Origin of the sequence: Leclercia barmai (assembly GCF_049312895.1) — a bacterium.
Lineage (GTDB): Bacteria > Pseudomonadota > Gammaproteobacteria > Enterobacterales > Enterobacteriaceae > Enterobacter > Enterobacter barmai.
In genome coordinates this window covers 288,358-344,179 of sequence record NZ_JBMNWZ010000003.1, presented here as the reverse complement: position 1 = coordinate 344,179, position 55,822 = coordinate 288,358, and the positions used below count along the sequence as shown (strand labels likewise).

The 55,822-nt window shown below is 57.7% G+C and carries 55 protein-coding genes (1 of these 55 cut by a window edge); 28 read left to right on the top strand and 27 right to left on the bottom strand.

Annotated elements, in window-relative coordinates; translation table 11 throughout:
• On the top strand, positions 1–2,307 hold the 3' end of the coding sequence (locus tag ACOYA6_RS14305) for a trifunctional serine/threonine-protein kinase/ATP-binding protein/sensor histidine kinase (RefSeq protein WP_039030555.1). The gene continues 3,297 nt to the left of window position 1, outside the view; only the last 2,307 of its 5,604 coding nucleotides appear in the window; the start codon falls outside the window, past its left edge; the stop codon is at positions 2,305–2,307.
• Here the strand turns inward: ACOYA6_RS14305 and ACOYA6_RS14300 are convergent.
• The 3 genes from ACOYA6_RS14300 to ACOYA6_RS14290 all read right to left on the bottom strand — a co-directional run bounded on the left by ACOYA6_RS14300 (position 2,299) and on the right by ACOYA6_RS14290 (position 5,186).
• Positions 2,299–2,916, bottom strand: coding sequence for a response regulator transcription factor (locus ACOYA6_RS14300; protein ID WP_039030554.1), 618 nt, complete (start codon positions 2,914–2,916; stop codon positions 2,299–2,301). The genes ACOYA6_RS14305 and ACOYA6_RS14300 overlap by 9 nt on opposite strands.
• A gap of 724 nt (positions 2,917–3,640) precedes the next feature.
• A complete protein-coding gene (locus ACOYA6_RS14295) occupies positions 3,641–4,027 on the bottom strand; it encodes a VOC family protein (protein WP_039030553.1) in 387 nt (128 codons plus the stop codon).
• Position 4,028: 1 nt separating this feature from the next.
• Positions 4,029–5,186 (bottom strand): MFS transporter, encoded by a 1,158-nt coding sequence (locus ACOYA6_RS14290; protein WP_039030552.1) that lies wholly within the window; start codon positions 5,184–5,186, stop codon positions 4,029–4,031.
• Between the two features lie 121 nt (positions 5,187–5,307).
• Between ACOYA6_RS14290 and ACOYA6_RS14285 the strand changes: the two genes are divergently transcribed.
• A complete protein-coding gene (locus ACOYA6_RS14285; protein ID WP_422654891.1) occupies positions 5,308–6,078 on the top strand; it encodes a DeoR/GlpR family DNA-binding transcription regulator in 771 nt (256 codons plus the stop codon).
• Here ACOYA6_RS14285 and ACOYA6_RS14280 read toward each other — a convergent pair.
• Positions 6,075–6,371 carry an SH3 domain-containing protein gene (locus ACOYA6_RS14280; RefSeq protein ID WP_422654890.1) on the bottom strand — a complete coding sequence of 99 codons (297 nt, stop codon included), beginning with the start codon at positions 6,369–6,371 and terminating at the stop codon, positions 6,075–6,077. The genes ACOYA6_RS14285 and ACOYA6_RS14280 overlap by 4 nt on opposite strands.
• A gap of 208 nt (positions 6,372–6,579) precedes the next feature.
• Here ACOYA6_RS14280 and ACOYA6_RS14275 point away from each other — a divergent pair, with 208 nt between their 5' ends.
• The 7 genes from ACOYA6_RS14275 to ACOYA6_RS14245 all read left to right on the top strand — a co-directional run bounded on the left by ACOYA6_RS14275 (position 6,580) and on the right by ACOYA6_RS14245 (position 14,293).
• Positions 6,580–7,701 (top strand): ribosomal protein uL16 3-hydroxylase, encoded by a 1,122-nt coding sequence (locus ACOYA6_RS14275; RefSeq protein ID WP_422654889.1) that lies wholly within the window; start codon positions 6,580–6,582, stop codon positions 7,699–7,701.
• A 227-nt stretch (positions 7,702–7,928) separates the two neighbouring features.
• Positions 7,929–8,666 (top strand): YaaW family protein, encoded by a 738-nt coding sequence (locus ACOYA6_RS14270; RefSeq protein WP_138370169.1) that lies wholly within the window; start codon positions 7,929–7,931, stop codon positions 8,664–8,666.
• Positions 8,663–9,547 (top strand): hypothetical protein, encoded by an 885-nt coding sequence (locus tag ACOYA6_RS14265; RefSeq protein ID WP_422654888.1) that lies wholly within the window; start codon positions 8,663–8,665, stop codon positions 9,545–9,547. Before ACOYA6_RS14270 ends, ACOYA6_RS14265 begins: the two co-directional genes overlap by 4 nt.
• 229 nt (positions 9,548–9,776) lie before the next feature.
• Entirely contained in the window at positions 9,777–10,709 is a 933-nt protein-coding gene (locus tag ACOYA6_RS14260; protein ID WP_422654887.1) for an ATP-binding protein, read from the top strand.
• Between the two features lie 127 nt (positions 10,710–10,836).
• Positions 10,837–11,985, top strand: a complete 1,149-nt coding sequence (locus ACOYA6_RS14255; protein ID WP_286172738.1) for a hypothetical protein — start codon at positions 10,837–10,839, stop codon at positions 11,983–11,985.
• Positions 11,982–13,616, top strand: a complete 1,635-nt coding sequence (locus tag ACOYA6_RS14250) for a hypothetical protein (protein ID WP_422654886.1) — start codon at positions 11,982–11,984, stop codon at positions 13,614–13,616. The genes ACOYA6_RS14255 and ACOYA6_RS14250 overlap by 4 nt, the downstream gene beginning before the upstream one ends.
• A gap of 8 nt (positions 13,617–13,624) precedes the next feature.
• Positions 13,625–14,293 carry an OmpA/MotB family protein gene (locus ACOYA6_RS14245; protein ID WP_422654885.1) on the top strand — a complete coding sequence of 223 codons (669 nt, stop codon included), beginning with the start codon at positions 13,625–13,627 and terminating at the stop codon, positions 14,291–14,293.
• A gap of 71 nt (positions 14,294–14,364) precedes the next feature.
• Here the strand turns inward: ACOYA6_RS14245 and ACOYA6_RS14240 are convergent, their stop codons facing one another.
• Positions 14,365–14,550, bottom strand: coding sequence for a DUF2767 family protein (locus ACOYA6_RS14240; protein ID WP_039030548.1), 186 nt, complete (start codon positions 14,548–14,550; stop codon positions 14,365–14,367).
• 210 nt (positions 14,551–14,760) lie between these two features.
• On the opposite strand from ACOYA6_RS14240, the gene ACOYA6_RS14235 reads away from it, so the two are divergent.
• The 3 genes from ACOYA6_RS14235 to foxA all read left to right on the top strand — a co-directional run bounded on the left by ACOYA6_RS14235 (position 14,761) and on the right by foxA (position 18,341).
• Positions 14,761–14,994, top strand: coding sequence for a DUF2171 domain-containing protein (locus ACOYA6_RS14235; RefSeq protein ID WP_039030547.1), 234 nt, complete (start codon positions 14,761–14,763; stop codon positions 14,992–14,994).
• A gap of 137 nt (positions 14,995–15,131) precedes the next feature.
• Entirely contained in the window at positions 15,132–16,112 is a 981-nt protein-coding gene (locus tag ACOYA6_RS14230; protein WP_422654884.1) for a helix-turn-helix domain-containing protein, read from the top strand.
• A 120-nt stretch (positions 16,113–16,232) separates the two neighbouring features.
• Positions 16,233–18,341: a ferrioxamine B receptor FoxA gene (gene foxA, locus ACOYA6_RS14225; protein WP_422654975.1), complete on the top strand. Its 2,109-nt coding sequence runs from the start codon at positions 16,233–16,235 to the stop codon at positions 18,339–18,341.
• A 94-nt stretch (positions 18,342–18,435) separates the two neighbouring features.
• Here foxA and ACOYA6_RS14220 read toward each other — a convergent pair whose 3' ends face one another.
• On the bottom strand, positions 18,436–19,851 hold the full coding sequence (locus tag ACOYA6_RS14220) for an aminotransferase-like domain-containing protein (protein ID WP_422654883.1): 1,416 nt from the start codon (positions 19,849–19,851) through the stop codon (positions 18,436–18,438).
• Between the two features lie 176 nt (positions 19,852–20,027).
• Here ACOYA6_RS14220 and ACOYA6_RS14215 point away from each other — a divergent pair, with 176 nt between their 5' ends.
• Positions 20,028–20,189 (top strand): DUF1127 domain-containing protein, encoded by a 162-nt coding sequence (locus ACOYA6_RS14215; RefSeq protein ID WP_138370176.1) that lies wholly within the window; start codon positions 20,028–20,030, stop codon positions 20,187–20,189.
• Positions 20,190–20,292: 103 nt separating this feature from the next.
• On the opposite strand, the gene pdxR is transcribed toward ACOYA6_RS14215, so the two are convergent.
• A complete protein-coding gene (gene pdxR, locus ACOYA6_RS14210) occupies positions 20,293–21,684 on the bottom strand; it encodes a MocR-like pyridoxine biosynthesis transcription factor PdxR (RefSeq protein WP_422654882.1) in 1,392 nt (463 codons plus the stop codon).
• A 101-nt stretch (positions 21,685–21,785) separates the two neighbouring features.
• On the opposite strand from pdxR, the gene ACOYA6_RS14205 reads away from it, so the two are divergent.
• Complete coding sequence (locus ACOYA6_RS14205) at positions 21,786–22,265, top strand: carboxymuconolactone decarboxylase family protein (RefSeq protein WP_039030543.1); 480 nt, start codon at positions 21,786–21,788, stop codon at positions 22,263–22,265.
• Here the strand turns inward: ACOYA6_RS14205 and ACOYA6_RS14200 are convergent.
• Positions 22,252–23,154 (bottom strand): LysR family transcriptional regulator, encoded by a 903-nt coding sequence (locus ACOYA6_RS14200; RefSeq protein ID WP_422654881.1) that lies wholly within the window; start codon positions 23,152–23,154, stop codon positions 22,252–22,254. The genes ACOYA6_RS14205 and ACOYA6_RS14200 overlap by 14 nt on opposite strands.
• 100 nt (positions 23,155–23,254) lie before the next feature.
• Between ACOYA6_RS14200 and ACOYA6_RS14195 the strand changes: the two genes are divergently transcribed.
• The 4 genes from ACOYA6_RS14195 (at position 23,255) to ACOYA6_RS14180 (ending at position 26,221) form a co-directional block, all read left to right on the top strand.
• Complete coding sequence (locus tag ACOYA6_RS14195) at positions 23,255–24,670, top strand: aldehyde dehydrogenase family protein (protein WP_422654880.1); 1,416 nt, start codon at positions 23,255–23,257, stop codon at positions 24,668–24,670.
• Positions 24,671–24,839: 169 nt separating this feature from the next.
• Positions 24,840–25,163 carry an antibiotic biosynthesis monooxygenase family protein gene (locus tag ACOYA6_RS14190; protein ID WP_138370180.1) on the top strand — a complete coding sequence of 108 codons (324 nt, stop codon included), beginning with the start codon at positions 24,840–24,842 and terminating at the stop codon, positions 25,161–25,163.
• Positions 25,156–25,551, top strand: a complete 396-nt coding sequence (locus ACOYA6_RS14185) for an amino acid-binding protein (protein WP_138370181.1) — start codon at positions 25,156–25,158, stop codon at positions 25,549–25,551. The genes ACOYA6_RS14190 and ACOYA6_RS14185 overlap by 8 nt, the downstream gene beginning before the upstream one ends.
• Positions 25,526–26,221 (top strand): ArsR/SmtB family transcription factor, encoded by a 696-nt coding sequence (locus tag ACOYA6_RS14180; RefSeq protein WP_139564183.1) that lies wholly within the window; start codon positions 25,526–25,528, stop codon positions 26,219–26,221. Before ACOYA6_RS14185 ends, ACOYA6_RS14180 begins: the two co-directional genes overlap by 26 nt.
• An 83-nt stretch (positions 26,222–26,304) precedes the next feature.
• On the opposite strand, the gene ACOYA6_RS14175 is transcribed toward ACOYA6_RS14180, so the two are convergent.
• Positions 26,305–26,826 (bottom strand): GNAT family N-acetyltransferase, encoded by a 522-nt coding sequence (locus ACOYA6_RS14175; protein ID WP_039030537.1) that lies wholly within the window; start codon positions 26,824–26,826, stop codon positions 26,305–26,307.
• A gap of 3 nt (positions 26,827–26,829) precedes the next feature.
• Positions 26,830–27,099, bottom strand: a complete 270-nt coding sequence (locus tag ACOYA6_RS14170) for a type II toxin-antitoxin system TacA family antitoxin (protein ID WP_039030536.1) — start codon at positions 27,097–27,099, stop codon at positions 26,830–26,832.
• Positions 27,100–27,412: 313 nt separating this feature from the next.
• Here ACOYA6_RS14170 and ACOYA6_RS14165 point away from each other — a divergent pair, with 313 nt between their 5' ends.
• The 4 genes from ACOYA6_RS14165 (at position 27,413) to ACOYA6_RS14150 (ending at position 30,520) form a co-directional block, all read left to right on the top strand.
• On the top strand, positions 27,413–27,802 hold the full coding sequence (locus ACOYA6_RS14165; RefSeq protein WP_139564185.1) for a hypothetical protein: 390 nt from the start codon (positions 27,413–27,415) through the stop codon (positions 27,800–27,802).
• A 96-nt stretch (positions 27,803–27,898) separates the two neighbouring features.
• Entirely contained in the window at positions 27,899–28,366 is a 468-nt protein-coding gene (locus ACOYA6_RS14160; RefSeq protein WP_039030534.1) for a MarR family winged helix-turn-helix transcriptional regulator, read from the top strand.
• Positions 28,366–29,433 carry an HlyD family secretion protein gene (locus ACOYA6_RS14155; protein ID WP_139564186.1) on the top strand — a complete coding sequence of 356 codons (1,068 nt, stop codon included), beginning with the start codon at positions 28,366–28,368 and terminating at the stop codon, positions 29,431–29,433. Before ACOYA6_RS14160 ends, ACOYA6_RS14155 begins: the two co-directional genes overlap by 1 nt.
• A complete protein-coding gene (locus ACOYA6_RS14150) occupies positions 29,423–30,520 on the top strand; it encodes a DUF2955 domain-containing protein (protein WP_039030532.1) in 1,098 nt (365 codons plus the stop codon). The genes ACOYA6_RS14155 and ACOYA6_RS14150 overlap by 11 nt, the downstream gene beginning before the upstream one ends.
• Here ACOYA6_RS14150 and ACOYA6_RS14145 read toward each other — a convergent pair.
• Genes ACOYA6_RS14145 through ACOYA6_RS14135 form a run of 3 tightly spaced genes read right to left on the bottom strand, consistent with a single transcriptional unit; the run spans position 30,494 to position 33,220 of the window.
• Positions 30,494–31,762: a DUF445 domain-containing protein gene (locus ACOYA6_RS14145; RefSeq protein WP_422654879.1), complete on the bottom strand. Its 1,269-nt coding sequence runs from the start codon at positions 31,760–31,762 to the stop codon at positions 30,494–30,496. The two genes, ACOYA6_RS14150 and ACOYA6_RS14145, sit on opposite strands and share 27 nt — an antisense overlap.
• Positions 31,763–31,766: 4 nt before the next feature.
• The gene (locus ACOYA6_RS14140) at positions 31,767–32,429 is read right to left on the bottom strand and encodes a LysE family translocator (protein WP_422654878.1); all 663 of its coding nucleotides are present in this window, start codon (positions 32,427–32,429) and stop codon (positions 31,767–31,769) included.
• A gap of 47 nt (positions 32,430–32,476) precedes the next feature.
• Positions 32,477–33,220, bottom strand: coding sequence for an AraC family transcriptional regulator (locus ACOYA6_RS14135; protein ID WP_422654877.1), 744 nt, complete (start codon positions 33,218–33,220; stop codon positions 32,477–32,479).
• Positions 33,221–33,523: 303 nt separating this feature from the next.
• Between ACOYA6_RS14135 and ACOYA6_RS14130 the strand changes: the two genes are divergently transcribed.
• The 6 genes from ACOYA6_RS14130 to ACOYA6_RS14105 all read left to right on the top strand — a co-directional run bounded on the left by ACOYA6_RS14130 (position 33,524) and on the right by ACOYA6_RS14105 (position 39,301).
• Complete coding sequence (locus ACOYA6_RS14130; RefSeq protein WP_422654876.1) at positions 33,524–33,916, top strand: polymorphic toxin type 44 domain-containing protein; 393 nt, start codon at positions 33,524–33,526, stop codon at positions 33,914–33,916.
• Positions 33,894–34,319 (top strand): hypothetical protein, encoded by a 426-nt coding sequence (locus ACOYA6_RS14125; protein WP_039030527.1) that lies wholly within the window; start codon positions 33,894–33,896, stop codon positions 34,317–34,319. The genes ACOYA6_RS14130 and ACOYA6_RS14125 overlap by 23 nt, the downstream gene beginning before the upstream one ends.
• A 138-nt stretch (positions 34,320–34,457) precedes the next feature.
• Positions 34,458–35,828 carry an NAD-dependent succinate-semialdehyde dehydrogenase gene (locus tag ACOYA6_RS14120; protein ID WP_422654875.1) on the top strand — a complete coding sequence of 457 codons (1,371 nt, stop codon included), beginning with the start codon at positions 34,458–34,460 and terminating at the stop codon, positions 35,826–35,828.
• Between the two features lie 205 nt (positions 35,829–36,033).
• On the top strand, positions 36,034–38,571 hold the full coding sequence (locus ACOYA6_RS14115) for a penicillin G acylase (protein WP_422654874.1): 2,538 nt from the start codon (positions 36,034–36,036) through the stop codon (positions 38,569–38,571).
• Between the two features lie 165 nt (positions 38,572–38,736).
• Positions 38,737–39,009, top strand: a complete 273-nt coding sequence (locus ACOYA6_RS14110) for a type II toxin-antitoxin system RelB/DinJ family antitoxin (RefSeq protein WP_138370197.1) — start codon at positions 38,737–38,739, stop codon at positions 39,007–39,009.
• Positions 38,996–39,301, top strand: a complete 306-nt coding sequence (locus ACOYA6_RS14105; protein ID WP_422654873.1) for a type II toxin-antitoxin system RelE/ParE family toxin — start codon at positions 38,996–38,998, stop codon at positions 39,299–39,301. Before ACOYA6_RS14110 ends, ACOYA6_RS14105 begins: the two co-directional genes overlap by 14 nt.
• Before the next feature lie 130 nt (positions 39,302–39,431).
• On the opposite strand, the gene yjiA is transcribed toward ACOYA6_RS14105, so the two are convergent.
• The 14 genes from yjiA to ACOYA6_RS14035 all read right to left on the bottom strand — a co-directional run bounded on the left by yjiA (position 39,432) and on the right by ACOYA6_RS14035 (position 55,738).
• Entirely contained in the window at positions 39,432–40,385 is a 954-nt protein-coding gene (gene yjiA, locus ACOYA6_RS14100; RefSeq protein ID WP_422654872.1) for a GTPase, read from the bottom strand.
• Between the two features lie 10 nt (positions 40,386–40,395).
• A complete protein-coding gene (locus ACOYA6_RS14095; RefSeq protein ID WP_032616354.1) occupies positions 40,396–40,599 on the bottom strand; it encodes a YbdD/YjiX family protein in 204 nt (67 codons plus the stop codon).
• 153 nt (positions 40,600–40,752) lie between these two features.
• Positions 40,753–42,906 carry a carbon starvation CstA family protein gene (locus ACOYA6_RS14090; protein WP_138370339.1) on the bottom strand — a complete coding sequence of 718 codons (2,154 nt, stop codon included), beginning with the start codon at positions 42,904–42,906 and terminating at the stop codon, positions 40,753–40,755.
• A gap of 208 nt (positions 42,907–43,114) precedes the next feature.
• Positions 43,115–44,011, bottom strand: a complete 897-nt coding sequence (locus ACOYA6_RS14085; protein ID WP_138370340.1) for a helix-turn-helix transcriptional regulator — start codon at positions 44,009–44,011, stop codon at positions 43,115–43,117.
• Between the two features lie 204 nt (positions 44,012–44,215).
• Positions 44,216–45,460, bottom strand: a complete 1,245-nt coding sequence (locus ACOYA6_RS14080; protein WP_422654871.1) for a capsule biosynthesis protein — start codon at positions 45,458–45,460, stop codon at positions 44,216–44,218.
• 85 nt (positions 45,461–45,545) lie between these two features.
• The gene (locus ACOYA6_RS14075) at positions 45,546–47,549 is read right to left on the bottom strand and encodes a capsular polysaccharide biosynthesis protein (protein ID WP_422654870.1); all 2,004 of its coding nucleotides are present in this window, start codon (positions 47,547–47,549) and stop codon (positions 45,546–45,548) included.
• Between the two features lie 46 nt (positions 47,550–47,595).
• Positions 47,596–48,144, bottom strand: coding sequence for a dTDP-4-dehydrorhamnose 3,5-epimerase (gene rfbC, locus ACOYA6_RS14070; RefSeq protein ID WP_039030518.1), 549 nt, complete (start codon positions 48,142–48,144; stop codon positions 47,596–47,598).
• Positions 48,145–48,196: 52 nt separating this feature from the next.
• On the bottom strand, positions 48,197–49,069 hold the full coding sequence (gene rfbA, locus ACOYA6_RS14065) for a glucose-1-phosphate thymidylyltransferase RfbA (RefSeq protein WP_138370342.1): 873 nt from the start codon (positions 49,067–49,069) through the stop codon (positions 48,197–48,199).
• A gap of 149 nt (positions 49,070–49,218) precedes the next feature.
• A complete protein-coding gene (gene rfbD / locus ACOYA6_RS14060) occupies positions 49,219–50,106 on the bottom strand; it encodes a dTDP-4-dehydrorhamnose reductase (RefSeq protein ID WP_138370343.1) in 888 nt (295 codons plus the stop codon).
• Positions 50,106–51,191: a dTDP-glucose 4,6-dehydratase gene (gene rfbB / locus ACOYA6_RS14055; protein WP_138370344.1), complete on the bottom strand. Its 1,086-nt coding sequence runs from the start codon at positions 51,189–51,191 to the stop codon at positions 50,106–50,108. The genes rfbD and rfbB overlap by 1 nt, the downstream gene beginning before the upstream one ends.
• Positions 51,192–51,280: 89 nt before the next feature.
• Positions 51,281–52,306 (bottom strand): glycosyltransferase family protein, encoded by a 1,026-nt coding sequence (locus ACOYA6_RS14050; RefSeq protein ID WP_422654869.1) that lies wholly within the window; start codon positions 52,304–52,306, stop codon positions 51,281–51,283.
• A complete protein-coding gene (locus ACOYA6_RS14045; protein WP_422654868.1) occupies positions 52,294–54,303 on the bottom strand; it encodes a glycosyltransferase family 2 protein in 2,010 nt (669 codons plus the stop codon). Before ACOYA6_RS14045 ends, ACOYA6_RS14050 begins: the two co-directional genes overlap by 13 nt.
• A gap of 70 nt (positions 54,304–54,373) precedes the next feature.
• Positions 54,374–55,282 carry a glycosyltransferase family 92 protein gene (locus ACOYA6_RS14040; protein ID WP_422654974.1) on the bottom strand — a complete coding sequence of 303 codons (909 nt, stop codon included), beginning with the start codon at positions 55,280–55,282 and terminating at the stop codon, positions 54,374–54,376.
• Between the two features lie 78 nt (positions 55,283–55,360).
• Positions 55,361–55,738: a hypothetical protein gene (locus ACOYA6_RS14035; protein ID WP_422654867.1), complete on the bottom strand. Its 378-nt coding sequence runs from the start codon at positions 55,736–55,738 to the stop codon at positions 55,361–55,363.
• Between the last annotated feature and the right edge of the window lie 84 nt (positions 55,739–55,822).

Here is a 55,822-nt window from a genome sequence, read left to right as displayed (position 1 = left end):
CTGCTGCCCGGCGCTACAGGGCAGGCCACGGAGCAGACCTCCACCATGCTGTTCTGGTTCTGGCTCTATCGCGGCATGGCCCACTTCGCCTGCGGCGAATTCCCGCAGGCGGCGGAGAACCTGGCCCAGGCCGGGCGGTTCGCCTGGTCCGCGCCGGGCCATATTCATCTGCTGGACTACCATCTCTACAGCGCGCTGACCCTCTCGCAGCAGCTGACCCCGGAGACCTTTACCGCCGATCTGCGCCGCCAGATCCACCTTCATTACGACAAAATCGCCCTCTGGGCGCGGATCAACCCCGGCACCTTCGCCGATAAAGAGGCGCTGATTTACGCCGAGATCGTGCGCCTCGACGGCATGAACAGCATCGCCCTCGAACAGTACGAGAAGGCGGTGCGCCTCTCCCGCGAAGGGGGCTTCAACCCGTTCAACGCCCTGGCCCACGAGCTGGCGGGCCGCTTCGCCCACGCCTGCGGCTACACCACCGCCGCCGATGCCCACTTCCGCGGGGCGATAACCGCCTGGGTGCGGGCGGGGGCGCAATCGAAGGTGCGCCAGCTGGAGCGGGATTTCCCCTGGCTGATGGCGCCCGGGCAGGCCAACGCCTGGGACACCGTGGCCTTTGCCCGCAACGAGGAGATCCGCGATCTGCAGAGCGTGATCAAGGCGTCGCGCGCCCTGTCGGAGGAGATCAACCTCGAACGGCTGATCGAAACCCTGATGACTATCCTGCTGGAGCGGGCCGGGGCGCAGCGCGGCTTTTTGATCCGGGTAAACGACAACAACATTCCGGAGATCGAGGCCAGCGCCAGCACCACCACCGACGGGGTGCGGGTGCAGATCCGCAAAGACGTACCGATGGCGACCGAGATGCCGCTGACGGTGCTGGCGGCGGTGATCCGCACCGGGCAGGAGATCCACACCGGCAAACCGGAGGAGTTCCACCCCTTCAGCCAGGATCCGTATCTGGTCACCTCCGGCGCGGCGGTGATGTGCGTTCCGATGTTCAAACAGGCGCGGCTGGTGGGGGTGCTGTATCTGGAAAACCGCCTGATGCCGGAGGTCTTTACCGTTGAGCACTCCCGGGTGGTGAGCCTGCTGGGGGCCCATGCCGCCATCTCGCTGGAGACTGCCCGGCTCTATGCCGAGCTGCTGGAGGAGAACCAGCAGCGCCGCCGGGTGGAGAAAGAGCTGCGGGCAAGCCAGACCTCGCTGATGCTGGGGGAGCAGATCAGCCACACCGGCAGCTGGCGCTGGGAGCTGCAGCAGGATCTGATGTTTATGTCGGAGGAGTACGCCCGCATTCTGGGCCTGCCGGAGAAGCAGAAGATGATCTCGATGGCGGAGTTTCTGACGTTTGTGCATCAGGATGACTATCCGCGCATCAGCACCCTGGTCACCGAGAGCGTGCGCGACGGGCTGACCATGCGCGCCGAGTTCCGCATCATCCGCGCCGACGGCGCCGTGCGCACTATCCTGGGGATTGGCGATCCGGTGGGGGTGGGCAGCGAAGTGAACGAGTATTACGGCATCATCACCGACATCACCACCCAGCGCACGGCGGAAGACGCCATGCGAGTGGCCCAGGCGGAGCTGGCCCGCGTCTCGCGCGCCACTACCGTCGGGCAGTTAACCTCGTCCATCGCCCACGAGATCAACCAGCCGCTGATGTCGATTGTTGCCAACGCCGGAGCGAGCCTGCGCTGGCTGAACCGCGAACCGGCCCGGCTGGATAAGGCGCGAATTGGCCTGGAGGAGATTGTCTCCGAGGGCGAGCGGGCGGGGGAGATCATCCGCAGCCTGCAGTCGCTCACCCGCAAGCAGGATCCGGCCTTCACCCGCATCGATCTGCACCACCTGGTGCGGCACATCATCACCTTGTCGCGCAGCGAGCTGGATCGCCGGAGTATCAGCGTCAGCTTTGCCCTGGCGGCAGAAAACAGTTTTATCGTGGCTGACAGCGTGCAGATCCAGCAGGTGCTGCTGAACCTGGTGATGAACGCGGTGGAGGCGATGGCGGAGATCAAGGATCGTCCCGGCACGCTGCTGCTGTCGACGTCGAATCCGGAAAAGGGCGGGATCAAATTTGAGATTGCCGACAGCGGGACCGGCATCGCGCCGGGGCAGGGCGAGCGCATTTTTGACTCGTTCTACTCCACCAAAGCCCAGGGGATGGGGGTGGGGCTGACCATCAGCTACAGCATTATCGAGCGCCATCGCGGCAAGCTGACGGCCCGCAACCGCGAGCCGCACGGCTGCGTTTTTGCCTTTACCCTGCCGCTGGCGGAGGGCGAGACGTCACTCTGAGGGCTGGCTTCTGGTCAGGCGCTCTGCGGCCCTGACCAGATCCGCCAGCGAGCGGGCCTGCATCTTCTCCATCACCCGTCGGCGGTGGACTTTAACGGTAATTTCACTCACCCCCAGCTCGGCGGCGATCTGCTTGTTCAGCATTCCGCTGATCGCCAGCTGCAACACCTCCTGCTCGCGCGGCGTCAGCGAGAGATGGCGCTGTTTCAGGGAGTACTGCTCCCGCAGCTGCAGGGCGTTCTCTTCCGCCAGCTTCAGCGCGTCGCCAATGGAGTTCAGCAGGTCATTCGACGCCACCGGTTTGGTGAGAAACTCGTACGCGCCGCCCTTCATCGCCTTCACCGTCATCGGAATGGTGCCGTGACCGGTAAGATAGATAATCGGGATTTCGCGTCCGCTGGCCTTCAGGGAGTCCGCCACCTCAAACCCGCTGATGGTCGGCATTTGCATATCGAGGATCACGCAGGAGGGCACGTCTTCAAAGGTGTGTTGTAAAAAGGATTCTGCCGAGGAAAAGTCGAGGGCGTTCAGCCCGGCAGACTCCAGCAGCCCGACAACGGACCGCCTGACAGCGTGATCATCATCAACGACGTAGACAATATGTTCCATTAATAGCCCCAATGATTCAGCCTGACAGAGATGAGAGGATTTCGCTCAGCGTGAAAACTACCTCCCTCATGTTCAAGCGGTTATGGCGGCAGTTTTATGAACGCAGTCACTTTAACACATTAATTATCATTATCATTTAACTATATGATAACTGTATGAATGCGGTAGATGAGTTTTCAAAACCGCTTTTCACATTGGGTAAGCGTAGGCTAAAAATGGTTGATTTGTAGTCAATCAGATGAGGGGCACGGTAGATCCCCTCTCCTCTTTGGGGAGAGGGCTGGGGTGAGGGGAAGCATGCGGCTATCGGTGGTAGTTCCGTTCACTTTACGTTCTGTACTTCTCTGTCAGGCGCGTCACCCGTGAACGTGCCAGGGGGGCTCGCCGCCTCCCCCCTGGCTACCCCGGCTCCCGGCAAAGAAAATCGCCGCTACGCGGTACCCTCAGCTTATTCCTTTCGGCTATCGGGTCGGGCGCGATCCTACATCCCTGTAGGTCACGCCCTCTCGGCGCATCCATGCGCCTCGCCCCGGCCGACAGGAAACGCTTCGGCGATTTTCAGCCGGACCAGGGAGTTGCTGTGTGTGTTTTATTCTGCTGAACGTTCTTTATCGCTGGTGGATAGTTGCCGCCCGGCGGCGCGTTGCTTGCCGGGCCTACGGGTTTGGTAGGCCGGGTAAGGCGTAGCCGCCACCCGGCGATGCTCCCTTATTGGCACGGTGGATCACTCCCCCACCAGCTCAATCCGGTTCCCGTCCGGGTCCGCAATTACCGCTTCATAATAACTATCACCCGTCATTCGTGGGGCGCTCAGGAGCGTGTTACTCAACCGCGCCTGCTCCGCCATCCGATCCACATCCGCCTTGCTGCCGACGTTCAGGGCGATATGCGCCCAGCCGACAAACTCCGGGTGCGACGGGCTGTCCGGCAGATCCGGCACCGTCATCAGCTCGATGGTCGGCCCGTCGGAAAGCGTTATAAAGTGCGATTCAAACCCCGGCCGGTTTTTGCTGAGGTAGCGTTCGTTACTCTGGCCGCCAAAAACGGTCTGCCAGAAGTGAACCTGGGCGTCCAGATTACGGGTCCAAAGTGCGACATGTGCAATATTCATCTTATCCCTCGCTGCGGGCAGGTTGAGAGGCGGTGACAGTCACGGAGAGCGCTGCGACGACCAGCATCAGCACCATAATGACCATAAACGCCTGGGTTAATGAGGTGGCGTGGGCCACGTAACCGATAATCGCGGGCCCGGCGAGCACGCCGAGATAGCCAAGCGTAGTGATAGCCGGGACGGCAACCGCCTGCGGCATGCGGGTCTGGCGGCCAACGGCGGAGAACATCACCGGCACGATGTTGGCGCAACCGGCGCCCACCAGCACATAGCCCAGCAATGACAGCTCCCACTGCGGGACAAACGTCACCAGCGCAAAGCCTGCGGCGGCAACGATCGCGCCACCCACCACGGCGCGCAGGGGGCCGGTGCGGGCGATCAGTTTGTCGCCGGTTAAGCGGAACAGAGTCATCGCTATCGAGAAGCAGGTGAAGCCGAGGCCGCCCAGCGATTCAGGCACGCCGCGCACCTCGGTGAGGAATACCGCGCTCCAGTCCAGCACCGTGCCTTCGGCGAGAAACACCGCAAAGCAGATCAGGCCAATCAGCAGCACCACGCCGCGCGGCACCGCGAAGGCCGGGCCAGAAGCGGGATTGGCCCAGGGCAGCAGCCCTTTCAGGCTGAAGGCCAGCAGGATCACCACGCTGAGAAGGATAACCAGGCAGGCGACAAAGGCGCTGGCCCCGAGGGTCAGCAGCAGGGTCATCGCCCCGGCACCGGCAATCCCGCCGACGCTGTACATGCCGTGGAAACCGGACATCACCGGCTTTGGCGAGTCGCGCTCGACGATAATCGCCTGAATGTTCATGGCGCAGTCCGTCACCCCGACCCCCACGCCAAACAGCAGCAGGGCGGCGGCGAGCAGGCGCGGATCGGGAATGATCGCAAGCCAAGGCGTAGTCAGTACGACGATCGCCATTGCGGTGATAATCACCCGGCGGCAGCCGTAGCGGCTGGTGAGCATCCCGGTGAGCGGCATCGCAATCAGCGCCCCCATCCCAAGACAGAGCAGCAGCGAGCCGAGGGTGGCCTCGTTAACGCCGGTATTCGCTTTGGCGTAAGGCACCAGCACCGCCCAGGTGGCAGTAACGTAACCGGCAATAAAAAAGACGATCCGGGTGGCAAGCCGCTGGACGGCTCCGGTGGTCTGAGAGGTCATTTCACATCCTTACAGGGTTGAACCTTTGTCCCGGCGCGAGCACGGGACAGAATTGACAGAGCAGGTCGTCATGCAACATTATGCACGTTGTTGCTCGATTCAAATCCAGAGAAGATAATTTATGCTCGATTATGCAGCTTTCCCGGAACAACGACAAGATCTGATCCGCCAGATCCTGCAGGAAAATGGCCGGGTGGTATGCGCCGAACTGGCCACCCGGATGCAGGTGTCGGAACACACCATTCGCCGGGATTTACATGAGCTTAGTAAAGAAGGGATCTGTAAGAAGGTCTACGGTGGGGCGGTGCTGCAGCTGGCGGATGCCGGAAATTTCATCAGCCGCGAGCAGAAAAACCACGCAAAAAAAATCACGATCGCGCAGAAAGCGGCAACGTTGATTAAAGCGGGTAGCTGCATTTTTATCGATACCGGCACCACGAACCTCGCCCTGGCAAAGGCGCTGCCGTCAGATCTGGCCGTCACCGTGGTGACCAACTCTCCGGCCATCGCCGCCGAGCTGCTGCGCCATCCGCTGTGCGAGGTGATCATCACCGGCGGGCAGATCCAGCGTTCATCTGGCGGTGCGGTGGGGGCCACGGCGGCCAGCCAGATCCAGGGGATTATCTTCGATCAGGCGTTTATCGGTGGATGCGCGATGGATCCCGGCATGGGGCTGACCGGGTTCGACTTTGCCGACTGCGAGTTCAAAAAAGCGGTGATTAGCCAGAGCAGCCAGACCATCGTGGCGCTCACCACCGACAAAATCCCCGGCGTGGCGCGCTTTGTGGTCGCGAAAAGCAGCGAAATCGACGTGCTGGTGGTGGAAGCCGATATGGATGCTGAGGTAATAGAGGCGCTTGCGGCGCAGGATGTGCGGGTGATCAGCGCCTAACGCACCTCAAATACCACCGCTTTCCAGTTAACGCGGGTTACCGGCGGAAACGCGGGGTAGGGCTCGACGCGGCTGCAGGCACCCGCCCAGATAAACGTCCCGTCATCAATCCGGTACCAGTGCGGGTTGCCCTGCACCGCATCACCCAGCACCGCCGCCTGGATGCGCACCAGGCTCCCCTCGGGCAGTTCACCGGCCACCGGGGAGTAAACGGACGGGCTCTCCTTACGGGTATAGACCGCCATCAGGGTCTTCACGCTGGCGGAAACCGGAAGTTCAATGAATGGGCTCATGGCACGCCTCATAACAATACGCTCTTAGTGATTAACGATATAAGTCGCTCTGTAACTCGCGCTCACGATAAAGCGTGAAACTGACAGGCTGTGTCATACGAATGGCTGAATGCGGCAGGTTTTCATCCCTGCTTGACCCACGACAAGGCAGCGCGCTGCCGCCTCTTCCTATAATCACACCCGTTTGTCTTTTTAACTGGTGCTAACCATGGCGTATCAACTCAACCTGAACTGGCCGGAATTTTTAGAAAAATACTGGCAAAAGAAACCCGTTGTCTTAAAGAATGCACTGCCGAATTTTATCGATCCAATCAGCCCGGATGAGCTGGCAGGGCTGGCGATGGAGCCGGAAGTGGACAGTCGCCTGGTCAGCCATAAAGAGGGCAAATGGCAGGCCAGCAACGGTCCGTTCGAGCACTTCGAGGGGCTGGGTGAAACCGGCTGGTCGCTGCTGGCGCAGGCGGTAAACCACTGGCACGCGCCTGCCGCCGAGCTGGTGCGTCCGTTCCGCGTGCTGCCGGACTGGCGTCTGGACGATCTGATGATCTCCTTCTCGGTGCCGGGCGGCGGCGTGGGCCCGCATATCGATCAGTACGATGTGTTTATCATCCAGGGGATGGGCAGCCGTCGCTGGCGCGTGGGCGACAAGCTGCCGATGCGTCAGTTCTGTCCGCATCCGGCGCTGCTGCATGTCGATCCCTTTGAGCCGATCATCGATGAAGATCTGGCCCCGGGGGATATCCTCTACATTCCGCCTGGATTCCCGCACGACGGTTTTACCCATGAGACGGCGCTCAACTACTCCGTCGGCTTCCGTGGGCCAAACGGCCGGGATCTGATCAGCAGCTTTGCCGACTACGCGCTGGAAAACGATCTGGGCGGCGAGCACTACAGCGATCCGGATCTCACCTGCCGCGAGCATCCGGGCCGGGTGGAGGCTTACGAGCTGGAGCGTCTGCGCAAGATGATGATCGACATGATCAGCAAGCCGGAAGACTTCAAGCAGTGGTTTGGCAGCTTCATCTCCACGCCGCGTCACGAGCTGGATATCGCCCCGGCGGAACCAGAGTACTCACCAGAAGAAGTGCTCGACGCGCTGATGGGCGGCGAAACCTTGACCCGCCTGAGCGGGCTGCGGGTGCTGAACGTCGGCGGCAGCGTCTTTATCAACAGCGAACTGCTGGAGACGGTGGATGCCAGCGCGGCAGATGCGCTGTGCCGCTACACCGAGCTGGGTCAGGCGGAGCTGGGCGCTGCCCTGCAAAACCCGGCATTTGTGGAAGAGCTGACCGGACTGATTAACCAGGGGTACTGGTTCTTCGACGAGTGATTTTGTACCTAAAACATACGGCTTTTGCTAACTGCAAAGGCCGTTTTTTTTTGCCCGTTAGCAACTGACACTTTCTGTCATCCTGTGCGGTTATTCTCATCCCTCGCAAAATCTAAGGAATTTCATTGTAGTTTTTGGTGCAGATGCCGTTAACCCTTATCAGGGCACCAGATTTAAAACAAATTACGCAATAAAAAATGAAAACAGCATTCGGATGGTAAAGAATAATGGGAAAATTCAGAACAGATAAAGATCTGGAACTGCTCCGCTACTCGGATAATGAGATGCTGGAAGTATTAGTGAATTATCTTACTAAGGATAAAGACGGCTCGACGCGTTACACCGAATCATTAACGGGAGATAAGGCTTTTCAGGAAGCAGGCAAAGATTATAAACAGGTCTGGCAGCTTATTGCGGCTGAGTTGCAGCATTTTGGCGGGGATACTTTTGTTAATCTCTTCCGCGGGAATGGCGTTGTTTATAAAGAAATCCTTATCGATGTGTGCAAAAAATTATCTGTTAAAACCGATTTCTCTGTAGACGTCGTGGATATTGAGCAGGCATTGCTGGCTAAATTGTTCACAGATTCCTGGGAAAAAATGAATGAGGATGAGCGCAGGAATATCCGTAATCAATTCAAAATAGATGGCAACCTTGCCAGTAGCGCTGCGCTCACTGCGATCATTACGTCTATTCGTATGGGCGGTTTTATGTCTTATCAGGTGGCGATGATTGTGGCCAATGCCGTAGCTAAAGCGATCCTCGGCAAAGGGTTAACGTTCGCCGCGAACGCTGGCCTTGCGCGAATGATTGGCATCTTTACCGGCCCGGTAGGCATGGCAATCACAGCCTTACTCACTATCCCTGCAATCAGTGGTCCTGCGTTTCGTGTGACGTTGCCCGCAGTCGTACAAATTGCTGCAATGCGTCAGCAAATGCTCAGTAAAAAGGAGGATTTCTTTTGAAAGAGACCTTACTGACCATTGACTGGGTCAACGTATATAAGGAAGTGAAAAGTGCTCTGGAAACAGGGCATGCCGTTATTCGGGATGGTGTCGCATATTGGCATTCCCTGTCCGGAAAAAGCGGTATCGCTCAGCACCTTCCTCTAAAAGAGGTGGTGCTTGATACCGCTTCTATCGGAGAAATCAAGCAGTTGATGCAAATGGCGCAAAGCATGCAGCTGGCGGCGGTGGGCTTATCAACAGGCGTCATTGTGGGCGCGATGGTTATGCAGACCATGTATCTGGCGCAAAAAATTGATAAGTTGCAGCAAAGCATGGACCTTATCTCAGAAGATGTTCATGCCCAGAACGTCATTTTCTATATGGGAAAATTGTCGCGCTATTTTGGCGTTGTTGAGTCTGCACGGGTGATGTTACTGGATAGAAGAGTGGCAGAAGAAACCCATGACGTTGCGGCAACGCTTATCGCTCAGATGGGGAATGAGAGAAATGAGGTTCTCTCTTTTATTGATAACTTACTCTCCTATGCTGATAAGCTCAGCGACAGACACTTAGATCAGGTTCTGGATTTTATTAACATCATGCTCGATCTGGTGCCAAAGGCTATTTATATCGAAAGCCAGCTTTGCGACCGGTACGGGAAATTCAGGCTGGCTGAGCATCTGATGCGTGAAAATTCGCGACGTTATGCCGCCACGCTGGAACATTACCGTCAATGGTGTAATGGCAAAGTGAAGGATAGTATCAGCGGGCGCGCCGACCCGCAGGCGCTGGCATTTACCCGTAAACAGGAGGATCTACGCCTGTTATTCAAATCGGAAGATAACGCTCTGTTGTTGCAGGAACTGGTTTCTTTCGCACCGCTCACCCTGAAAGCCTGATCCCAATAATGCCTGGAAACAGTCCGGGCATTGATCAAATTTTTATTCTGCCGGTATGTTCTGACACGATATGTCAGTCCTCTCTTCTACTTTTTACTCCATAGACCAATATTGGTAGTTCTGCTGAATACATTATAAAAATTAACTGTAGTTTTTTTAGAGGCTGCCGTTAACCCTATGACGCCCGTAACTTAATTTAAATTTGTTATAGCCCATGATGAGGTAATAAATGTCCCTGGGACGTATCCGGCCGCAATTTACGCAGGGGCTAGATAAACCACCTGCCAACGAAGAAAAAAAAGCGTTTACTTCCGCCGTTACCCCGCGATTTACGCTGGAAGGTGATGTGGCACTGACGGCACAGGTCATTGCCCAGCTTGATGAAGCCAGGGCTAAAATCGACTATTTCCATAAAATCTATGTTGAATGGGGATTTGCGGCCGTCGACCCGGTTGGCAATGGCATTGTGCTTAACTTCTTTGGTCCACCGGGTACCGGGAAGACCCTGACGGCTGAAGCGCTGGCGGGGAGTCTTCAACGTAATATCATGACTGTCAGTATCGCCGATCTCGAAAGCAAATTTATGGGGGAGACCTCCAAAAATATTGCTGCGCTTTTCCGTCAGGCTACTGATGAAAATGCAGTGCTATTCTTCGATGAAGCTGACACCTTGTTGGGAAAACGTCTCTCCTCTGTCACCCAGGGGATCGATAACGAAGTGAATGCGATGCGATCGACTTTGCTAATCGAACTGGAAAAACATACCGGTATCGTCATCTTCGCCACAAACTTTGTCAAAAACTACGACAGCGCCTTCCTGAGTCGCATCACTCATCATATTGGTTTCACGTTACCTGGTGACGACGAACGTTTTCGCATTTGGGCGAAACTGTTCGTCTCTGCTATCCCGCTTGCTGAAGCGCGGGAAACCATGCTGGAACAGGCCGCGTCGCTCTCGGAAGGCTTGTCTGGCCGTGATATCCGTAATGCTATGCGTCTGGCATTGCCTAAGGCCGTACTGGAATCAGAACAACAACTTACGCTGGAGCATATCGAAAGCGCGTTAACGCAAATTCGTGATGCCTACGGCGCGATTTCAGACGCGTCCTCATCCATTCCTCCCCACATTAACACAGCAAAAAAAATGCTCGGTTTGAGCTAAGGATTTAGTCATGAGTATCTGGAGTCGTGTTAGCTCTTTCGCTTCTTCTGTCGTGTCTTCATTTAGCAGTGCTGTTTCTTCAGTAGTCAGTAAAGCCAAAGAAGTCGCCGGTAGAGCGATCAATTTTATGGCAGAGAAAGCGGAAGGCTTCATCGGAAAAGTCAGCCAGATGTGGCAGCGCATTAAGCCTCATATCGCCACCGGGCGAAAGATCCTCCAGGTGTTAGGCGGATTTATCGGCCATCCATGGGTGAAAGCAGCGCTGGTCGGGCTGGATCGTGCCCTGGCGTGGCTGGAAAAACTCGATAAACAACCGCTGGTGAAAAAGCTGCAAAAAGCGCTTGAGTGGGTCATTAACTGGTGCAAAGACGCTCGTCAGAAGCAGATGGAGGAGGAAGAACTGGCAGAGGCGCGTCGTCACGCGCAGGCGATGGCAGAAGCCGAACGCGAACTAAACGGAGAGGAGAAAGAGGCGGTATCGGCATTCTCCATCGTGAATAACTACCTGATTGCCAAGGCGGAAGTGGACATCGCCGTGAAACGCGACACCCTGCAGGATTTCGAATATTTCCTGCGTTTGCGTGCGGTGCAAAAGCTGCTGGCCTTCTATGAAACCCGTATGCAGGCCGTTAATTCAATCAGCGATATTGATGCCGATATGCATTTTATGGTTTACGCGGCAAACGCGCTGATCCAGCAGGATGCGGAGTTCAGCGACGCAGACACGATGCGCCTGGATGAACTGACTCAGCGCCAGTTTGGCAAGCCGATTATCCCGTTTGTGTTTGAAGAGATGATCATTGCCTGGGAGAAAAGTCGCCAGCTGTTGGAAGAGGAGTGGGAGAAGAAAAATAGCGCCCTTGCAAAAGATCAACTGCTGCATAAGCGTCTGGTTCGCGCACAGAAATACGAGGAGCTGGAACCAGCAGAAGTGAGCGCCCTGAACGATCTGAAAATTACACTGCCGCGTGACACGGCAGATCTGGAGCAATTAGGTGACGATCTGCAGGCGCGTCGCAGCTATGTGAACGCGGCGGAAGGATTCCTGCAGATGCTGGAAAAAGATGAACAACAGCTGATTGCTGAAGGGAAAGAATATCTGCTCGATCAGGGCGCTACCGTCGGCGCATTACTGATCGACTGCTCCCAGAACGATCGTGCCTGGTCCTCACTTTCGCTAAGTGAACAAAGCCTGATCACCGATTTTGCCAATATCTTTGGCGCTGATTGCCAGAAACGTACCGAAACGGGTCTGCTGGTTGAGGTGATGGCATGAATCTGTTGATTGAGATTGGTCACTTTTTAATTCCTGGCTTCGATGCGCTGCAGTTGGGCTTTTTTGCCGTTATGCTGCTGGCCGTACTGTATACCTGGCTGAATGTCAGACGTTATGCCAAGGAGTCATACTGGCAGCAGGCCTGGGAGCGAAGTGGGTTACAGGCGGCGCAGCCGGGGATGAGCGCTGAAATGGGTTCGGCCGCTGAGCTGAGCCAGTCGCTGGCGACCAAAGCCGAGAAAATGGCCGCTATCATGCCAGGTATGCTGTTGATCCTCGGCCTGCTGGGGACGTTCCTCGGGCTGGGGCTGGCGCTCGATAAAGCCTCAAGCATTTTGCATAACTCCGGCAACAGTATCGGGGCGATGGACTCCTCAATGCGCGATCTGATGGAGATGATGCAAGGACTCGGGACGAAATTCAAAACCTCCACCTGGGGGATCATCGCCTTTATCGTGCTCAAAATCTGGGAGTCGAAAAATGGCTATGAAGAGCGCCGTCTGAACTGGTGTATGACCAAACTTCAACAGACGCTGACTGAAGAACATGCATTGCAGACCGCGGAAAATGTCTCCCGTCAGCAGCTGCGAGAAGCCGGACGTAACGCGGCAACTGAGCGTCTGGTTGAGGCGATGGCACTGCAAACGACCGCTCTGCGCGAAGAGTTCCGCCAGCAGGCGGCACGCAGTGAAGAGCAGGAAGCACAGCGCCATCAGTACCATCTCGCAGCATTGAACGAGATTGCGGAGATCAACAACCAGTCGCGTAATCTGCTCGAAACCTACACCCGTAACAGTGAAGAGAACCTGGCGGCACTGCAACAAGCGGCCGCAACCATGAGCGCGGCTTCGCAGCAGGTTTCCGGTTCGGCGGTGAGTCTTGAAAAGGTGGTCTCGACGCTGGGCAGCGATCTTGGTGATGTGATGACCGAGATTAAGCGTGAGCTGTCGCAGGTGGTGAATGACATGAATGCCGACTTCACCCGCAACGTGCAGCAAATGAGTGACAAGCTGGCGGATTCTACCAGCCAGCTCAGCACTACCATGAATCAGATTGAAATTTCTCTGAACAACGCCATCACCAGTATGGATGAGTCATTCAGCGGCAACATGGTCCAGATGGCCGACAAGCTGGAGTCAGCGACATCGCAGATCAGCGAATCGGTCAACAACATGTCGTCACAGATCCACTCCACCATGACTACGGTGCAAGAGACGACCGAAAAAGCGGCCGATATTCAGCGTAAGGTGATGTATGGATTCACCGAAACCAGTGATACGTTGAATGAGAAGGTCACCTCAATGACCACCTACATCGAGCGCGTCACGAAGGAGATCACCGGAGGCCTGGCGGCGGTATCAGAAGGTAACCGCAAGATGGAGTACTACATCAAACGCTTCAGCGAGGCCTTTGATCTACTGGGGACGCTGCCTGCAACCATTGAGCACATCACTACAAACGTTACTGAGCTGTGCGCACGCATCGATAAGCAGATTTCAGCACAGCAGTCGGCCGACGAACGCAGCACGATCGTCCGCTCTCTTATGGATATCAACCGCAATATGAGCACGCTGGCCACTGATGCTCAGTATTACAGAGGGCTCCTTGAGTCCGAACGCGCTGAGGCCTGATATATTTTATGAAAGAAAAACCGAATGAGTGGATATCCATTTCCGATCTGATGGCAGGCGTGATGGCTGTGGTGATGCTGATGCTGGTGTTATCGGTGCTGCAAAACAAAGTGGCTGAAGTGAAACGCGAGCAGGAAAAAAATAGCGGCCAGGCGGCTGCTCAGCAAAAGCTGAACGCCATGATGCACAGTATGCAAAAGGAGATGGAAGATAAGGGCGATGCGGCGCTGGTGGGGTTTGATATGGGCACCGGTAAAATCACCCTGCGTGATAAAATTTTTGCCCGCGGCAGCGCCTGCATTACCGATCAGGCCAGAGATGCTCTGGCAAGACTGGCACCACGGATTCAGGAGTTCGTTAGCGGTTCAACCAATACGCAGGTCTTTGTGGAAGGCCATACTGATAATCTCGGTGTGAATAACCCGGTAGTGGATTACGCCCGTTTTTGCACGGTGTATGACGACAACTACACGCTGTCAGCTGCCCGGGCACGTGAGGCACGTAAGCTATTAATAGCTAATCTCAATGACCAACAGTCGCATCGGGTAATTGTGGCCGGTTTTGGCGATTCGCAGCCTCTGAAAGGGATCTCGCCGGAAGATGAGCGCAACCGTCGGGTTGAAGTACAGTTCCTGACGCATGCGTCTGCGCGTCAGGAGCAGGATACCAGTCTGTAAACCATCGCCAGCCTTATGGATTGCGAGGGATCGTAAAGACGGCGCGGGGCACAGACCCCGCGCCGCCTGATTTACGCTGCGAGGATGTGACAGGCTTTCCAGTAATCAAGAAGACGCTCGTCATCTTTCTCTCGCTCCGCTTTCGTTTTCATGGCCCGTGCCAGATTCTCTCTCGACACCTCCTGGCCTTTTTGTACGACATCTAAAACCGCTTCACCAAGAGCCAGGGATATTTCGGTGCGATTCGCTTCTACCATATATGCCTCCGTGTTGAGTGCGTGACTTTAATTATGAGGCATAATCGCCACCCTATAATATTCTCAGCTTATTCTTATATATTTCGCCAGACCCTTAAACGCTTCGGGAAATAATGTTTCGAAATGCTAATGAAGCGGTAGAAACGTTATTTATGGACTACAGTTAGTTTCGTGCAACAACCCGTGGAAACCTAATGAGGAGAATTAATTATGGTAAACAAGAGTGAAATCAAGGACCATGCTCAGGTAATGGCTAGCTGCGGTACCCACGTCGGCACGGTTGACCATCTCGACGGTGAACGTATTAAGCTGGCAAAAAATGATTCTGAATCCGGCGGCAAACACCATTATATTCCGCTGGAGTGGGTCGATAAAATTGACGGCAATAATGTGGTGCTGACTAAAAACCATAAAGAGGTCTTTGCCGGCTGGCAAGAAGCCTGATAATCGAAGCCGCAACGTAAATATATTTAAGCTCCGACAATATGTTGGAGCTTTATATTTATTAAATTAGCCTGCATTGCCGCCGCGTTAAAGGAGTGATACTGTTTTATTTTTAATATGCTTCTCCAGGCGCAGGTATGTCCAACACAATGCTCCCTCAAACGACCCCCACAACGAAAAAGACCTTTTCCGTTGCTGACTTTAAGGTCTTCGGCGAGCGCTACGGCATCGACTACCGTTTTCCGCTGCTGACGGATACCTGTGCCAGCACCAGCCCGGTTCTGCACGGCGATGTCGAAGAGATGACCCTGCCGTCCGGCATCTCCTTAACCCACTCCGATGTGCGCGTTCTGCAACCCTATGAAACTACCTCCCGCCACAGCAGCCCGCTGTATGTGCTGGTAGTGCTCGAAGGCTGCGTGACCCTGACCCTCAGCGGCGAAGTTTATGCGGTTCGTCCGGGCATGGCCTTCAGCGCCAGGCTGAGCGAACAGCAGGCGATGTCGGCCCGTCATGATGCGGATATCGCCCTGAAAACCCTCTCTTTTGGTGTTTACCCCGACGATGCCCGCCGGGAAACGCTCCTCGCCTCGCTGCTTGAGCAGTGGGAGAGGCTGAACGCGCCGACCTTTGTCTGGCAGGTGCCGGACTTTGTGCTGGCCGGGATCCAGCATGCCCGCCAGCGGGAGCGGAGCAGCCTGTCGCGCCAGCTGCTGCTGGAAGGGGTGATGTATCAGCTGCTGGGCCACGGCCTGCACCTGCGCGAGCAAGAGGGTGCGGCGCGGGTAAGCGCGTCCGGCGGGGAGCATGCCCGGCTGGAGCAGATCCGCCACCTGCTGGAGAATGCCCCGGAGCAGGAGTACAGCCTCGCCCAGCTGGCGGCCCGGGCGGCGATGAGCCCCAGCAGCCTGCGCAGCAAGTTCCGCCAGGCCTACGGCTGTACGGTGTTCGACTACCTGCGCGACTGCCGCCTTGGGCTGGCGCGCCGCTATCTGCTGGAGGGCCACAGCGTGCAGCAGGCGGCCTGGATGTCCGGCTATCAGCATGCCACCAACTTTGCCACCGCGTTTCGCCGTCGCTACGGCATCTGCCCGGGCGCGGTCCGCAACGGCTGCTAATCCGCTTTTCTCTAATCGCCAACGCCATTCGTGCGGTTTGGCATTGCGCATACGTTCTCTGGCAGCGCGCATAGCTATCTTCTAAATGAAAAAGGTAATAATTCTCATTAATAATTAGAAATAGCTCTGGAGATTTTCATGTTCGCTAAATCGCGGCTGGCACTGCTGGTGGGATGGGTAACCGGGAGCGTCGCGCTTCCCCTGATGGCGCAGGATACGCCGAAAACGGAAACCGTTGTGGTGACCTCGCAGATGCAGAGCGGCGCGACCAAGCTGGAGACGCCGGATATCGAGACCCCGCAGGCGGTGTCGATTGTGACCCGCGAGCAGTTTGAAGAGCAGGGCGCGACCAGCGTTCGCCAGGCGGTGAGCTACACGCCGGGCGTCTACAGCAACCAGATTGGTGCCTCGAACCGCTTTGACTACATCGTGCTGCGCGGCTTCTCCGACGGCAGCCTGGACAACGTCTACCTCGACGGCCTGAAGATGATGGGCGACACCAACTCCCACAGCTCGCTGGTGGTTGATCCCTGGTTCCTGGAAAATATCGAAGTGGTGCGCGGCCCGGCCTCGGTGCTGTATGGCCGCTCGTCGCCGGGCGGGATCGTGGCGCTCACCTCGCGCAAACCCTCGTTCGATCCGGGCGGTGAGATCAAGCTGTTCGCCGGGAATAACGATCAGCGCGGGGCGATGTTTGACGTCACCGGCGCGCTGGATGACAACGACCGCGTGGCGGCCCGTCTGAGCGGCATGACCCGCTACGCCGACTCTCAGTTTGATCCGCTGAAAGAGGAGCGTTACGCTCTGATGCCAAGCCTGACCTGGCGCATCACCGATAACACCCGTCTGGATCTGATGGCCTATCTGCACCGCGATCCCGAGGGCGGCAGCCACTCCGGCCTGCCGTACGACGGCACCGTGGTGCCGCATAACGGGAAGATGATCTCCAACACCTTCTTTGAGGGCGAGGACGACTACGACAAGTACGATCGTCGCGAGGAGATGGTCGGCTACAACATAGAGCACATGTTTGACAGCGGCTGGTCAGTGCGCCAGAAGCTGCGCTATCTGCACACCAAAGTGGAGCTGAATCAGGTGTATGCCGCAGGCTGGCTGAACGACACCGAGCTCAACCGCGGTTACTCCGGCTCTGACGAGAAGATGGATGCCATCACCATCGACAACCAGGTCGACGGCAGCTTTGACACCTGGGCGGTGAACCACCGGGTGCTGATTGGCCTCGATTATCAGGATCGCAGCAACAACACTACCGGCTACTACGGAGGCTTCCCGCCGATCGACGCCTTCCACCCGGTGTACGGCGCGAAGCCGGACTACATCACCATGTACAGCCAGGAGAAGCACAAGCTGCGTCAGACCGGCTACTACCTGCAGGATCAGCTCTCGCTGGATAAGTGGCGTCTGACCCTGGGCGGTCGCTACGACCAGGTGAGCGTGTCGAATATCGACAAGCTGAACGATACCCGCAGCGATCTGGACAAGAACAACTTCAGCAGCCGTGCGGCGTTGCTCTATCTGTTTGATAACGGGATCGCGCCGTACATCAGCTACTCCACCGCCTTCACCCCGACCAGCTTTGCCGATGCCAACGGCGATCTGCTGGATCCGATGAAAGGCAAGCAGTGGGAAGCGGGAGTGAAGTTTGAGCCGGAGGGGATGAACAGCCAGTTCAGCGCCTCGGTGTTCCGCATCAACCAGAAAAACATCGCTACCAAAGAGGAGCCGACCGATCCGTACCGCTCTATCGGTGAGATCGAATCCGAAGGGGTTGAGCTGGAAGCGGTAGGGCAGCTGACCGACAGCCTGCGCCTGCAGGCGGCGTATACCTATACCGACATCCGCTACAAGAAGAGCAGCCCGGAGGAAGAGGGCAAGCGTGCGGTCTATGCCCCGCGCAATATGGCCAGCGGCTGGCTCAGCTATGACGTCAAAACCGGGCCGCTCGATGGCCTGACGGTGGGCTCCGGCGTGCGTTACGTTAATGGCGTGACCAGCGATCGCATGAACACCCATACGCTGCCGTCCTACACGCTGGTGGATCTGGCGGTGGGCTATGACCTGTCGAAGGTGGGGCTGAACGGGGTAAGCGCGCAGCTGAACGTCAACAACCTGACGGACGAAAACTACGTCGCGGCCTGTAACTCGCTCTCCTACTGCTACTTTGGTGCCGAGCGCAGCATTGTCGGCAGCGTGTCGTGGAAGTTCTGATGTAAAACTGCCCGGTGGCGCTGCGCTTACCGGGCCTACGGTTTTTTCCCTCTCCCCTTTGGGGAGAGGGTCAGGGTGAGGGGAACAGGCCGCACTAACCTGCCATCGCAATATTCACCGCTTCTCCCATCTGCTCCACCGCCGCGCGATGCTTCTCTTTGGGCGGCAAGGCACAGTTAATCCGCAAACAGTTCCGGTATTTGCCGGAAGCCGAAAAGAGCGATCCGGCGGCGATCTGAATGTTAAACCGGGTTAACTCCCGCGAAACGCAAACCATGTCCACATGTTCAGGCAGCTCCACCCACAGCATGTAACCCCCCATCGGGCGCGTCACGCAGATCCCGCAGGGGAAAAACTGCCGCACCCAGCAGGTGTAGGTATCAATATTCTGCTGGTAGATCTGGCGCATCCGCCGCACGTGGCGATGGTAATACCCTTCCCGGATAAAGGCGGCCAGCGCCAGCTGGCTGACGGGCACGTTGGTGCCGCTGGCGGCATACTTCATGTGCATGATCCGGTCGTGATAGCGGCCCGGGGCGATCCACCCCACCCGCAGTCCGGGGGCGACGGTTTTGGTAAAGGAGTTGCACAGCAGCACCCGGCCATCGATGTCCAGCGAGTGGATGCTGCAGGGACGCGGATATTCAAATGCCAGCTCGCCGTAAATATCGTCTTCAAAGATCACGATATCGTGGCGCTGGGCCAGCGCCAGCAGCTGACGCTTGCGGGCTTCGGGCATGATAAACCCGAGCGGGTTATTGCAGTTGGGCACCACAATCACCCCTTTGATCGGCCACTGCTCCAGGGCCAGCTCCAGCGCTTCCACGCTGATCCCGGTCACCGGATCGGTGGGGATCTCGATCGCCTTGATCCCCAGACCCCGCAGCATCTGCATGGTGCCGTAGAACGACGGCGATTCCAGCGCCACGATGTCGCCGGGCTTACAGATCGTCAGCAACGCCAGGGAGAGGGCGCTGTGACAGCCGCTGGTGATGATCAGATCGTCGGCGGTGACCACCGATCCGGCGTCCAGCATCAGGCGGGCGATCTGCTCGCGCAGCTCACGTCGCCCGGCGAGCTCGTCGTAGCTTAAGATCTCTTTGACGCTGTGCTGCGCCAAACGGCTCAGCTCTTTCCACAGGGGCTTCAGGCTCGGCTGGGTCAGGTCCGGCTGGCCGCCGCCAAAGGCCGTGATGTCGGTTTTGGTGCGCCCCTCCATCAGGGTCAGCACTTCATCCCACTGGGTCACCTCCACCGGACGCTGCACCGGGCGCGACATCGCCGGCACCGGCGGCTGGGCCTTACGCGGCGCAACAAAATAGCCCGAGCGCGGCTGGGGGGTGATCAGCTGTAAGTTTTCGAGGATCTGATAGGCCTGCTGTATGGTGCTGATGCTGACGCCGTGCTCCTGGCTTAGCGCACGCACCGAGGGTAAACGCTCTCCGCTGCGATATAGCCCCTGCTCAATGCGTTCCGCCAGAAGATCGGCCAGATGTTGGTAGCGCGTCATGCTGTATCCCTCATTGTCACCATACAGAAAATAAAACCAGTACAGATGGCGATAAAAATCGCCATGCAGTTCTTGTTTTAGACGATCTGTATGTTAAAAAAAAGTAATTTTTGAATCTGTATTGCAGGGTGCCTTATCCGTGATGATAACCCCTCAGACAACCTGAGGAGAACATCATGGAATTCAATGAAAATCGTGCCAGACGTCCTTTTGCGATCTTTATCCTGACGGGAAGAATTTTTGCCCGCTGGTATCGCATCAACCGCACGCGCAAGATTTTGAGCCAGTTAAGCGATGAGCATCTGAAGGATATCGGACTGTCGCGACATGATTTGTAACTTGCGGGGGTATCGCCCGGTGGCGCTACGCTTACCGGGCCTACGGATCGTGCGGCCTGGGGTTTCGTAGGCCGGGTAAGGCGTAGCCGCCACCCGGCGCGTTTCAGCGCAACAGTTCAAGCGTCTGCTGCTTCGGCCGTTCCAGCAGGGCGATTGCCTCCTGATACGACCGCACGTTGTTATACCCCATCACCAGCCCGTAGCGCTTGCCCGACCCGCTGTACCACGCCGACAGGGCATTCACCTGTAGCTGCTGCTGTTGCCAGCAGCGGGCGATCTCCAGGTCGCAGCTGCCGTTGGTTAAGAACGCCACGATGTGCATCCCACCGTCGTTCTGCTCGGTGAAGAAGCGATCCCCGTAGACCTCGTGCAGGGCGGCAATCATCCAGTCGCGACGCTGCTGGTAGAGGGCGCGCATCTTTTTCAGGTGGCGGAAGAAATGACCCTCGTTGATAAAGGCGGTGAGGATTTTTTGCGTCAGCACCGGCTGGCCGCTGGCGAGCAGATCGGCGCAGTCGTTAAAGGCCGACACCGTGCTGGCGGGCATCACCACATAACCCAGGCGCAGGGACGGCATCACGGTTTTGCTGAAGGTGCCCATGTAGATCACCCGATCCTGACGATCGAGGCTTTTCAGTGACGGCAGCACCTTGCGGGTGTAGTGAAACTCGCCGTCATAGTCATCTTCAACGATCCACGCCTCGTTGCGGGTGGCCCAGTCGAGCAGTTGCTGTCTGCGCGGCAATGAGAGGGTGACCGCCAGCGGGCTCTGGTGCGACGGCGTGACGATGGCAAACCGGGCGTCGGCGTGCTGGCGCAGCAGGTACTCCGTGTCCATCCCGGCGCGATCTACCGGCACCGTATGCAGACGCGGCACGATGCGCCGGAGCAGCTGCTGGCCCATAAAATAGCCCGGATCTTCAAATACCACCTTGTCGTTACGGCTGGCGAGAGTGTCGAGGATCAGGCGCAGGCTGCCGCTGTAGCCGCTGGTGATCAGCACCTGATCCGGCGTGCAGGCGAGCCCGCGGGAAATGTTCAGGTAACTGGCGATGGCCTGGCGCAGGGGAGCCCAGCCCATCACCGGCGGGTTGAGCATCTCCTCCTGGCGCATGGCCCGCACCGCCTGCCCCGCCAGCAGCAGCCATTTCTTGTACGGAAAGCTGTCCAGCGCCGGGATGCCGGGGCGCAAAAAGCCTGCGCGTTCCCGCTGGCTGACCAGCGATTCCGGAAGCGTGCCGGTGACGGGATCGTCTGACACGGGGGCCGCGACCGGCAGGTTTAAGTCCGGGTTCACCCGGGTGCCGCGCGCCCCCTGGCTTACCAGATAGCCCTCGCCGATCAGAATGGCATAGGCGGTTTCAACCGTTTTGCGCGCCACCTTCAGCTCTTCGGCCAGCACGCGAATGGCAGGCACCTTGTCGCCAGGCTTGAGTACGCCGCGGGTGATGTTGTCCCGATAGCGGGTGTAGATCTGGTGATAGCCCGGCTTCATGTCCTACCTCGTTTCGCGCTTTTTGTATCTTTTTACTATGTCATGAACGGCGTAAATTTACCCCATCGCATGACCCATCCCGCACAAAAAGAGGTAAGACAATGAGCACTCGCGTTAACCACCATAAAGCCACACCAGCCCTCGCTAAAGCCCTGTCCGACCTGAGCATGGCGGTGGGCCAGACCTCCATCGACCCGGCGCTGAAGCACTTGATCGACATCCGCGTCTCCCAGCTCAACGGCTGCACCTTCTGTCTGGATATGCACTCGAAAGAGGCCAAAATTGCCGGCGAGCGGGAGCTGCGCCTGTACCATCTGGCCGCATGGCGCGAGTCGCCGCTGTTCAGCGCCCGTGAAAAAGCGGCGCTGGCCTTCACCGAAGCGCTGACGCAGATCGGCCCGCACGGGGTCAGCGACGTGCTCTACCGCAGCGTGGCGGAACATTATTCGGAAGTGGAGATTTCAGAGCTGAACTTCGCCATCGTGGCGATCAACGCCTGGAACCGCTTAGGCATCACCTCCCGCATGGAACCGGGCTCGCTGGATGCCGCCTACGGCCTGAACAAGGCTAACCTCGAGTAAGACCGCGCTCGCGGATCATTGCCACCAGCGCCTGCAAACCCGGCGGGACGTGGCGATGGCCGGGGTAATAGAGCCGCAGTCCGGCAAAGGGCTGCGTCCACTCCTCCAGCACGCTCACCAGCTCTCCGCTTTTCAGCTCCTGCTGTATATAGAGTTCCGGTAAAAATCCCACCCCCAGCCCGGCCTTTACCGCCCGGATCGAGGCAAACAGATCCGAGGTGGCAAAACGCGGCGGCACCGCCAGGGCAATCTGCTCCCCGCGCCGCTCCAGCTCCCAGCGATAGATCCCCCCGTGCGCCATGCGCATGCCGATCCCCTGATGCTGCAGCAGATCGTCCGGGGTTTCTGGCGTGCCATGACGGGCAAAATAGTCCGGCGTGGCGGTGACGAGCTGGCGGATATCCGGGGTAAGCCTGATGGCGATCATGTCCTGCGGCACCGACTCCGCCAGGCGCACCCCCGCGTCGTAGCCTTCCGCCACGATATCGATCATCCGCGCCTCGCTCACCGTTTCGACGCGCATTTTCGGGTAGCGGATCATGTAGTCGATCAGCAGCTCGTCCAGAAACAGGGTTCCCACGTTATTCGGCACGTTCAGACGCAGGGTACCGGCAGGTTCGTCGGCATCGCTGTGGATCTCACTGCTTGCCTGGCGGATCTCCTGCAACGCAGGGCCTACGCGGGCCACAAAGCGCTGCCCCGCCTCGGTGAGCGCCACGCTGCGGGTGGTGCGGTGAAAGAGGCGGGTTTGCAGACGGCTTTCCAGCCCGGCAACGGCGTTACTCGCGGCGGTGGCCGACATCCCCAGCTCCTGTGCGGCGGCGCGAAAACTGCCGCGACGCACGACGGCCATCACCACTTCCAGCTCTGTCAGTCCTGAACGGTGCATAGATTATCCTGAAAATCGAAACAACCTTTGCAGCATAGCGTGGATTATCGTAACGGAGAAGGCGTGCCAGACTCTCTCCATCCAGTCTGAGGAGGTCGTTATGCATCACATCGAACAGATTTATATCAACGGTGAATTTGTCACCCCACACGGCAGCGAGCGCTTCGATCTGTTTAACCCGGCGACGGCACGGGTTATCGGGCAGGTACGTCTGGCCGACGCGGTGGATGCCGAACGCGCCATTGCCGCAGCAAACGCGGCGTTTCCGGCATGGGCAAAAACCACAAAGCAGGAGCGCATCGCCGCCCTGCAACGGATGCATGCTGCCGTGGCCGCCCGCCACGACGATCTGCTGGAGGCGGTGATTGAAGAGTATGGCGCGCCCGCGTCGCGCTCGGCGTGGATGGCGAGCTATCCGGCGGAGGTGATTGCCCAGGCCATTGAGGCGCTGGAGGCGTTTGAGTTTACCCTTACGGCCGGTGCTGCAAAGGTCGAGATGACCCCGCTCGGCGTGGCCGGGCTGATTACTCCCTGGAACAGCGATGCGGGCTTTATCTGCGGCAAACTGGCGGCGGCGCTGGCCGCAGGCTGCACTGCGGTGATCAAACCCAGCGAGATGAGCGCCCTGCAGACGCAGATTGTGACCGAGGCGCTGCACGCGGCAGATCTGCCGCCGGGGGTGTTTAACATCGTCACCGGGCGCGGCGACACGGTGGGGGAGACGATAAGCCGTCACCCGGATGTGGCAAAAATCTCGTTTACCGGCTCGACCCAGACCGGCAAAGCGATCCTGCGCAACGCGGCGGAGAACTTTACCCGCGTCACGCTGGAGTTAGGCGGTAAATCGCCGACGGTCGTGCTGGATGATGCCGATTTATCGCAGGCCATTCCGCTGGCGGTGCAGGCCGGGCTGATGAACAGCGGCCAGGCGTGCGTGGCCGGAACGCGCATTCTGGTGCCGCAGTCGCGTAAGGCTGAAATCGAGCAGGCGCTGGCCCGGGCCATCGCGGCGGTGCAGTCGGGGGATCCGCGCGATGCGGCCACCGAGGTCGGCCCGATGGTGAGCGAGAAACAGTGGCTGCGGGTGCAGGGATACATTCAGAAAGGGCTGGCGGAAGGGGCGCGTCTGCTGGCGGGCGGGGAGGGGCGGCCGGAGGGCACACGTGACGGCTGGTTTGTCCGCCCGACGCTGTTTACCGACGTGCACAACCAGATGGCCATCGCCCGGGAAGAGATTTTTGGCCCGGTGCTGTGCGTGATCGCGTATCGCGATGAGGCAGAGGCCATCGCCATTGCCAACGATACAGAATACGGCCTGAGCGCGATGGTGCTGGGCGGCGACGCGGAGCGCGCCCGTCGGGTAGCGCAGCAGATCCACGCGGGGCGCGTGCTGGTCAACACCCTCGCCCACGAGCCCAAAGCGCCGTTTGGCGGATTTAAGCACTCCGGCGTGGGGCGCGAGATGGGCGCATGGGGCATCAGCGCATTTCTGGAACCGAAGTCAGTCCTCGGCTAAAAAACGCCCGGCGGCACAAGCTTGCCGGGCCTACATGTGGCCCGTAGGCCGGGTAAGCGCAGCGCCACCCGGCATCCCCGGCGCAGAAATGCCACATTTCGCTTTTCACCGAAGCATTCTCCTGCTCACTCCTGCACTCTCTCCTTAACCTCACAATGGAGAGAACATCATGATTGCAGTCCTGTTTGAAGCCAAAGCAGCCCCCGCGCACCAGGCGCGCTACCTGCAACTGGCCGCCGAGCTAAAGCCACTCCTGGCGGATATCGACGGTTTTATCGATATCGAACGTTTTCAGAGCCTGACCACTGACGGCAAAATCCTCTCCCTCTCATGGTGGCGGGACGAGGAGGCGATCTGCCGCTGGAAGCAGAACGTATTTCATCAGGCGGCGCAGGCCGAAGGACGGGCATCGATCTTTACCCACTACCGCATCCGCGTGGCGGAGGTGGTGAGGGAATACAGCTCTGAAACCGGAGGGCACGCCGATGTATGACGTTCATGTGATATTCAACGATACTCCCGGCGAACTGGCGCGTTTTGGGCAGCTTCTGGGGTGCAACGGCGTTGGGCTTGAGGGCGGCGGCGTGTTTGGCGTGGATGCGCACTTTCTGGTGGCAGAGGGCGAAAAAGCCCGGCGCGTGCTTGTTGATGCCGGTTTTAACGTGCAAATGGTGCAAAAACCGCTGATTCGTAAGCTGAAGCAGGAGCGCCCTGGCGAACTGGGCGAGATCGCCGCCGCGCTGGCAGCGCAGGGGGTGTCCATCCTGACGCAGTACAGCGATCATGCGAATCACCTTATTCTGCTGACGGATAATGATAAGCTGGCCGCAGAGATCACCGAGCCGTGGGCAGCCCATGCTAAAGACGAGTTTACCTCCTGATAACAGTGCCGCGCTGGAGCTGGCCGTTGCTGCTGTCGCGGCGGCGATGGCCGATCCGTCGCGGGTCAAAATGCTCTGTGCGCTGATGGACGGGCGGGCGTGGACCGCGACAGAGCTCAGCGCCGTGGCGGATGTGGCCCCCTCAACCGCCAGCGGACATCTCGCCCGGCTGGTGGACGGCAGACTGATAACCTGTCTTTCTCAGGGTCGGCATCGCTACTATCGCCTGGCGGGGCACGACGTGGCGGAGCTGGTGGAGCAGATGATGGGCCTGTCCTGGGCGCGCATCACGCCGCCGCAGACAACAGCGCCAGAGTCGATGCGTCTCGCGCGCACCTGCTACGACCATCTGGCGGGCACGGTCGCCGTGCAAATCTATGATTTTATGCAGGCGGATAGCTGGCTGATGGGGGACGGTTCAGCCCTCACCGTGAAAGGTCGCGAGGCGTTTCTGGCAATGGGGATTGTGCTAAAGGCTAACCCCCGGCGTAAAGCCTGCTCCGCCTGCCTGGACTGGAGCGAGCGCCGCTTTCATCTTGGCGGCGAGGCGGGCGCAGCGCTGCTGATTCATCTTGAAACCCAAGGCTGGATCCAGCGAGTAGCAGGCTTTCGCGAGGTGACAATAACCGCGTCAGGACGACGGGCCATTGATAAGCACTTTGGCCGCTGAAACATTGCCCGGCGGCGCAAGCTTGCCGGGCCTACATGTGGCCGTAGGCCGGGTAAGCGTCGCGCCACCCGGCGAATTACCGCTTACCCTGCAAACAGTTTCTCGATTGATTTTGTCGGGTAAAAAAGGGAATTAACGTTGCTGCCTGTTAAAGCAACAAAGCCGAGCTTCAGGTAAAAATCTTTCGCCCTGTCGTTGAGCGCATCCACAAACATGCCATGAATGCCAACAGCCTGTGAGGCTAGGTGCACCACTTTCATGGCATGGGTCACCAGCGTCATTCCCCAGCCCTGGCCCTGTAAATCCTGATGGATGGCGAGACGCCCTAACGTGACGCTGGGAACATTGACGTAGGGTACTTTGCGCTGTTGGGTTTTCGAGGGCAGGCTCTCTTTCTCAAAACAACTGCCGGACAACGTATAGTAGCCCAGCACTTTTGGCACGGGATCGTCGGTGATGAGCAGGTAAGCACGCAGCAGGCGCCCGCCGTGTTGGCGCGCAAGGTGATCAAACAGAAAACGGTTCAGGGTACTTTCCCCGCAGTCGAATTCGGTTAAATCATATTGCGTCTCATGTGAAAACATCCTTATCGTCAGATTAGCCACGCCTTACTCCATGTTTTGCAGACGTTTTGCTGCGCGTTTCAGCCTGTCGTTCGGCTCTGGCGGGTTGTCGAGTGCATCCATCACTCTGTTCCACGAATTTTCATTGAGGATCAGACGGCGGTGCTGCTCAATGACTTCTGCAGCACGTTCCGAGGCACTGTTAACCATAAACTGGGTGATCGTCTGGTTAGTCATCGCCGCAGCTTCTTCGATCAGATCCTTGTCTTCATCCGTTAACCTGAGGTCGATGCGCTGTTTTTTCAGTGCTGACATTTTTACTCCACGTTTTTTCTTGTACGGATTTCTTCCGTACATTTGACTATACCGCTTAAAGAGGGATTTTTCAATTACGCATTATTTTCGGCAGCATGCCTGGCCGCACGATAAATAATACAGGTCATCTATGCTTTAAACTCAATTCATTCTTATTGCTTATGTGTTTTTAATTAGAATTGTCTTATATCAACATTTAATATTATTGCGATTGCCAGGTCTCAATATTTATGAAAAGTTAACGCTCACAACAGCCGCCGTAATATTGAGCTGTTGGCATAATGGAATGTATTAACAGGGAACGCTATAAACCATGTCAAAATTAAAAAATTACGCAGAAAGCGTGTTATTCCAGTGCGTTATTTCACACTCGGGCAAGCCATGTACGCCGGATAGCCTTGCTGCACTGTCAGAAAACTATATTTCCCGCCTTGGCAGTAACGATCTGCCGGCCACTCTGCGAAAAACCCTTAAGGATATTAAATTAAATCTTATATGGCTGAGTGATAAAAATAAGAACCAGCCCTTCACCCATGAAGTCTGGGAAAATAAAACCCACACGCTTATGACCCTGCTCACCGAACTTTATACCGAGGTGGTGGCGTGGAATGCCGTTGAGCAATATCTGTCGGCTTCCGAGTTTCTCCTGTTTTCCCAGGAGCAAAAGGCGTTTCATAGCACCCTGCATAAAGTGATCAACTAGCCTGACCGTTTCGCAATTCCTGCTCTTAACATCCTCGTTTCTTGATACTTACCCTGATAACTATTATCTTCTCAGCGTGTGAAGCGAGGATCCCCCATGCGTGAAGAAGATCTGTTCTGCCGCAGGCCGATGGGCATGCGGATGGCAATGATTGTGCGTCAGTGGCGCGCGGTCATTGACGATGCCATTCTCGATACCGGGTTAACCCAGTCGAGCTGGACGGTGATGATGCAGCTTAAGCAACTGGGGGATAACGTCTCGGTGAGCGAACTGGCGGAGGTGCAGGGTATCGAACTGCCGCCGCTGATGCGCACCCTTTCACAGCTGGAAAAGCAGGGCTACCTGCTGCGCACCACATCGCCTTATGACAAGCGTATCCGGCTGCTGACCCTCACACCCGAGGGTAACGCGGTGCTGAAAACCCTGACGCAGGTTATCGAGACGTTCCAGGAGCGGGTATCGCAGAATATCGCCCCGGACCATCTCGAGATTTTCAGCGCCACACTTAATCAAATCGCCTGCAATCTGCGGACTATCCGCGAAGAAGATAACAAGACCAACTAATCATGACCCCTGAACAAAAGTTTGCCCGCTGGGTAAGGGTAAGTATTGCCTCTTTCCTGCTGATGTTTGTCTATTTCATTATCGCCGATATCTGGATCCCGCTGACGCCGGACTCCACGGTGATGCGCGTGGTCACGCCGGTGTCCGCCCGCGTCTCCGGCTATGTGGCGGCGGTACACGTGCACAATAACAGCCAGGTGAAGAAGGGCGATCTGCTGTTTGAACTCGATCCGACTCCGTTCCGTAATAAGGTGGATGCGGCGCAGATCGCGCTGGAGCAGGCCCGCCTCGCCAACCAGCAGCTAGACGCGCAAATCGTCGCGGCCCAGGCGAACCTGAAAACCGCCCAGCTCACCGCCCGCAACGACAAGGTCACCTTCGATCGCTATCAGAAACTCAGCACGTTGCAGAACGTCTCGCAGGCGGATCTGGATAAAGTCCGCACCACCTGGCAGGGCAGCGAGCAGGCCGTGGCGAATCTGGAAGCCAACATCCATCAGCTGCGCATTGAGCGCGGCGAGCGCGATGAAAAGCGTAACGTGACGCTGCAAAAATACCGCAACGCGCTGGAAGAGGCCGAGCTGAATCTGGGCTGGACCAGGATCTACGCCGAGGCGGACGGGACGGTCAGCAACGTGCAGCTGAGCCCCGGCTTCTACGCCACCTCCGGCACGGCGGCGCTGGCGCTGGTGAACAACCAGAGCGATATCGTCGCCGATTTCCGTGAAAAGAGCCTGCGCCATACCCGCCAGGGCACCGACGCTGCGGTGGTGTTTGACGCCTTCCCGGGCCACGTTTTCCGCGCCCACGTCACCAGCAGCGACGCCGGTATTCTCGCCGGGCAGGAAGCGGTGAACGGCCAGCTGTCAGAGCCGGAGACCTCCAACCGCTGGGTGCGTGACGCGCAGCGCATGCGCATTCACGTGGCGCTGGACGAGCCGCTGCCGAAGCATCTGCCGACCGGGGCGCGCGCCACCGTGCAGCTCTATAACAGCGAAGGCCCGTTTGCCCGCTTCTTCTCCGGCATGCAGATCCACCTCGTCAGCCTGCTGCATTATGTCTATTAACACTCTGGCGCGGGTTTTTACCCCGCACGGCAACATCGTCTACAGCGCCAACGACTTTCGCCAGACGCTGCGCATCGTCTTTGCCGGGATGATCGCGCTCAGCGTGTCGAGCTTCTACAACACCAGCTACGGCGTCTTTTTCGTGATCTACCCGATCATGCTCCTGTCGCTGGTGCCGGTCTTCAACCGCCACGTGGCAAAACAGTTTGTGTTTAGCTCGGCGCTGAACTGCGTCGAAATGGTGCTTATCATCGGTTATCTGGCGCAGTGGCCAGTGATTATGACCCTGGTGGTGTTTGGGCTCTACGTAATGCGCTTTCGCTTTATGAGCCAGGGGCCGCTGTTCCTCTTTGGCTCGATGGGGGTGGTGTGTCAGAGCACTATGCTCAACTTTATGAGCTATCCCACCACCAACTGGCACACGCTGCTGTTTTCCAACCTTGAAGCCAGCGTGATGGCGGTATGCTTAAGCGCGCTGATGCACTATCTGTTGCCGGACGTTGAGCCGCGCACGCCGCCACCGCGGCTGGAGAAAGACGCCGCCCGGGTGCGCCACGAATCGCTGCTCTCCGGCAGCGTGGCGACGCTGATTTTTGTGGTGTTCCAGATAAGCGATCTCAGCGATTCGCTGTCGGCGCTGATGGCGGGGATCCTGATCCTCTTCCCGATGCACTATCGCGGCGCGGTGATGAGCTCCCTGTGGCGCGTGGTCGGGGTGGTGCTGGGCTGCCTCTATATTCTGCTGGTGCAGATGGTGCTCTACGATCACAGCAGCCACATGCTGCTGATGATGCCGCTGATCGGTCTCGGGCTGGCGTTTGGCGCCCGCCTGCACGTCATGGAGAAGGTGGGGGCCGGGGTCGGTTTTGCCAGCATTACCACCATCGGGATTATGTTCGGCCAGAACATGCACCCGGACGGCGACCTGGTGTTCAGCGATCTCTACCGCATCGTTTCGGTAACGGTGGCGCTGGTGGCGACCCTGACGATGGTGTTCCTGATGCATCTTTTTCTCAACTGTTTCGCGCCGACGCGCTACGTGATTAACCCGCCTCAGGACTCAGTGGAGAAACGCCGGGATAGTTGACAGCAGGAACAAAATCAGCCCGATGGTGCCGCCCACCAGGGTGCCGTTGACGCGGATAAACTGCAGGTCCTTGCCGATGTTCAGTTCAATCTGGCGGGACATATCTTTGGCATCCCAGCCTTTAACCGTGTCGCTGATGTGGCGGGTGAGGAAGCGGGCAAAATCCGGGGCCACGCGGTGCGCGGCCTGCTCCAGATGTTCGTTCAGCGAAGCGCGCAGGTTGGTGTCCGCCACCAGGGTTTCACCGAACCACAGCCCGGCGTTGGCGAGGCGCTGCTTCACGCGGGAGTCGTCGCGCTGCATATCGGCCTTCAGCCACTGGCGCAGGTCGGCCCACATCTCGCCCAGATAGCGGTTAAAGGCCTCGTCGTTCTTCAGATAGGTTTTGATGTTCTCGGCTTTGGCCGCGGTTTCCGGGTCGTTTTTCAGGTTATCGACCAGCTTAATCACCGCGCGGTCAAAGGCCTGGCGGATCTGATGGGTGCGGTCGTGGCTGACGTCATCCAGAATGGCGTTCACCGCATTCGACACCAGCTCGGCGCTCTGATCCCCCAACCATTCGGTGGGTAAAATCATCGCCTTGCGCGGGTGCTCGGTCTTCAGCCAGTGAACGATCTGCGCAGCGATTAAATCGCGGGTGCTGTCGCGCTGCAGGAGGGTGATCATGCGGTTAATCACCGCGTCCAGCAGCACCTGGTGACGGTTGTTTTTGGTCATGCTCTCCAGCATTGCGGCGCTGGTTTCGCTGAAATCGACCTTATCCAGCGCCTTATGCACCGCCCGTTTCAGCATGCGCTGGATGCGCCCGTCGTCGGTCAGTTCCAGGAACCCGCTCATCACCTGCATGATATGCAGCCCGACGCGCTGGGCATTATCCGGTTGGCTGAACCAGTTGCCGATGAGCAGCGCCGGTTCGTGCTTGCGGATAAGCGCGACCAGCGACTGGGTATCGAGAAATTTCTCCTGCACGAACTGGCCGAGATTGTCGCCAATCCGGTCCTTATTGCGCGGGATAATTGCCGTATGTTTCGAGATAAAGGGGATCGGCACCCGGCGAAACAGGGCTACCACGGCAAACCAGTCCGCCAGCGCGCCGACCATCGCCGCTTCGGCAATGGCCTTCACCCCGCGCACCCAGAAGGTCTGGGGCAGGAACAGGGTTACGATAAAAGTCGCGGCGGCAATCAGCAGCAGCGACAGCGCCAGGAGCTTGGCGCGTTTGAGTTCAGCGAGTTTTTCCATAGGGTTAAGGATAGAGGGAAGCGGCAAGAAGGTAAAAAAATTGCCACAGGATCCAGCCGCCAAACGCGATCAGCACCCCTCCCGCCGCGCGCTCCATCTTCCAGATATGGTTGCTCAGCCGCCGCCGAATGGCAGGCAAGGCGATAACGGAAACCACCGCCAGATCCCACACCAGCACCACCGTCACCATCCAGATGCCGCTGACCGACTGCTGGAGCAGGGTAACGTTCGGGCCCAGCAGGGCGGTCATCAGCGCCAGATAAAAGAGCGCATTTTTCGGATTTAATACCGCTGATCCGAGGCCAAGCAGGAGCTGCCTGCGTAAGCCTGGACGCTCCGTTTGCGCATTATCCAGCGCCAGGGTGCGGGCGCGGCTGTGGATCAGATGCCAGCCGATCCACAGCAGATACAGGGCTCCCAGTAGCTCAATGACGTTAAAAAGCAGGGTGAACTGGCGCAGCGCGCTCCAGCCGAGTATCACCAGCAGGATGTAGAGCCCGTTGCCCAGGGCGATCCCCACGCACAGCCCGGCGCTGCCGCGCAGACGGTGGCGGGCGGCAAATCCCATCAGCAAAAAGAAGTCCGGGCCTGGGCTGAGCAGGGCGACGAAATGCGCCAGCGCAAGGGCCAGAAAAGCGGGTGGAAAGAGAGTGGTGAGCAGTTCCATAGTGACCTCATCAGCAAAACTGAGGTCAGGCTACAGAGGGGCGGGCGCTAATTATTGTCGGATATTGATCGCCCGGTGGCGTACTGGCGCGGCGTGGCGGCAGCGTAGCTGACAAAGGTTTTATGGAAATGGCTCTGATCGGCAAAGCCGCTCTGGTAGCTGACGTCGGCGATGTTATCCCCGGCGCGCAGACGCGCTTTGGCGAACTCGACTCGGGAGATGGCCAGGAAAGTGCCGGGCGTCAGGCCGGTATCCTGCTTAAAGGTTCTGATAAGTGTCTCTTTGCGCAGTGAAAAGCGCCGGGCCAGAACATCCAGTGAGGGCGGTGCCTGCAGGCTGTGGCGTAACGTCTGGAGCAGGGCAAGGCTCGAGGGACGAAGAGGGTCAGGCGGGGCGCTGTTTTCTGAAAGCCCCGAGAGCAGAGTAGCGATCGCCTCGGGGGAGAGGGTGTCAACCACCGCCAGATACTGGCGGAACAGCGCCTCGCTGCGGATCACCTGCATGGCGGGCTCAATATCGGTATCGAGATAAAGCATGTGGTAGCTGCGGGGCTGTCCCTCAACGGGGTTACAGCTGTGGGCCATATGCGCCGGAATGACAATCAGATCGCCCGGGTAGAGGGTGAACGGCTCGCCGTTGCAGGTGCAGCAGGTTTGCCCCTCAAGGATCGCGCCAATGGAAAGCTGCGCATGGCTGTGACGCTTATAGGCCTGGGTGCTCTGCCAGGTACTGCGCAACTCCAAGCCGGGCTGGCGGATAAAGGTCTGATTGACGTGGCGGGTATGGGTCATGGCGGCTACCGGTTGGAGGGGTATGGGGGTTATAGCATGCTGTGCGATCAAAACAAGAATTAACCTCGGTGGAATTTTACCCCGGTGGCGCTGCGCTTACCGGGGCTACAGGACCCGTAGGCCTGATAAGCGTAGCGCCATCAGGCGTTTTTCCCCGGTGGTGCTACGCTAACCGGCTGTATATTTAAAGGAAATTAAGAGGTGGTCATTATTTAATAAAATAGTGGTATAGTTTTGCGGGTAAATAAGAGGAAGTATCTACACAATGGAATTATAAATAAAAAATATCAAAGGAGTGAATATATGGCAGTTATCCCATTATTGCCAAAAGAGGGTAGAGAGCTTATCCATAAAAATATGCGTGAGGCACGTGTGAATGGAATGTCGAGGAATATGGCTTTGCCGCAAACGTACTACTGGTTTTATCAAAAAGTCAGAAATCACGGCCCTTGGGATTACAAACAACAAGATAGAAAATTGGCTCCTTTTGGTAATTTCAATTATGGTGCTGCTGGATTTGCTGCGGGCATACCGGAACAAACGCTCTACATGGGGGCTGGTTTCGCTCAGTCCAGGGCTAAAACATCGCGCCCGCAATGGGGCGCATGGTATGGTAAATTCCCTTATGGAGACGATCCACGCGATCAGTTTTGGATAAAACAAGGAATTGATTATGCGCGTCAACACGGCTATTAAATGGCTCCATCGCTTCACCACAATTCTGCTGATTATTATCGTGGGAGTATATTTATCCTATGAATATTTCATGAACAACCGAAGCGATGATCGTTTAATGATGACAAAGGATATTTCAGAAAACGTAACGCTTTACGTTACGCAATACGATGGCGGTGGGGCGACAGTTTCTGATGTATGTCGTTATTATCTGGATAATAAAAATCAAACGATAGAGAAAATCAGGGATAGTGAGCCTTTCCTGGTAGCAGATAATTGCCATGCGGAAATTAGCGGTTACGGTAATACCGTTAACGTTAAGCTCTCAGGCCGTATTTATTCTTTCAGCAATCTGACGATGTTTTATGTACAGGAGCAATTAATTATCCCTGTCATTCACCTTAATGCAGCAGGGGTTCGTTGACCAGGATGAAGGCAGTGGCGGAGAAATCTGATAATGGAATTGTTTCAGCGATATGCGTGCTTTTATACCCAACTTTACCTTCATACCCAGCTATTTTGACTACCCTTAATACCCCAAGCGGTAAAAAAGGAGGCAACAATGGCCTATCAGACAGTGAATCCTGCCAACAACAAACTCATCAAAGAATATCCTTCTCATACTGATGCTGACGTCGAAGCGGCGCTGAAAACGGCTGATGCGCTCTACCATTCCGACTGGTCAAAAGGCAGTATCGACAAGCGCCTGGCGGTGCTGCACAAGCTGGCGGATCTGATTGATTCCCGCAGCGAAGAGCTGGCAAAAATCGCCAGCGTGGAGATGGGGAAACTCATTGCCCAGAGCCGCGGCGAGGTAAAACTCTGCGCGCAGATCGCTCGTTATTATGCGGATAACGCGAAGCAGCATCTCGCCCCGGTGAAATACCCGTCGGAGCTCGGCGAGGCGTGGGTTGAGCATCACCCCATCGGCGTGGTGATGGCCGTGGAGCCGTGGAACTTCCCCTATTACCAGCTGATGCGCGTGCTGGCCCCGAACCTGGCAGCGGGTAACCCGGTGATCGCCAAACATGCCAGCATCGTGCCGCACTGTGCCGAAGCCTTCGCCCACCTTGTGCGTGAAGCCGGTGCCCCGGACGGAGCCTGGACCAACCTGTTTATCTCTTCAGATCAGGTAGCGAAGATCATCGCGGACGACCGCGTGCAGGGCGCGGCGCTAACCGGGTCTGAAAAGGCCGGTAGCGTGGTGGCGGCTCAGGCGGCGAAGCACATCAAAAAATCGACACTCGAACTGGGCGGTAACGACGTCTTTGTAGTGCTCGACGATGCCGACCTGGAGAAGGCGGTGAAGATTGGCGTCAACGCGCGCCTTGCCAACGCCGGGCAGGTCTGTACCGCGGCTAAACGCTTTATTCTGCACGAGAAAATCGCGGAGCAGTTCCTGACTAAATACACCGAGGCCTTTAAGCAGGTGAAGATCGGCGATCCGCTGGATGAGAGCACCACGCTTGGCCCGCTCTCCTCAAAAGACGCGCTGGAAACCCTGACCAGACAGGTACAAGAGGCGGTGAAAAATGGCGCGACGCTGCACTACGGCGGCAAGCCGGTGCAGGGTGAGGGCAGCTTCTTTGAGCCGACTATCCTGACCAACATCACTCGCGATAACCCGGCATATTTCGAAGAGTTCTTCGGGCCGGTGGCGCAGATCTACGTGGTGAAAGACGACGAGGAGGCGGTCAAACTCGCCAACGACTCGCACTACGGTCTGGGCGGCGCGATCTTCAGTAAAGACACCGATCGCGCTAAAAAGATGGCCTCGAAAATCGAGACCGGGATGGTGTGGATCAACTGGCTCACCGATACCGCCGCAGAGCTGCCGTTTGGCGGCGTGAAGCGTTCCGGTTACGGGCGTGAGCTGTCGGATCTGGGGATCAAAGAGTTTGTGAACCAGAAGCTGGTGGTGATTCGCCGATAGGCATTTATCCGACCCTCTCCCCACAGGGGAGAGGGAATAAACCCGCGCCTTAAAGTGATTCGCATAAATGTGACATAAGATTATATCTGTGTCATTAATTAGCTAGCGCCCTCACAATTCACAGAGAAACAATCCCCTGTTTCTGGATAAGCATTGACCTGTTGCTAGTATGAAACCGCTAATCATACACCTGCAAGAGGATACAATGATAAACAGAAGCCGTATGATCGTGAACTGTATTGTGGCATCCCTGGCCTGCACATGGACCCTGACAGCGCGAGCTGAAACCCCCTCAACCGAAGTCAAAATCGTGCGCGATGAGTACGGCATGCCGCATATCTACGCAGATGATACCTACCGTCTGTTCTATGGTTACGGCTATGTCGTCGCCCAGGATCGCCTGTTCCAGATGGAGATGGCGCGACGCAGCACCCAGGGACAGGTAGCGGAAGTGCTGGGCAAGACCTTTGTTAAATTCGACAAGGACATTCGCCAGAACTTCTGGCCGGAGACGATCCGCGCGCAGATTGATGCCCTGGACGCCGATGACAAAGCCATTCTGCAGGGCTATGCCGACGGGATGAACGCCTGGATAGACCAGGTCAACCGCGATCCCGGCAAGCTGCTGCCAAAGCAGTTCACCACCTTCGGCTTTGCGCCAAAACGCTGGGAAGCCTTCGACGTGGCGATGGTGTTTGTTGGCACCATGGCGAACCGTTTTTCGGACGCTAATAGCGAAATCGACAATCTGGCTCTGCTCACCGCGCTAAAAGATAAATACGGCGTGAAAGGGATGGCGGTCTTTAACCAGCTGAAATGGCTGGTGAACCCGGCGGCGCCCACCACCATCGCCCCGCAGGAGAGTCAGTATCCGGTTAAATTCGATCTGACCACCACCCAGACCGCCGCGCTGCTGCCGCGCTACGACATAACGCCGCCGATGCTGGACCGGCCAGCGAAAGGGGATGATGGCGGGCTGCTGGCGCTGACCTCGGCGCAAAACCGCGAGACTATCATGGCGCAGTTCGTTCACGGCGGCGCTAACGGTCTGGCGGGGTATCCCACCACCAGCAACATGTGGGTGCTGGGCAAAAGCAAATCACAGGACGCCAAAGCGATCATGGTCAATGGCCCGCAGTTTGGCTGGTATGCGCCAGCCTATACCTACGGCATCGGCTTACACGGCGCGGGCTATGACGTGACGGGTAATACACCGTTCGCCTATCCGGGGCTGGTGTTTGGCCATAATGGCACCATCTCCTGGGGATCGACCGCCGGTTTCGGCGATGATGTCGACATCTTTGCGGAAAAACTCTCTGCCGATAAACCCGGCTATTACCTGCATAACGGCGAGTGGGTGAAGATGCTCAGCCGGGAAGAGACGATCAAGGTCAAAGACGGGCAGCCGGAGACCTTTACCGTCTACCGCACCCTTCACGGCAACGTGATCAAGACCGACACCGCCACCCAGACGGCCTATGCCAAAGCCCGCGCCTGGGAGGGTAAAGAGGTGGCGTCTCTGCTGGCCTGGACCCATCAGATGAAGGCCAAAAACTGGCAGGAGTGGACGCAGCAGGCGGCGAAGCAGGCGCTGACCATCAACTGGTATTACGCGGATATCGACGGCAATATCGGCTATGTCCATGGCGGGGCCTATCCGAAGCGCCAGCCGGGGCACGATCCGCGCCTGCCGGTGCCGGGTACCGGCAAGTGGGACTGGCAGGGGCTGCTGTCGTTCGATCTCAATCCAAAGGTCTATAACCCGAAATCGGGCTATATCGCCAACTGGAACAACTCTCCCCAGCAGGGGTATCCGGCCTCGGATCTGTTTGCCTTCCTGTGGGGCAGTGCCGATCGCGTCACCGAGATCAGCCAGCGTATCGATAAGCAACCCACCTTCACTTACGAACAGGCCTGGGATCTGATTAAGCAAACCAGCCGTCAGGATCTGACCCGTCGGCTGTTTTTACCTTCCCTGCAAAATGCCACTGCGCAACTGCCGGGAGAGGATCCGCGTCAGCAGATGGTGAAATTGCTCAGCGACTGGGACGGGGAGAACCTGCTCAATGACGACGGCAAAACCCTGCAACAGCCGGGCTCGGCGATCCTCAATGCCTGGCTGACCAGCATGCTGAAGCAGACCGTCGCGGCGGCGGTACCGCAGCCGTTCGACAAGTGGTACAGCGCCAGCGGGTATGAAACCACCCAGGACGGGCCGACCGGTTCGCTGAACATCAGCGTGGGGGCGAAGCTGCTGTACGAGGCATTGCAGGGGGACAAGTCCGCGATCCCGCAGACGGTGGATCTGTTTAACGGCAAGCCGCAGCAGGAGGTGATTTTAGCCGCCCTGCAGGAGGCCTGGCAGACGCTGTCGAAGCAGTACGGCAACGACATCGCTCAGTGGAAAACCCCGGCGATGGCGCTGACCTTCCGCGCGAACAACTTCTTTGGCGTGCCCCAGGCGGCCCCGGAAGAGGCCGTGCATCAGGCGGAGTATCAGAACCGCGGTACGGAGAACGACATGATTGTCTTCTCGCCGACCTCGCAAAAAGCGCCGGTGCTGGCATGGGATGTGATGGCCCCCGGGCAGAGCGGTTTTATCGCTCCGGACGGTACGCCGGATAAGCACTATCGCGATCAGCTTAAGATGTATGAAACCTTCGGGCGTAAACCGCTGTGGTTAACCCCGCAGGAGGTGGCGGCGCATCAGGAGTCGCAGGAAGTGTTGCAGGTGCAACGGTAAGAGTGAGTGCAGTTTTGCCCGGCGGCGCTGCGCTTGCACGGGCCTACGTGATCCGTAGGCCTGATAAGCGCAGCGCCATCAGGCGTTTTTTTTATAGAGCCAGAAGAGTATGCAACCAGATTATTTTGTGGCTACAATGTAGCTACAAAATAGTAAGGAGGCACCATGGATTCCGTTATTCGATCGCGTATCGACAGTGAATTGAAAGCTCGCGCGGGCTCTGTACTTGAAAGCTGCGGCCTTAACTGGAGCACGGCAATTCGCCTGTTCGCAGAACAGATTGTAAAAAATGAGGGGATCCCATTTGAGGTGACCCGCAAACCCACCGCACGGTTACGCAATGCGATGCGCGAAGCCGACGAAATTTCCACACACCAGCATGGACGCTTTGATGGTGTTGAGCAGCTCATGGAGAGCTTAGACGATGGGAAAGAGTAAACGCGCCCCGCTACCGTACCGCTCTGATTACACAAAAACCTTTGTTAAAGCCTGGGAACGCTACAACAAAGCTGGCCGGAGAGATATGCACGACACGGCAGCGATCATGTCGTTAGTGCTTTCCGGCAATCCCCTTCCTGCCGAGTACAGCGATCACGCCCTGACCGGCGATATGCAAGGATTCCGGGAACTGCATATCGGGGGGGATTATCTTCTGGTTTATCGCATCGATAATAAAAAGCATCTGGTGGTGTTTACCGACCTGGGGACACATGCGGAGTTGTTTGAGTAATGGTGCTTTCCCCGGTGGCGCTGCGCTTACCGGAGCTACATGACCGTAGGCCTGATAAGCGCAGCGCCATCAGGCGTTTTCCCCTCACCCTAGCCCTCTTCCCATAGGGAAGAGGGGACAGTCTGTGCGGCTATTTACGCAACGCCGCGAACCCCGCCCGGATCTCATCTTCCGGCAATTCTAAACCGATAAACACCATCACGCTGTGCGGCTGCTCGTCGCCCCACGGGCGGTCCCAGTCGGCGCTGTACAGGCGCTGCACGCCCTGGAACAGCAGGCGGTTGGGTTCGCCGTCGATCCACAGCATCCCTTTGTAGCGCAGCAGTTTGTCGGCAAACGACAGCAGCAGGTTCTCCATTACCCGTGAGACCTCGCTGATATCCACCGGGTAATCCAGCTCGACGACAATCGAGGAGACGTCGTTCTGCTTGTCAGCCATAAAGTGGAAACGCGGTCTGGTGGTGACGTTCTCTTCCAGCATAAAGCCGTTGGTGTTGAAGAGCTGTGCCAGGTCGATATCGCCAAAGGTGGCGGTATAGATTGGCGCGCGCGAGTTGATGCGGGTCAGACGTTCGCGGAGTTTATCGCTCTCGCCCGCCACGTCGGTTTTGGTCAGCAGGATGCGGTCGGCGTAGCCCACCTGCGACTGGGCGATGGTGAACTGGTTCATCTGGTCGTCGGCGTGCACCGCATCGACCAGGGCGATCACGCCGTCCAGCAGGTAGCGCTGACAGAGGATCTCGTGGGAGAAAAAGGTCTGGATAATCGGGCCAGGGTCGGCCATGCCGGTGCACTCAATCACCAGGCGGTCGAAATCGATCTCACCGCGATCGCGGCTGTCGAGCAGGTCGAGCAGGGCATCTTCAAGTTCGTTTGAGCGGGTGCAGCAGATGCAGCCGTTGGTCAGGGTTTTGATCTGGGTGGCGCGATCGCCAATCAACTGGTCGTCCACCGAGACTTCACCGAACTCGTTCTCGATAACCGCGATTTTGAAGCCGTGCTGTTCGTTAAGGATGTGGCGCAGCAGGGTGGTTTTGCCCGCGCCGAGAAAGCCGGTGAGTAGGGTAACTGCAATCGGTGTCATGGTTTCTCCTTCAGCAGCAGCGTACGCCGCCTTCTCCACCTCCGCCGTAGCGCGCTTCCTGACGCTCGCGGAAGAATTCGTTGTAGGTCATGTACGGCTTATCCGGATGATTGGTCTTCATATGCTCAACGTAGTTGTCATAGTCCGGAATGCCAATCAGCATTTTCGCCGCCTGACCGAGGTATTTTTTTGCTTCGCCTAAGTTACCAAACATAACCCATCCTGATAAGAAAAAGCCCGGCGAGGGGGAATCGCCGGGCGTTGTTCCCCTCACCCCGGCCCTCTCCCCAAAGGGGAGAGGGGGAAAAGACCGCACCGTGCAGTCCCCTCTCCCCTTTGGGGAGAGGGTTAGGGTGAGGGGAAAGGATTAATGGTGTGAAGAGGTCTTCACGCCGCCTTCAGGAACCGGGACGTACGGGGTCTCTTTATCGGTACGGCCGTCGGCGTTACGCACTTTCATCCAGGTTTTGATGCCGTAGAAGATGATGCTGTAGACCACCACCAGGAACAGAATGCTCAGACCCGCGTTGGTGTAGTTGTTCACCACGATATGGTTCATGTTGGCAACCTGCTGGGCCGTCAGCTCACCGCCGCCTGCGGCAATCTTCTCTTTGTACTGGTTAGCCATGAAGAAGAAGCCTTCCAGCTGCGGGTTGGTGCTGAACAGTTTCAGACCCAGCGCCCAGGTGGTGCAGAGCAGCAGCCAGAGGGCTGGAACCACGGTCACCCAGATGTATTTGGTGCGCTTCATCTTCACCAGCACCACGGTGCCGAGCACCAGGGCTACCGCCGCCAGCATCTGGTTAGAGATACCGAACAGTGGCCACAGGCTCTTCACGCCGCCCAGCGGGTCGACAACGCCCTGATACAGCAGATAACCCCACAGGCCAACGCAGCCCGCGGTGCCCAGGATACCCGCCACCAGCGAGTCGGTTTTCTTCAGGAACGGCACGAAGTTACCCAGCAGATCCTGCAGCATAAAGCGGCCTGCACGGGTACCGGCGTCCAGCGCGGTAAGGATGAACAGCGCTTCGAACAGAATACCGAAGTGGTACCAGAAGCCCATGTCCGCCCATGGCAGCACTTTGTGGAACACGTGAGCGATACCGACCGCCAGGGTTGGCGCGCCACCGGCACGGTTCAGAACCGACGGTTCACCGATGTCCTTCGCGGTCTGCATGATCTGCTCAGGGGAGATCACAAAGCCCCAGGAACTGACGGTCGCCGCCGCGTGGGCGCTCGCATCTTTCAGCTGCGCCATGATCAGCGCCGCGTTGTCACCGCCCATCTCATGCAGGTTCGGCATGGTGATGCCCAGGCCTGCTGGTGGGGTGTTCATCGCGAAGTAGAGACCCGGCTCGATGATGGACGCTGCCACCAGCGCCATGATGGCCACGAAGGACTCCATCAGCATTGCGCCGTAGCCGATCAGACGGGCGTCGTTTTCGTTCGCCAGCAGTTTTGGCGTGGTGCCGGAGGCGATCAGGGCGTGGAAGCCAGAGACCGCACCGCAGGCGATGGTGATAAACAGGAACGGGAACAGCGCGCCTTTCCACAGTGGACCGGTACCGTCAACGTACTGGGTCACCGCAGGCATTTTCAACTCAGGGTTGATGATCACGATGCCGATCGCCAGACCGACGATCACGCCGATTTTCAGGAAGGTCGCCAGGTAGTCGCGCGGCGCCAGGATCAGCCATACCGGCAGCAGGGCAGAGACAAAGGCATACCCGACCAGCACGAAGGTGATGGTGGTGTCTTTAAAGGTCAGCGCCGGGCCCCAGTACGGGTCGTGGGCAATCACGCCGCCGAAGTAAATCGACGCCACCAGCAGCACAATCCCGATCACCGAGACTTCACCCACGCGGCCTGGACGCAGGAATCGCATGTAGATCCCCATGAACAGCGCAATCGGCACGGTTGAGCAGACGGTGAACACGCCCCACGGGCTTTCCGCCAGCGCTTTCACCACGATCAGCGCCAGCACCGCAAGGATGATGATCATGATCAGGAAGCAGCCGAACAGGGCGATGGTGCCCGGCACGCGGCCCATCTCTTCTTTGATCATCTCACCCAGAGATGCGCCGTTACGGCGGGAAGAGATAAACAGCACCATAAAGTCCTGCACCGCACCCGCCAGCACAACGCCTGCCAGCAGCCACAGGGTACCCGGCAGGTAGCCCATCTGCGCCGCCAGAACCGGGCCGACCAGCGGACCCGCGCCTGCGATGGCCGCAAAGTGGTGACCAAACAGCACGTAGCGGTTGGTTGGCACGTAGTTCAGGCCGTCATTGTTGATGACCGCCGGGGTGGCGCGGGTCGGGTCGAGCTTCATGACCTTCTGCGCGATGTAGAGACTGTAGTAGCGGTACGCCACCAGATAGACCGACACGGAGGCCACGACGATCCACAGGGCGCTGATGTGCTCGCCGCGGCGCAGGGCGACGACGGCCAGACAACAGGCACCGAGGATCCCGAGCAGCAGCCAGGGAACGTGCTTAAGTAGTTTTTTGATATCCATAATAAGACCTGGTTTTTTAGATGAAAAAAGCGTCAGGGTTCGCTGTGAGAGATATTGGTTAATGCTGCGGCGATCTTGCCAGAGCCTCGCGCGTGTAAAGGAAGGTAAATCTGTGAGTGGTTATATGGCGGGATGAACGGTCAACAGCGAGGGCGAGTGGTTCAGGCTCGCCGTCGGTAGGGGAAATAGTGTGAAGCGGATCACGATGTCAGGGGGAGCACTCCACCTCAGCCAGATAGGTTTCGAGGGTGGCAACGAACTTCTGCCTCAGCCAGGCGGGTTCCAGCACCTGAATGTTAGGCAGCCAGTAGAAGAGCAGGGGCAGGATCTGGTTTTCATGGGCCGCGTGGCAGCGCAGGGTAATGCCGTGTTTGTCTTCCGCCAGAACCTCCTGGCCGGGCAGCAGATCGCGGCGTTTAAAATAGTGCGCGATGGCGGCGGGAATAAGCACATCCACTTCGAATGTCTCTTCGCTGACCCACGGGTCGGGATTCTTTTCCAGCAATTCGAGGGTGTCGTTATCCGGAGTGAAGGTTTCGCTGCGAATATCCAGCCACTGGATCAGGCTTAAAGAAAACGATTTCAATCTGCCGTTTTCGGTGGCTTGTAAATACCATATATTCTTTTTGTTAATTACTTTATAAGGATTAACCTGTCGGGTCTTTCCTTTATACAGGATCTGGCAAACCTGCTGGCTCTTAATCGCCTTTTCGAAGGCCGCCAGCTGGGCGTGAATATCCCATTTCTCTTTTCGCTCGGCATCGCCACCGAGGATCATAATATGGTTTTCTTCCGCTCTTGCCTCCAGTTTCTCCCAGAAATCGCCCCCCTTTTCAGGGAAATAGTCATCCACATTCAGGAAGTTAGCAATGACGTGATGCAGCCCCTGACCGGCATGACCCTGCGGGGCATGAATAAGCCGGTACTGCCCGTCTCCGGTGTACTCCACAATCGGCGAAAGTGCATTCAGATCGCGATAGACGGTGCGCTCAGTAATATTAAATTTATGCATCAATGCCTGGCGGTTAACCACGCCGTGTAAATGAAGCTCCAGCAGAATATCTACCAACCTTTCAGCCGAGCGACTCCTGGTCGGAATTGTCATATAAGCTTTCCCGTGAACTAAAACATTGCTGTGAATTATGCCGGTGCAGGCTGACAAAATATGTCAGTGCAGGGTTCGGCAAATAAATTTGTCTTAGGTTATAACGGCCAGGTTTAGGATAAACATTAGGGATTTTTACAACGAGGGGATAAAAGCGAGGGGCAGATCGGATCCGCCGGGGCAATTTCCCCGGCGCGCAGCGAATTAGTGTTCGGGTTCGGAATCGGTAAGGGCTTCCGGCAGGGGGAGGGCTGTCGGGACGTTGAGCCAGTCGGACTTGCCGTAAAACACGGCGTTTATCTGCGTGTGATAGAGCAGATGGGTACGAAAACGCTGGAACAGCTGTTTGTCGGGGGCGAAGTTCGCCTGCCAGAACTGGTTCAGCGGTCCCTGCCAAGTTAAGCCGTCGATGTCGTAGAGCGCTTTGCCCATTACCTTCAGCGGTTTGTTGTGGATCAGCGCCGACAGCCCGGCGGTGCTGTTGACGGTGATCACCCCCCGGGTGTGGGTCAGCAGGGCGGGCAGGGAGAGATCGTGGATATAGATCACCCGGCCAGCGATGCCGTACTTTTCGCAGAGGGTGTTAATCAGCACGCCATAAAAACGGTGACCACGATCCATCGGGTGATGCTTGAACACCAGATGGCGCTCCTTCGGCGCGTGGCGGGCAAAGGAGCGGATCACGGTTTCGATATAGTCACGCACGTCTTTATACGGGCTGTGGTGAATAATCTGGCTGTCGTTGTACACCTGCAAAATCGCCAGGTAGTACTCGTTATCCAGCGTCTGGGTGATATGGCTCAGCATGTGGCGCTGCTTCCAGCGGTACCACAGCTTGCGGCGACCGGCTCGGAACCAGCAGCGCATCTCATACCACGGGGAGAACGACTTGTGGTGGCGGTAGCCGCGATAGCGGTGGCGGCCAAACCAGCCCGCCGCGTAGTAGAGCATGGCGTGGGCGGCGCGGTTGAAGGCGCTCGGCTTCCACGGCGTCGGGGTCGGCAGCTCCGGCAGGGGCTGTTCGCGGTAGTATTTCGCGTCGATGGGCATCGAAGAGAAGGCGTTCACGCCGCCTTTTTCGAGGGTGATATAGAACGGACGGAAATAGCCCTCCTCAAACGCGAGGAAGTCGATGGATTTACTCCGCGCCCACTTCTTCGCTTCGATATGCATCGGACGGCAATCGCCGAAGCAGACGATGGTATCGAAGGCGTAGTCTTTGTGCAGATCGCGCAGCCAGAAGGCAAAGTTTTTCACCGGGCCGGTGTAGTGCAGCGACGTCTCTTTCGCGGCATACCAGGCGTCTCCGGCATTAAAGCAGACCTGCTTCACTTCGCGGTGGCTGTGCTGCAGCCAGGTCGCCAGACGCGCAAAGCAGGGGCCCATCGGTCCTTGTAACAAAAGATATCGGCGGCCACTTAATAAATGGCGGATAGCTTGCTCTTCCATTTCGTTTCCCAGATCCGTTTGATGAGACAGGTGAGTTAACGGCTTGATGACCGCTTTTCTTTAATTTTCAGGGATAAATAGTTTGCTAACGAAGCGTCTGCGCCAGATAGCTCAGCTTGAGCTGCCAGCGCTGCCAGCGGCTGGCTTTTTGCGATGAGGAGTTACCCTGCACGGCCAGCTGGCGTATTAACTGTTCCGGGCTCATCCACAGCCCGCTCTGCCAGTCGATGTAGCGCGGATAGGCCACCAGCGTCAGATAGACCAGCGCTGCCAGGGGCAAGGTGCGCTGGCGACGCGGGGCAGGGTGCATATCTTCGGTCAGCCCCCAGCCGCTGTAGAACGGCTGGCCCCAGGTGGTGACCTTCACCCCCTGCACCAGCGCTTCGAACCCGCTCAGCGAGGTCATGGTGTGCAGCTCGTCCACGTGGGGATAGAGGCTGGTGAGGCCCAGATCCAGCACCTGGCTGTCGACGCAGCTGGCCAGACAGGCGTCCGAGATGGCGCCTGCCCGGTTGCCCGCCACCACGTCCGGGTGCGGTTTAAACAGGATATGCGCCTCCGGTCTTGCGGCACGTACCGCCCACAGCAGCGCTTCGTTGCTGCGCACGACCGGGCTGCCGGTGAGGATCGAGGCATCGCCATCCACCTGGCCCACCACCAGCACCAGCGTTCGACCGTCCCCCGGTGGGGTAAACGGCTGGACGGTGCCGACGTTGTATTTGCTCACCCCGTGCCGGCGAAGCAGATCCACCAGCGCGGCACCGCGGGTTAACTCCTGGTCGGTGAGCTGATGCTGATTAAGCAGCTGCTCCAGGCCGCTCGGACGGCGGCTGTCGAAGTAGATCCCCACCGGGTCGATGGAGAGCGACGACGGGCGGCACAGGTTCGAGCCCAACCCCCGGGAGCGGATAAAGCCATCTTCCACCCGGATGGCGCTCTGGAGTTCAGGGTGGCGGCTGCCCCACACCAGCACCTGCTCGTCGGCGGCCAGCTGTTGCGGTAACGCGCGCACAAAGCGCAGCTCCTCGGCCAGCGGCTGGCAGAAGGCGCGCATAAAGGCGCGCTTCCACAGCGAGAAGCCCACCATATAGAGGCGGCGATACTGTGGCGCAGGGCTCTGCTGAGCGGCAACGATCTCCAGTACCTGTTCCACTTCGCAGCGCTGGCCCAGCACTGGGTCCAGATAGCGTGGATAGAGGATCAGCGCCGCCGCTACCAGCTGGGGCAGGCTGATCTGCGTCTGGCGACGCGGGCAGGATTTGCTGTCGTGGGTTAATCCCCACCCGGCGTAAAACGGCATGCCGAAGCAGTGCACCGTTTTGCCGAGCAGCAGCGCTTCAAAGCCCATCTGGGAGGAGACGGTATAGACCGCCTCTACCTCGTTCAGCAGGGCGTGGGGATGGCAGTGATCGGCCACCACTTCCACATCATCCAGTTCCAGACGCGCCAGCACGCCGCTCTTTTTGCCGAGCCGGGTATCCGGATGGGTACGCAGCAGCAGGCGGGCGCCCGGGTGGTTACGTCTCGCCGCCGCCACCATCTCAACAAAATCGTCTTCGCTCGCCAGCGCACCGGGGATAGAGAGATCCCCCGCCACCTGGTCGATCAGCAAGATTTTCGGGCGCGCGTCGCCGCGCAGACGTGCCGCCAGGGCGTCGGGTAAACCGCTGCCCGCGGCATAGCAGTTGTACTTGGTGATGCCAAGACGCAGCAGCGCAGACACCAGTGCCTCAGCGCGCGCCAGCATCTTGTCATCGCATGGCGTGGCGATCAGCTGCTCAAGGCGGCTCGGCTGGCGGGCGTCGTAGTAAATCCCTACAGGATCGGCGATCAGGGAGACGGCTTTGCCCCCGCTGGCGGGATGGCCAATATACCCGATAAAGCCATCTTCCAGCTGCCAGTACGGCAACCCGAGTTCATAGGCTTTTTGTTTGATCTGGCGGGTATTGGCTTTCTGGCCCCAGCCGACCAGGACATCGTCTTGCGCCAGCGGCATGCTGGATTTGAAGGCGTGTAACGGGCGGCCCAGCATCGGCTCGAGCTGCGCTTTTCGGGCCAGGATCCCGGCTGAACCTGTATAGAATTTCATTTGTGCTCTGTCAGAAAACGCCCCGCGTCACTGCGGGGCGTGGGACTCAGAAGTACTCTGCGTCAGGGAAGGATTTGGCAACGCTGTCTTTGGCGGAGGTGAGGATCTCGGTGTCGATTTCAGGCCAGGTAATACCAATGGTCTCATCGTTCCAGCGGATGCCGCGGTCGCTCTCCGGCGCATAGTAGTTGGTGGTTTTGTACAGGAACTCGGCGGTGTCGCTCAGGGTCATGAAGCCGTGGGCGAAGCCTTCCGGGATCCACAGCTGACGCTTGTTCTCGCCAGACAGGTGCACGCCCACCCACTGACCAAAGGTCGGGGAGCTTTTACGGATATCCACCGCCACGTCGAACACTTCACCGGCCACGCAACGGACCAGTTTGCCCTGGGCATGCGGTGCCAGCTGGTAGTGCAGACCACGTAACACGCCTTTTGACGATTTGGAGTGGTTGTCCTGCACGAAGTTTACGCTGCGGCCAATGGCGGCTTCGAACTGCTGGTGGTTAAAGCTTTCGAAGAAGAAGCCACGGTCATCACCAAACACTTTTGGCTCAAAGATGAAGACGTCGGGAATTGCGGTCTGAATTACGTTCATGATTACGGCCTGATTCTTAAATGGGGCATGACGCCCCAGGAGTTAATGATGACTACTTGAGCATTTTCAGCAGATATTGCCCGTAAGCATTCTTGGCCAGCGGCGCGGCTAATTTGCGCACCTGATCGGCATCGATAAACTTCAGACGGTAGGCAATCTCTTCAGGACAGGCCACTTTCAGCCCCTGACGGGTTTCGATGGTCTGGATGAAGTTGCTGGCCTCAATCAGGCTCTCATGGGTGCCGGTATCAAGCCAGGCGTAACCACGACCCATCATGGCGACCGACAAGTTCCCCTGCTCCAGGTAGATACGGTTCACGTCGGTGATTTCCAGCTCGCCGCGCGGGGACGGTTTCAGGCTTTTGGCAATCTCAACCACGCGGTTGTCGTAGAAGTAGAGCCCGGTTACAGCATAGTTGCTCTTCGGCTCCAGTGGTTTCTCTTCCAGAGAGATGGCGGTGCCTTCGCGGTCGAACTCCACCACGCCGTAACGCTCAGGATCGTGTACGTGATAGGCAAAGACGGTAGCACCTGCGGGTTTCGCCGCAGCGGCTTCCAGCTGTTTCTGCAGGTCGTGACCGTAGAAGATGTTATCGCCCAGCACCAGCGCGCAGTCGTCGTCGCCGATGAACTCTTCGCCGAGGATAAAGGCCTGAGCCAGACCGTCCGGGCTTGGCTGCACTTTGTACTGCAGGTTCAGGCCCCACTGGCTGCCATCGCCGAGCAGCTGCTCAAAGCGCGGGGTGTCCTGCGGGGTGCTGATGATCAGAATGTCGCGGATACCGGCCAGCATCAGGGTGCTCAGCGGGTAGTAGATCATGGGTTTGTCATAGATTGGCAGCAGCTGCTTGCTCACCGCCATCGTCACCGGATACAGACGAGTGCCTGACCCACCGGCCAGAATAATACCTTTACGCTTGCTCATAATCCTTCAATTCTTCTCTGTTGCTCTGGAGGGCGGCGAAACGCCACCCCCGGCATATGTTTGATTGCTGCAGAGGGAGCTAAAAACGCCGCTCCCCGACAAATGTCCGTGTCGATAAAACAAGGCATGCATAGCATACCCTGATGCGTTTACTTGCCAAGGATTTCAGCAAGCATGCGATCGACGCCGATAGTCCAGTCTGGCAGCGTCATCCCGAAGGTGCGCTGGAACTTGCTGGTATCGAGACGGGAGTTATGCGGACGTTTAGCCGGCGTCGGGAACGCGCTGGTCGGCACCGCATTGACCTGAGTCACCGCCAGCTCAACGCCTGCCGCACGCGCGGTAGCGAACACCCGCTGGGCATAGTCGAACCAGGTGGTGGTGCCGGAGGCGATCAGGTGATAAAGACCGGCAACCTCCGGTTTATCCTGCGCGATACGGATCGCATGCGCCGTGCAGTCGGCCAGCAGCTCTGCCCCGGTCGGCGCACCAAACTGATCGTTGATCACCGACATCTCGCTACGCTCTTTACCGAAGCGCAGCATGGTTTTGGCGAAGTTCGCGCCACGGGCAGCATAGACCCAGCTGGTGCGGAACACCAGGTGACGGGAACAGAGGGCCGCAGCCTGCTCCCCCGCCAGCTTGGTTTCGCCGTAGACGTTCAGCGGCGCGGTCTGGTCTGTTTCCACCCAGGGTTTTTCACCGCTGCCGTTGAAGACGTAGTCGGTGGAGTAATGCACCAGCCAGGCGCCCAGCGCTTCGGCTTCTTTGGCGATGGCGGCTACGCTTGTGGCGTTGAGCAGCTCGGCAAAGTCGCGCTCGCTCTCGGCTTTATCCACCGCGGTATGGGCGGCGGCGTTGACGATAACGTCCGGCTTCAGCAGACGCACGGTCTCGGCCACGCCTTCCGGGTTGCTGAAGTCGCCGCAGTAATCGGTAGAGTCAAAATCCACCGCAGTAATACGACCCAGGGGTAACAGGGCGCGCTGCAGCTCCCAGCCCACCTGGCCATTTTTGCCGAATAGCAGAATATGCATCAGTTACGCTCCTGGTAGTTCTTCGCGATCCAGTCCTGATAACTGCCGCTTTTCACGTTGTTGACCCACTGCTGGTTATCCAGATACCACTGCACGGTTTTACGGATGCCGGACTCGAAGGTCTCCTGCGGCTGCCAGTTCAGCTCGTGGCTCATTTTGCTGGCATCGATAGCGTAGCGGCGGTCGTGGCCCGGACGGTCAGTCACGTAGGTGATCTGATCGCGATAAGAGCCGGTTTTCGGCACTATCTCGTCGAGCAGGTCGCAGATGGTGTGGACCACGTCCAGGTTCTGCTTCTCGTTATGGCCGCCGATGTTGTAGGTCTCGCCCACCACGCCGGTAGTGACCACGGTGTACAGGGCACGGGCATGATCTTCCACGTACAGCCAGTCGCGGATCTGATCGCCTTTGCCGTAGATTGGCAGCGCTTTGCCGTCCAGCGCGTTGAGGATCACCAGCGGGATCAGCTTCTCAGGGAAGTGATACGGGCCGTAGTTGTTGGAGCAGTTGGTGACGATGGTCGGCAGACCATAGGTACGACGCCACGCGCGCACCAGGTGATCGCTGGAGGCTTTAGACGCGGAGTACGGGCTGCTTGGGGCGTACGGCGTGGTTTCGGTAAAGAGCGGCAGCTCGGTGCCCGCGCTCACTTCATCCGGGTGCGGCAGATCGCCATACACTTCGTCGGTAGAGATGTGGTGGAAACGGAACGCCAGCTTGCGGGCTTCGTCCAGCTCGCTCCAGTAAGCGCGAGCCGCTTCCAGCAGCGTGTAGGTGCCGACGATATTGGTTTCGATAAAATCGGCCGGGCCGGTGATGGAGCGATCCACGTGGCTCTCGGCGGCCAGATGCATGACGGCATCCGGTTGATGGGCAGCAAAGACCCGATCCAGCTCTGCACGATTGCAGATATCCACCTGTTCAAAGGCGTAACGGTCGCTTGCTGCGACCTCGGCCAGCGACTCCAGGTTGCCCGCGTAGGTAAGCTTATCAAGGTTGATCACCGCATCCTGAGTGTCACGGATGATATGGCGAACAACAGCAGAACCGATAAAACCGGCTCCACCGGTTACAAGGATTTTCATAAGCGATTTTTACTTTTCTATTGGATGAAATGGTCACCAGAACACAATCACTGCTATCCGTTCAGACCGTGTTTTAGCGTCAGGCAGTTTTAACTGATTAACGAGTATGAATATTCCTTCGCATTATTCGCCAGGGTCTGACGTTTCTGCCCGGAATTTACCAGCAGCGCCAGCGCGTCGATCCACTTCTGCGGATCGTTATTCAGCAGCACGCCATTGATATTTTGTTCAATAAAATCACTGTACGGCGCGCAATTGCTGTAAACACCCACCGCGCCCATGCGGACGAAATCATAAAATTTTACCGGCCCGCGCGCCATATTAAATTCTGATTCGAGTAGCGGCGCCAGCCCGATATCGATCTGGTGATGCTGGGTGTAATCCAGATAGTTCTGCCAGCTCATGGGATGCAGAACCGTCACGCGGGGCAGGTCGCGATAGAGCTTATAGATTTCGTGCTCGCCAAAGATCTCAAAACTGGCCTGCGGACACTGGGCCAGCACGCCTTCCATCACCTCGCGCAGCCAGTACTTTTCGGCCTGGTGCGAGCTTGAGCCGTGGTAGGCAATCTTCACCGGCTTTTTAACCGCCAGCAGCTTTGGTGTGGGCTGCGCGGGCACCACATCGGGGTTGAGGTGGGCATATTTATTGGCCAGGTACGGCGTCGACACCCAGATGGTGTCGCAGTGCGAGGTGATCCAGCGATGCTGGGCCGCAGAGCGACGGATGATTTTGGTCCGGTAGGCTTTCGGCAGCGCCCCTAACGCGGACGGGTCGAACAGGTCGTCATCCATGAAATAGACCACCTGCGACAGATCGTCGATATTGCGCGCAATCTCGCGCTGCCACAGGGTGGAGATAAAGCGAATAACCACAATGGCCGCCCCTTTATCCACATCGATTGCGGGCGTGGTTAAGGTATCCACCAGCTGACAGACCGCACCGGGGAAACGGCTGCGGATAGCCGCTTCGAAATAGGCCAGCGTTGGTGAATTCCCTTCATGCAGAATCAACAGCGAGCGGCACTCAGGCCAGATGTCCGGATGCGCCTCGCTGCTTTGCTTATTCAACCTCAGATAGGGTTTAAAGAGTGCCTTTCTGATCAGTTCGTCCATGGCAGCACCACATTAGGAGTATGACTTAACGAGAAATCGGGTCGGTCATAGCTCAGGTTGGGATTGTATGCAGGATCGTGTGTGAGCCGCTGCGCCCAGCGCTTTTTCATGTAACGCAGTTCACCCTGGGAGCGCGCCAGCTGTTCTGGCGTGACATCTTTGCCGCGCGATACCGACTCGTGGTGGTACAGCTCGGCAAACGGCGTCCAGACGATCCGCCAGCCTGCCTCGCCGACCCGCAGACAGTAATCCACGTCGTTAAAGGCCACCGGCAGGTTCACTTCATCTAAGCCGTTAAGGGACAAATAGAGCTGGCGATGGGTGAGCAGGCAGGCCGCCGTCACGGCGGACAGCTCCTGGGCACTCACCGCCCTGCGCTGGTAGCCGGGTTCATCGGCAGCCAGGCCACTGTGAAAATGATCGGCGCAGCCACCCGGCCCGACAGCATCGCCCGCATGCTGAACGCGGCCATCCCCGTAGAAGAGCCGCGCCCCAACAATGCCGACGCCCGGACGCAGCAGGTGAGAGACCATCTCATCCAGCCACAGGGGGTTAATCACTTCGGTGTCGTTGTTGAGCAGGCAGATAAGCTCGCCCGTGGCCTCACGCACCCCGGCATTGTTGATCGCCGAGTAGTTAAACGGATGATCCCAGGAGATAACCCGCACCCCGTACTCCCGGGTAATGCACTCAAAATAGGCCAGCGTATCGGGATCGTCGCTCTGGTTATCCATCACCATGATTTCAATGTTCGGGTAACAGGTGTGCTGCACCAGGCTTTCAATGCATGGGCGAAGGTGCGCCAGACCGTTGCGGGTGGGAATGATCACCGATACCCGCGGAAGCTGTTCCGGCAGCGGCCAGCGCCAGCGGCAGATGCCATGCGGAGCCGACTCCAGCGTGACCCCGACGGGCAGGTTTTGCAGCTGGCTCGCCAGGGTTTCATAGCCATCCTGTTGAGGAAGCGCGTCCGGGACGTGCATCAGCAGGGCAGGGATGTGCGCGATCTCTTTAGGGGCAAGCTGGTGGGCCAGCTGTAGCCACCCGCGATAGCTTTCGGCTCCGTCCTGCGGGATGGCTGACGTGCCCTGTTCCCGCCAGAGGCTACTCCAGCCGATATAGTTCTGGCTGTGCAGCAGGGTTTCGTTCCAGTCTGGCTTGAAGTCCGGCGAGTGGCGCTTGCCTTTTTCATCCAGCAGATCGTGATCGCCGTAGATCCATTTTGCCTCTGGCGTCTGGCGCAGCTGGTGCGCCAGCCATACCAGAGCGGCCGGAGCGAGTTCCGCCCCCACCGGAATGGCCCACTGCCATTCATCCACTGGCCTGACTTCAGCAGAGGGCTGTTCCAGCACGGTGATATGCGTTGCCGGATAACAGAGCGCTTCGATGCTGGCGAGCGTGCGCTGGCGTGCCGCCTCATCGCCGCCGTTCACCAGATGCAGGCAGACGCGCGGCAGGTTGCCCCAGCGGGCAAGCAGACGGTCGATCAGACGGCGTTCACCGGGCTGCACGATATCGAAATTCGCCAGCCAGTGTTCATAGGCGTGCAGCGGCCTGTCGTCGCGGATCTTGCCCACCAGGTCGTAGGCCTGCTGTAAATCGGTAAACCACAGGTGCCAGGACAGCCCCAGACGCCGGCGCTTTTGCGCATTCAGACGCTGATAAAAAGGCCACACCCGGCGCAACCGACGCCAGACGCTGTTGGCCGCTGACACCTGAGCAAAACGGGTAATGTTAAGCTGGCATTCTGCCCCTTCGCTGCTGGCGAGCAGCCCCACCTGACAGGCACCCACCGGCAGCCAGACCAGCTCCTGCAGGGTGCCACGACGGGTGATGGGGAGGATCTGCTCATGCCAGATACCCTGACACTGCCAGCGCAGGCGGGTTTCACCCCGCGGCTGACGGGCACGCAGGGTGCCCTGGATCAGGAACCAGCCCGCGCGCAATAAAGAAGAGTCTGGCAGCGCCAGAGGGTGCCAGTGGTAATCGCTTTGCATTAGTGGATTCACTACCCGGAAGCGGGGGAGACCCGCTTCTGACTCCTGTCGAAATATGAAAAAACGTAGATTAGCCGATTAATTTTTTGACGCGCGTTGCCAGCCAGGAGTCGCTCTTCTGTGGGCTCTCTTCTGCTGGCAAGGCATCCAGCTGTGCCTGTATCGCGGCCATTTCTGCTTTGACTTTAGGGGCCAGAGCCGCCGCCAGCAGACAGGTCTCGTCGTTGCGATCGTGGGCTTTGAAATAGGCTTTGTGTTTTACGCGGTTGGCTGAGGCTGCACTGCCGCGCAGGTGTTTACCGAGTAAAAACTCTTCCAGCGATTTGACCGCGTAATGGTTGACCCGCACGCCGTTCCAGACCACTTCGGCACTGACGCCAAGACCATGTTTTGGGTGTAAAACCATGTCATTGCCCAGCGCATCGATATAGCGACCGTAGCGCAGATCGGCATAATGTGGGTTATGAAAATGGTTTACGCGCTCGGGTTTCACCACGCTTTTCATGTTGTGGTGGACGTTAAATTTCACAGTGGCGCGATGTGTAAAACGCTCCGTCACCAGGCCTTCTTCTGCAAAGAGTTCGCCGCTGGAACCAAAAATGGCCCAGTTAAGCGCAATAGCGCTGACGCTTTCGTCATTAAAATGTTTAGCGAAGAAATCGACCAGGTTTACATCAGGCGACAAGGGCAATAAAAATTCATCAGCATCGATAAAGGCCAGCAGGTCAATATCGCGGGCGCAGCTACGTAAAATGCGCTCGTATGCCGGGAGCTGCGGTTTTTGATTAATCACATCCGGTTGGTCCAGAACGGTCACTATCCCAAGACGCGCCAGGGAAGAGAGCAACTCGCGGCTTCCGTCACGACTGCCATTGTCGGCAATCATAAATCCGGTTACGCCCAGAACCCGGTGATACGCTATCCATTCAAGCAGGCCTGCAAATTCATCTTTAACGATGGCGGCAATATAGAGGTTCACTTTGTTATCCAACCGATTATCGGAATACCGTGCCAGCATCAGCAGACCCCTGAAAGCTGGCACAAGGTAAAACAGTTATCAGGCTGGGGAGAAATTTAACTCCGTCAGCCAGGTAATCAGGCCATCGGACTCCAGTCCGAGGGTGATTTTAGAAGAGAAGGGCACGTTGATCCTAAACCCACAGCTTAAACGAGGGTGATTATCCTCAGGCTGCTGCAGAATAGCAGCTATTACATCAGGGCGTTTGACATTGAATGGATAGCTATAGGTAGCGTAATCATTCTTGATGGCGATACGTGGAGAACGTTCGCCTTCTGCCAGTAGCCAGCCACGGAGTTCAACGCGGCCGTTGAGTAAGTTCAGAGGCTCCTGTTTGGAAGTGGTATCAATATTCCAGCGTAACTGCGCATTTGAGGCAGTCAATGACGTTGTAGAAAGCGTATAACGGTTTGTCATTCTGTTTCGACACTCAAGCTGTTATTAGTATTGTTATGGATGGATGGGCCATTTACATAGTATGTAGCTAAATTATATAGCTAT

Bases quoted from the DNA above. Each gene is read 5' to 3' on its own strand.
- ACOYA6_RS14085 (WP_138370340.1), bottom strand. From the start codon at position 44,011: ATGACAATTCCGACCAGGAGTCGCTCGGCTGAAAGGTTGGTAGATATT.
- ACOYA6_RS14255 (WP_286172738.1), top strand. From the start codon at position 10,837: ATGGCAGAGAAAGCGGAAGGCTTCATCGGAAAAGTCAGCCAGATGTGG.
- ACOYA6_RS14050 (WP_422654869.1), bottom strand. From the start codon at position 52,306: ATGGACGAACTGATCAGAAAGGCACTCTTTAAACCCTATCTGAGGTTG.
- ACOYA6_RS14285 (WP_422654891.1), top strand. From the start codon at position 5,308: ATGCTCGATTATGCAGCTTTCCCGGAACAACGACAAGATCTGATCCGC.
- ACOYA6_RS14220 (WP_422654883.1), bottom strand. From the start codon at position 19,851: ATGACGCGCTACCAACATCTGGCCGATCTTCTGGCGGAACGCATTGAG.
- ACOYA6_RS14290 (WP_039030552.1), bottom strand. From the start codon at position 5,186: ATGACCTCTCAGACCACCGGAGCCGTCCAGCGGCTTGCCACCCGGATC.
- ACOYA6_RS14200 (WP_422654881.1), bottom strand. From the start codon at position 23,154: ATGCACCGTTCAGGACTGACAGAGCTGGAAGTGGTGATGGCCGTCGTG.
- ACOYA6_RS14250 (WP_422654886.1), top strand. From the start codon at position 11,982: ATGAATCTGTTGATTGAGATTGGTCACTTTTTAATTCCTGGCTTCGAT.
- ACOYA6_RS14105 (WP_422654873.1), top strand. From the start codon at position 38,996: ATGGGAAAGAGTAAACGCGCCCCGCTACCGTACCGCTCTGATTACACA.
- ACOYA6_RS14260 (WP_422654887.1), top strand. From the start codon at position 9,777: ATGTCCCTGGGACGTATCCGGCCGCAATTTACGCAGGGGCTAGATAAA.
- ACOYA6_RS14190 (WP_138370180.1), top strand. From the start codon at position 24,840: ATGATTGCAGTCCTGTTTGAAGCCAAAGCAGCCCCCGCGCACCAGGCG.
- ACOYA6_RS14245 (WP_422654885.1), top strand. From the start codon at position 13,625: ATGAAAGAAAAACCGAATGAGTGGATATCCATTTCCGATCTGATGGCA.
- ACOYA6_RS14140 (WP_422654878.1), bottom strand. From the start codon at position 32,429: ATGGAACTGCTCACCACTCTCTTTCCACCCGCTTTTCTGGCCCTTGCG.
- pdxR (WP_422654882.1), bottom strand. From the start codon at position 21,684: ATGAAGCCGGGCTATCACCAGATCTACACCCGCTATCGGGACAACATC.
- ACOYA6_RS14160 (WP_039030534.1), top strand. From the start codon at position 27,899: ATGCGTGAAGAAGATCTGTTCTGCCGCAGGCCGATGGGCATGCGGATG.
- ACOYA6_RS14120 (WP_422654875.1), top strand. From the start codon at position 34,458: ATGGCCTATCAGACAGTGAATCCTGCCAACAACAAACTCATCAAAGAA.
- ACOYA6_RS14045 (WP_422654868.1), bottom strand. From the start codon at position 54,303: ATGCAAAGCGATTACCACTGGCACCCTCTGGCGCTGCCAGACTCTTCT.
- ACOYA6_RS14270 (WP_138370169.1), top strand. From the start codon at position 7,929: ATGGGAAAATTCAGAACAGATAAAGATCTGGAACTGCTCCGCTACTCG.
- rfbB (WP_138370344.1), bottom strand. From the start codon at position 51,191: ATGAAAATCCTTGTAACCGGTGGAGCCGGTTTTATCGGTTCTGCTGTT.
- ACOYA6_RS14115 (WP_422654874.1), top strand. From the start codon at position 36,034: ATGATAAACAGAAGCCGTATGATCGTGAACTGTATTGTGGCATCCCTG.
- ACOYA6_RS14275 (WP_422654889.1), top strand. From the start codon at position 6,580: ATGGCGTATCAACTCAACCTGAACTGGCCGGAATTTTTAGAAAAATAC.
- ACOYA6_RS14300 (WP_039030554.1), bottom strand. From the start codon at position 2,916: ATGGAACATATTGTCTACGTCGTTGATGATGATCACGCTGTCAGGCGG.
- ACOYA6_RS14185 (WP_138370181.1), top strand. From the start codon at position 25,156: ATGTATGACGTTCATGTGATATTCAACGATACTCCCGGCGAACTGGCG.
- ACOYA6_RS14090 (WP_138370339.1), bottom strand. From the start codon at position 42,906: ATGGATATCAAAAAACTACTTAAGCACGTTCCCTGGCTGCTGCTCGGG.
- yjiA (WP_422654872.1), bottom strand. From the start codon at position 40,385: ATGACACCGATTGCAGTTACCCTACTCACCGGCTTTCTCGGCGCGGGC.
- ACOYA6_RS14195 (WP_422654880.1), top strand. From the start codon at position 23,255: ATGCATCACATCGAACAGATTTATATCAACGGTGAATTTGTCACCCCA.
- ACOYA6_RS14145 (WP_422654879.1), bottom strand. From the start codon at position 31,762: ATGGAAAAACTCGCTGAACTCAAACGCGCCAAGCTCCTGGCGCTGTCG.
- ACOYA6_RS14205 (WP_039030543.1), top strand. From the start codon at position 21,786: ATGAGCACTCGCGTTAACCACCATAAAGCCACACCAGCCCTCGCTAAA.
- ACOYA6_RS14110 (WP_138370197.1), top strand. From the start codon at position 38,737: ATGGATTCCGTTATTCGATCGCGTATCGACAGTGAATTGAAAGCTCGC.
- ACOYA6_RS14215 (WP_138370176.1), top strand. From the start codon at position 20,028: ATGGAATTCAATGAAAATCGTGCCAGACGTCCTTTTGCGATCTTTATC.
- rfbC (WP_039030518.1), bottom strand. From the start codon at position 48,144: ATGAACGTAATTCAGACCGCAATTCCCGACGTCTTCATCTTTGAGCCA.
- ACOYA6_RS14295 (WP_039030553.1), bottom strand. From the start codon at position 4,027: ATGAATATTGCACATGTCGCACTTTGGACCCGTAATCTGGACGCCCAG.
- ACOYA6_RS14125 (WP_039030527.1), top strand. From the start codon at position 33,894: ATGCGCGTCAACACGGCTATTAAATGGCTCCATCGCTTCACCACAATT.
- rfbA (WP_138370342.1), bottom strand. From the start codon at position 49,069: ATGAGCAAGCGTAAAGGTATTATTCTGGCCGGTGGGTCAGGCACTCGT.
- ACOYA6_RS14135 (WP_422654877.1), bottom strand. From the start codon at position 33,220: ATGACCCATACCCGCCACGTCAATCAGACCTTTATCCGCCAGCCCGGC.
- ACOYA6_RS14080 (WP_422654871.1), bottom strand. From the start codon at position 45,460: ATGGAAGAGCAAGCTATCCGCCATTTATTAAGTGGCCGCCGATATCTT.
- ACOYA6_RS14095 (WP_032616354.1), bottom strand. From the start codon at position 40,599: ATGTTTGGTAACTTAGGCGAAGCAAAAAAATACCTCGGTCAGGCGGCG.
- ACOYA6_RS14130 (WP_422654876.1), top strand. From the start codon at position 33,524: ATGGCAGTTATCCCATTATTGCCAAAAGAGGGTAGAGAGCTTATCCAT.
- ACOYA6_RS14280 (WP_422654890.1), bottom strand. From the start codon at position 6,371: ATGAGCCCATTCATTGAACTTCCGGTTTCCGCCAGCGTGAAGACCCTG.
- ACOYA6_RS14170 (WP_039030536.1), bottom strand. From the start codon at position 27,099: ATGTCAGCACTGAAAAAACAGCGCATCGACCTCAGGTTAACGGATGAA.
- rfbD (WP_138370343.1), bottom strand. From the start codon at position 50,106: ATGCATATTCTGCTATTCGGCAAAAATGGCCAGGTGGGCTGGGAGCTG.
- ACOYA6_RS14075 (WP_422654870.1), bottom strand. From the start codon at position 47,549: ATGAAATTCTATACAGGTTCAGCCGGGATCCTGGCCCGAAAAGCGCAG.
- ACOYA6_RS14165 (WP_139564185.1), top strand. From the start codon at position 27,413: ATGTCAAAATTAAAAAATTACGCAGAAAGCGTGTTATTCCAGTGCGTT.
- ACOYA6_RS14150 (WP_039030532.1), top strand. From the start codon at position 29,423: ATGTCTATTAACACTCTGGCGCGGGTTTTTACCCCGCACGGCAACATC.
- ACOYA6_RS14235 (WP_039030547.1), top strand. From the start codon at position 14,761: ATGGTAAACAAGAGTGAAATCAAGGACCATGCTCAGGTAATGGCTAGC.
- ACOYA6_RS14240 (WP_039030548.1), bottom strand. From the start codon at position 14,550: ATGGTAGAAGCGAATCGCACCGAAATATCCCTGGCTCTTGGTGAAGCG.
- ACOYA6_RS14230 (WP_422654884.1), top strand. From the start codon at position 15,132: ATGTCCAACACAATGCTCCCTCAAACGACCCCCACAACGAAAAAGACC.
- ACOYA6_RS14035 (WP_422654867.1), bottom strand. From the start codon at position 55,738: ATGACAAACCGTTATACGCTTTCTACAACGTCATTGACTGCCTCAAAT.
- ACOYA6_RS14180 (WP_139564183.1), top strand. From the start codon at position 25,526: ATGCTAAAGACGAGTTTACCTCCTGATAACAGTGCCGCGCTGGAGCTG.